This window comes from Mycobacterium sp. pW045 (genome assembly GCF_041287085.1).
In the GTDB taxonomy this organism is placed as follows: Bacteria; Actinomycetota; Actinomycetes; order Mycobacteriales; family Mycobacteriaceae; genus Mycobacterium; species Mycobacterium algericum_A.
In genome coordinates this window covers 457,864-515,534 of the sequence record NZ_JBGGKU010000001.1, presented here as the reverse complement: position 1 = coordinate 515,534, position 57,671 = coordinate 457,864, and the positions used below count along the sequence as shown (strand labels likewise).

Annotated in this window: 45 protein-coding genes, 3 tRNA genes and 1 pseudogene (2 of these 49 only partly in view); 39 read left to right on the top strand and 10 right to left on the bottom strand. The window is 68.0% G+C overall.

What is annotated here, in order from left to right:
- The 3 genes in view from pdhA to ACAG20_RS02260 are tightly spaced (each overlapping or abutting the next) and all read left to right on the top strand, a layout consistent with a single transcriptional unit that may run on beyond the window.
- Positions 1–1,078, top strand: the 3' portion of a protein-coding gene (gene pdhA, locus ACAG20_RS02270) for a pyruvate dehydrogenase (acetyl-transferring) E1 component subunit alpha (RefSeq protein ID WP_370491368.1). It extends 17 nt beyond the left edge of the window; the window shows 1,078 of its 1,095 coding nt (coding positions 18–1,095); the start codon falls outside the window, past its left edge; the stop codon is at positions 1,076–1,078.
- Positions 1,078–2,127, top strand: a complete 1,050-nt coding sequence (locus ACAG20_RS02265; RefSeq protein ID WP_112683837.1) for an alpha-ketoacid dehydrogenase subunit beta — start codon at positions 1,078–1,080, stop codon at positions 2,125–2,127. Before pdhA ends, ACAG20_RS02265 begins: the two co-directional genes overlap by 1 nt.
- Positions 2,124–3,314, top strand: a complete 1,191-nt coding sequence (locus ACAG20_RS02260) for a dihydrolipoamide acetyltransferase family protein (protein WP_370491367.1) — start codon at positions 2,124–2,126, stop codon at positions 3,312–3,314. Before ACAG20_RS02265 ends, ACAG20_RS02260 begins: the two co-directional genes overlap by 4 nt.
- Before the next feature lie 9 nt (positions 3,315–3,323).
- Here ACAG20_RS02260 and ACAG20_RS02255 read toward each other — a convergent pair whose 3' ends face one another.
- Positions 3,324–4,082 carry an enoyl-CoA hydratase gene (locus tag ACAG20_RS02255; RefSeq protein ID WP_112683839.1) on the bottom strand — a complete coding sequence of 253 codons (759 nt, stop codon included), beginning with the start codon at positions 4,080–4,082 and terminating at the stop codon, positions 3,324–3,326.
- 203 nt (positions 4,083–4,285) lie between these two features.
- A tRNA-Arg gene (locus tag ACAG20_RS02250) sits at positions 4,286–4,359 on the bottom strand.
- Positions 4,360–4,630: 271 nt separating this feature from the next.
- Here ACAG20_RS02250 and ACAG20_RS02245 point away from each other — a divergent pair.
- Genes ACAG20_RS02245 through ACAG20_RS02230 form a run of 4 tightly spaced genes read left to right on the top strand, consistent with a single transcriptional unit; the run spans position 4,631 to position 12,121 of the window.
- Positions 4,631–6,079: a wax ester/triacylglycerol synthase family O-acyltransferase gene (locus tag ACAG20_RS02245; RefSeq protein WP_370491366.1), complete on the top strand. Its 1,449-nt coding sequence runs from the start codon at positions 4,631–4,633 to the stop codon at positions 6,077–6,079.
- Positions 6,076–7,695: an HAD-IB family hydrolase gene (locus tag ACAG20_RS02240; protein WP_370491365.1), complete on the top strand. Its 1,620-nt coding sequence runs from the start codon at positions 6,076–6,078 to the stop codon at positions 7,693–7,695. The genes ACAG20_RS02245 and ACAG20_RS02240 overlap by 4 nt, the downstream gene beginning before the upstream one ends.
- On the top strand, positions 7,692–10,055 hold the full coding sequence (locus tag ACAG20_RS02235; RefSeq protein ID WP_370491364.1) for a glycerol-3-phosphate 1-O-acyltransferase: 2,364 nt from the start codon (positions 7,692–7,694) through the stop codon (positions 10,053–10,055). Before ACAG20_RS02240 ends, ACAG20_RS02235 begins: the two co-directional genes overlap by 4 nt.
- Positions 10,056–10,108: 53 nt before the next feature.
- Positions 10,109–12,121: a cytochrome c oxidase assembly protein gene (locus tag ACAG20_RS02230; RefSeq protein ID WP_370491363.1), complete on the top strand. Its 2,013-nt coding sequence runs from the start codon at positions 10,109–10,111 to the stop codon at positions 12,119–12,121.
- Between the two features lie 2 nt (positions 12,122–12,123).
- Here the strand turns inward: ACAG20_RS02230 and ACAG20_RS02225 are convergent, their stop codons facing one another.
- A complete protein-coding gene (locus tag ACAG20_RS02225) occupies positions 12,124–13,470 on the bottom strand; it encodes an MFS transporter (RefSeq protein ID WP_112683876.1) in 1,347 nt (448 codons plus the stop codon).
- 175 nt (positions 13,471–13,645) lie between these two features.
- Between ACAG20_RS02225 and ACAG20_RS02220 the strand changes: the two genes are divergently transcribed.
- From ACAG20_RS02220 to ACAG20_RS02200, 5 genes are all read left to right on the top strand, one after another.
- Positions 13,646–14,500, top strand: coding sequence for an LppX_LprAFG lipoprotein (locus ACAG20_RS02220; protein WP_205868799.1), 855 nt, complete (start codon positions 13,646–13,648; stop codon positions 14,498–14,500).
- A 153-nt stretch (positions 14,501–14,653) separates the two neighbouring features.
- Positions 14,654–15,136: a single-stranded DNA-binding protein gene (locus ACAG20_RS02215; protein WP_370491362.1), complete on the top strand. Its 483-nt coding sequence runs from the start codon at positions 14,654–14,656 to the stop codon at positions 15,134–15,136.
- 82 nt (positions 15,137–15,218) lie between these two features.
- The gene (gene ettA / locus ACAG20_RS02210; protein ID WP_112683849.1) at positions 15,219–16,895 is read left to right on the top strand and encodes an energy-dependent translational throttle protein EttA; all 1,677 of its coding nucleotides are present in this window, start codon (positions 15,219–15,221) and stop codon (positions 16,893–16,895) included.
- 54 nt (positions 16,896–16,949) lie between these two features.
- Positions 16,950–21,812: an NAD-glutamate dehydrogenase gene (locus ACAG20_RS02205; RefSeq protein WP_370491361.1), complete on the top strand. Its 4,863-nt coding sequence runs from the start codon at positions 16,950–16,952 to the stop codon at positions 21,810–21,812.
- Positions 21,809–22,249: an acyl-CoA thioesterase gene (locus ACAG20_RS02200; RefSeq protein ID WP_370491360.1), complete on the top strand. Its 441-nt coding sequence runs from the start codon at positions 21,809–21,811 to the stop codon at positions 22,247–22,249. The genes ACAG20_RS02205 and ACAG20_RS02200 overlap by 4 nt, the downstream gene beginning before the upstream one ends.
- A gap of 45 nt (positions 22,250–22,294) precedes the next feature.
- On the opposite strand, the gene ACAG20_RS02195 is transcribed toward ACAG20_RS02200, so the two are convergent.
- Positions 22,295–23,872, bottom strand: a complete 1,578-nt coding sequence (locus ACAG20_RS02195; protein WP_370491359.1) for an alpha-amylase family glycosyl hydrolase — start codon at positions 23,870–23,872, stop codon at positions 22,295–22,297.
- A complete protein-coding gene (locus ACAG20_RS02190) occupies positions 23,872–24,279 on the bottom strand; it encodes a globin (RefSeq protein ID WP_112683852.1) in 408 nt (135 codons plus the stop codon). The genes ACAG20_RS02195 and ACAG20_RS02190 overlap by 1 nt, the downstream gene beginning before the upstream one ends.
- A gap of 136 nt (positions 24,280–24,415) precedes the next feature.
- Here ACAG20_RS02190 and ACAG20_RS02185 point away from each other — a divergent pair, with 136 nt between their 5' ends.
- Entirely contained in the window at positions 24,416–25,051 is a 636-nt protein-coding gene (locus tag ACAG20_RS02185; protein ID WP_370491358.1) for an HNH endonuclease, read from the top strand.
- A 1-nt stretch (position 25,052) separates the two neighbouring features.
- On the opposite strand, the gene ACAG20_RS02180 is transcribed toward ACAG20_RS02185, so the two are convergent.
- Entirely contained in the window at positions 25,053–26,033 is a 981-nt protein-coding gene (locus ACAG20_RS02180) for a carbon-nitrogen hydrolase family protein (RefSeq protein WP_370491357.1), read from the bottom strand.
- A 121-nt stretch (positions 26,034–26,154) separates the two neighbouring features.
- Here ACAG20_RS02180 and ACAG20_RS02175 point away from each other — a divergent pair, with 121 nt between their 5' ends.
- The 3 genes from ACAG20_RS02175 to ACAG20_RS02165 all read left to right on the top strand — a co-directional run bounded on the left by ACAG20_RS02175 (position 26,155) and on the right by ACAG20_RS02165 (position 27,662).
- Positions 26,155–26,388 carry a hypothetical protein gene (locus ACAG20_RS02175; protein WP_112683879.1) on the top strand — a complete coding sequence of 78 codons (234 nt, stop codon included), beginning with the start codon at positions 26,155–26,157 and terminating at the stop codon, positions 26,386–26,388.
- Complete coding sequence (locus ACAG20_RS02170) at positions 26,375–26,842, top strand: DUF5130 domain-containing protein (protein WP_370491356.1); 468 nt, start codon at positions 26,375–26,377, stop codon at positions 26,840–26,842. The genes ACAG20_RS02175 and ACAG20_RS02170 overlap by 14 nt, the downstream gene beginning before the upstream one ends.
- 151 nt (positions 26,843–26,993) lie before the next feature.
- The gene (locus tag ACAG20_RS02165; RefSeq protein WP_370491355.1) at positions 26,994–27,662 is read left to right on the top strand and encodes a hypothetical protein; all 669 of its coding nucleotides are present in this window, start codon (positions 26,994–26,996) and stop codon (positions 27,660–27,662) included.
- Positions 27,663–27,714: 52 nt separating this feature from the next.
- On the opposite strand, the gene pepN is transcribed toward ACAG20_RS02165, so the two are convergent.
- Complete coding sequence (gene pepN / locus ACAG20_RS02160) at positions 27,715–30,273, bottom strand: aminopeptidase N (RefSeq protein ID WP_112683856.1); 2,559 nt, start codon at positions 30,271–30,273, stop codon at positions 27,715–27,717.
- Between the two features lie 98 nt (positions 30,274–30,371).
- Between pepN and ACAG20_RS02155 the strand changes: the two genes are divergently transcribed.
- The 4 genes from ACAG20_RS02155 to ACAG20_RS02140 are packed head-to-tail and all read left to right on the top strand — an operon-like array spanning position 30,372 to position 33,234.
- A complete protein-coding gene (locus ACAG20_RS02155) occupies positions 30,372–30,983 on the top strand; it encodes a DsbA family protein (RefSeq protein WP_370491354.1) in 612 nt (203 codons plus the stop codon).
- Positions 30,983–31,912: an aromatic alcohol reductase gene (locus tag ACAG20_RS02150; protein WP_112683858.1), complete on the top strand. Its 930-nt coding sequence runs from the start codon at positions 30,983–30,985 to the stop codon at positions 31,910–31,912. The genes ACAG20_RS02155 and ACAG20_RS02150 overlap by 1 nt, the downstream gene beginning before the upstream one ends.
- 24 nt (positions 31,913–31,936) lie before the next feature.
- Positions 31,937–32,416: a ribose-5-phosphate isomerase gene (locus ACAG20_RS02145; RefSeq protein WP_205868800.1), complete on the top strand. Its 480-nt coding sequence runs from the start codon at positions 31,937–31,939 to the stop codon at positions 32,414–32,416.
- 17 nt (positions 32,417–32,433) lie between these two features.
- Positions 32,434–33,234: an Fpg/Nei family DNA glycosylase gene (locus tag ACAG20_RS02140; protein WP_112683860.1), complete on the top strand. Its 801-nt coding sequence runs from the start codon at positions 32,434–32,436 to the stop codon at positions 33,232–33,234.
- Positions 33,235–33,265: 31 nt separating this feature from the next.
- Here the strand turns inward: ACAG20_RS02140 and ACAG20_RS02135 are convergent, their stop codons facing one another.
- Both ACAG20_RS02135 and ACAG20_RS02130 read right to left on the bottom strand, forming a co-directional pair.
- On the bottom strand, positions 33,266–34,489 hold the full coding sequence (locus ACAG20_RS02135) for a serine hydrolase domain-containing protein (RefSeq protein WP_112683861.1): 1,224 nt from the start codon (positions 34,487–34,489) through the stop codon (positions 33,266–33,268).
- 36 nt (positions 34,490–34,525) lie between these two features.
- Positions 34,526–34,596: transfer RNA gene (locus ACAG20_RS02130), tRNA-Gly, on the bottom strand.
- Between the two features lie 126 nt (positions 34,597–34,722).
- Here ACAG20_RS02130 and ACAG20_RS02125 point away from each other — a divergent pair.
- From ACAG20_RS02125 to clpP2, 4 genes are all read left to right on the top strand, one after another.
- Positions 34,723–34,799 (top strand) — tRNA-Pro (locus ACAG20_RS02125).
- 55 nt (positions 34,800–34,854) lie between these two features.
- Positions 34,855–36,288: a trigger factor gene (gene tig / locus ACAG20_RS02120; protein ID WP_165824900.1), complete on the top strand. Its 1,434-nt coding sequence runs from the start codon at positions 34,855–34,857 to the stop codon at positions 36,286–36,288.
- 106 nt (positions 36,289–36,394) lie between these two features.
- The gene (gene clpP1, locus ACAG20_RS02115) at positions 36,395–36,973 is read left to right on the top strand and encodes an ATP-dependent CLP protease proteolytic subunit ClpP1 (RefSeq protein WP_013828383.1); all 579 of its coding nucleotides are present in this window, start codon (positions 36,395–36,397) and stop codon (positions 36,971–36,973) included.
- Positions 36,970–37,617 carry an ATP-dependent CLP protease proteolytic subunit ClpP2 gene (gene clpP2, locus ACAG20_RS02110; protein ID WP_013828384.1) on the top strand — a complete coding sequence of 216 codons (648 nt, stop codon included), beginning with the start codon at positions 36,970–36,972 and terminating at the stop codon, positions 37,615–37,617. The genes clpP1 and clpP2 overlap by 4 nt, the downstream gene beginning before the upstream one ends.
- 32 nt (positions 37,618–37,649) lie before the next feature.
- Here clpP2 and mmuM read toward each other — a convergent pair whose 3' ends face one another.
- Positions 37,650–38,579 carry a homocysteine S-methyltransferase gene (gene mmuM / locus ACAG20_RS02105; RefSeq protein WP_112683863.1) on the bottom strand — a complete coding sequence of 310 codons (930 nt, stop codon included), beginning with the start codon at positions 38,577–38,579 and terminating at the stop codon, positions 37,650–37,652.
- Positions 38,580–38,830: 251 nt separating this feature from the next.
- Here mmuM and clpX point away from each other — a divergent pair, with 251 nt between their 5' ends.
- The 15 genes and pseudogenes from clpX to obgE all read left to right on the top strand — a co-directional run.
- On the top strand, positions 38,831–40,114 hold the full coding sequence (clpX, locus tag ACAG20_RS02100; RefSeq protein ID WP_112683864.1) for an ATP-dependent Clp protease ATP-binding subunit ClpX: 1,284 nt from the start codon (positions 38,831–38,833) through the stop codon (positions 40,112–40,114).
- A gap of 289 nt (positions 40,115–40,403) precedes the next feature.
- Positions 40,404–42,347, top strand: a complete 1,944-nt coding sequence (locus tag ACAG20_RS02095) for a 2-oxoacid:acceptor oxidoreductase subunit alpha (RefSeq protein ID WP_112683865.1) — start codon at positions 40,404–40,406, stop codon at positions 42,345–42,347.
- Positions 42,344–43,429, top strand: a complete 1,086-nt coding sequence (locus ACAG20_RS02090; RefSeq protein WP_112683866.1) for a 2-oxoacid:ferredoxin oxidoreductase subunit beta — start codon at positions 42,344–42,346, stop codon at positions 43,427–43,429. The genes ACAG20_RS02095 and ACAG20_RS02090 overlap by 4 nt, the downstream gene beginning before the upstream one ends.
- Before the next feature lie 16 nt (positions 43,430–43,445).
- Positions 43,446–44,030 (top strand): molybdenum cofactor guanylyltransferase, encoded by a 585-nt coding sequence (mobA, locus tag ACAG20_RS02085; RefSeq protein ID WP_112683867.1) that lies wholly within the window; start codon positions 43,446–43,448, stop codon positions 44,028–44,030.
- 954 nt (positions 44,031–44,984) lie between these two features.
- A pseudogene (locus ACAG20_RS02080) lies at positions 44,985–45,218 on the top strand (transglycosylase family protein); the annotation flags it as partial.
- Between the two features lie 78 nt (positions 45,219–45,296).
- Positions 45,297–46,553, top strand: a complete 1,257-nt coding sequence (locus tag ACAG20_RS02075) for a trans-acting enoyl reductase family protein (protein ID WP_370491353.1) — start codon at positions 45,297–45,299, stop codon at positions 46,551–46,553.
- A gap of 83 nt (positions 46,554–46,636) precedes the next feature.
- On the top strand, positions 46,637–47,230 hold the full coding sequence (locus ACAG20_RS02070) for a DUF937 domain-containing protein (protein ID WP_112683870.1): 594 nt from the start codon (positions 46,637–46,639) through the stop codon (positions 47,228–47,230).
- Between the two features lie 79 nt (positions 47,231–47,309).
- Positions 47,310–49,961, top strand: a complete 2,652-nt coding sequence (locus ACAG20_RS02065; protein ID WP_370491352.1) for a valine--tRNA ligase — start codon at positions 47,310–47,312, stop codon at positions 49,959–49,961.
- Entirely contained in the window at positions 49,958–51,370 is a 1,413-nt protein-coding gene (locus ACAG20_RS02060; protein ID WP_370491351.1) for a folylpolyglutamate synthase/dihydrofolate synthase family protein, read from the top strand. Before ACAG20_RS02065 ends, ACAG20_RS02060 begins: the two co-directional genes overlap by 4 nt.
- Complete coding sequence (locus tag ACAG20_RS02055; protein WP_112683873.1) at positions 51,367–51,717, top strand: DUF4233 domain-containing protein; 351 nt, start codon at positions 51,367–51,369, stop codon at positions 51,715–51,717. The genes ACAG20_RS02060 and ACAG20_RS02055 overlap by 4 nt, the downstream gene beginning before the upstream one ends.
- Positions 51,718–51,877: 160 nt before the next feature.
- Positions 51,878–52,324: a nucleoside-diphosphate kinase gene (gene ndk / locus ACAG20_RS02050; RefSeq protein ID WP_112683881.1), complete on the top strand. Its 447-nt coding sequence runs from the start codon at positions 51,878–51,880 to the stop codon at positions 52,322–52,324.
- 295 nt (positions 52,325–52,619) lie between these two features.
- Positions 52,620–55,478, top strand: coding sequence for an Rne/Rng family ribonuclease (locus tag ACAG20_RS02045; RefSeq protein ID WP_370491350.1), 2,859 nt, complete (start codon positions 52,620–52,622; stop codon positions 55,476–55,478).
- 150 nt (positions 55,479–55,628) lie between these two features.
- Complete coding sequence (gene rplU, locus ACAG20_RS02040; RefSeq protein WP_013828400.1) at positions 55,629–55,940, top strand: 50S ribosomal protein L21; 312 nt, start codon at positions 55,629–55,631, stop codon at positions 55,938–55,940.
- Positions 55,941–55,952: 12 nt separating this feature from the next.
- Positions 55,953–56,219 (top strand): 50S ribosomal protein L27, encoded by a 267-nt coding sequence (gene rpmA / locus ACAG20_RS02035; RefSeq protein ID WP_370491349.1) that lies wholly within the window; start codon positions 55,953–55,955, stop codon positions 56,217–56,219.
- Between the two features lie 103 nt (positions 56,220–56,322).
- Positions 56,323–57,671 carry the 5' portion of a GTPase ObgE gene (gene obgE, locus ACAG20_RS02030; RefSeq protein ID WP_370491348.1) on the top strand. The gene runs 97 nt beyond the window's last position, so 1,349 of the gene's 1,446 nt are visible here — the first part of the coding sequence; its start codon is at positions 56,323–56,325; the stop codon falls past the right edge of the window.

Here is a 57,671-nt window from a genome sequence, read left to right as displayed (position 1 = left end):
CATCACCGGTCCCCAGGTCGCCCTCGAACCTGTGCAGCTGATCGGGCCCGACGGCGCACCGACGGCGGAGAATCGCTACAGCCGGGACCTGCCCGAGGAAACGCTGTGCTGGCTCTACGAACTGCTGGTGCTCACCCGCGAGCTCGACACCGAGCTGGTCAACTTGCAGCGCCAAGGGGAGCTGGCGTTGTACGCCTCCTGCCACGGACAGGAGGCGGCTCAGATCGGCGCCACCGCCTGCCTGCGCAAGACCGACTGGCTGTTCCCGCAGTACCGCGAGCTGGGAGTGTTCGTCGCCCGGGGAATCCCGGCATGGAACGTGGCGGCCGCCTGGCGCGGAACATGGAACGGCGGACTGGAATTCACCGCGAAATGCTGTGCGCCGATCTCGGTTCCAATCGGCACCCAGGCGCTGCACGCCGTGGGTGCCGCGATGGGCGCGCAACGCCTCGGCGAGGACTCGGTCACCGTCGCGTTCGTCGGCGACGGTGCCACCAGCGAGGGAGACGTCCATGAGGCGCTGAACTTCGCCGCGGTGTTCGGCGCCCCATGCGTGTTCTATGTGCAGAACAACCAGTGGGCGATCTCGGTGCCGCTGCATCGGCAGACCGCCGCTCCGTCGCTGGCGCACAAGGCGATCGGCTACGGGATGCCCGGCATCCGGGTGGACGGCAACGATCCGTTGGCCTGTTATGCGGTGATGGCCGAAGCGGCCGAGCGGGCCCGCGCCAGCGGGGGCCCCACCCTGGTCGAGGCCGTCACCTACCGGCTCGGCCCGCACACCACCTCCGACGATCCGACGCGCTACCGCAGCAGCGCCGAACTCGAGCGCTGGAGGGTGCTCGACCCGATCCCGCGTTACCGCAACTATTTGCGCAACTCCGGCGTATGGACGCAGCGCCTCGAGGACCGGGTCGCGGCCCGGGCGCAGCGGCTGCGCACCGAGTTGCGGGACGCGACGGTCGGTGCGGCCGATTTCGACGTCGACGAGGTGTTCGCCACGGTGTTCGCCGATCTCACCCCGGAGCTGCAGCAGCAGCGCCGCGCGCTGCGTGCCGAGCTGGCGACGGAGCGCTGATGACCCAGATCCTCGAACCGCCCACCCGCTCGCCGGCCACGGCCCCGACCACCGGGCCGAATCCTGGCATCGAGCACCTGACCATGGTGGCCGCGCTCAACCGGGCGCTACGTGACGCGATGGACGCCGATCGCAAGGTGCTGGTGTTCGGTACCGACGTCGGGGTGCAGGGCGGCGTGTTCCGGGTGACCGAAGGCCTGGCCGAAACCTTCGGCGAGCAACGCTGTTTCGATACCCCATTGGCCGAGTCCGCGGTGATCGGGATCGCCGTCGGGCTGGCGGTGCGCGGCTTCGTGCCCGTCCCGGAGATCCAATTCGACGGGTTCAGCTACCCCGCGCTGGACCAGATGGTCAGCCACCTGGCCAAATATCGGACCCGGACCCGGGGCGAGATACCGATGCCGGTCACCGTGCGCATCCCGTCATTCGGTGGAATCGGTGCGGCCGAACACCATTCGGAGTCCACCGAAACCTACTGGGCTCACACCGCGGGGCTGAAGGTGGTGGTTCCCGCCGATCCGTCGGACGCCTACTGGCTGCTGCGGCATGCCATCTGCGCGCCGGACCCGGTGATCTTCCTGGAGCCGAAGCGCCGGTACTGGGCCCGCGGCGCCGTCGACACCGCTCGCCCGCAGCCGGGCATCGGTTGTGCCGCGGTGCGCCGGACCGGTGCCGACGTCACCGTGCTGACCTACGGTGGCGGGGTGGCCACGGCGCTCTCGGCGGCCGAAATCGGTGCGCGGCAACATGGGTGGAGTCTGGAAGTGGTCGACCTGCGGTCCCTGGTCCCGCTCGACTTCGACACCGTCGCGGCATCGGTGCGGCGCACCGGCCGATGCGTGGTGCTGCACGAGGGCCCGCGAAATCTCGGCTACGGTGCCGAATTGGCGGCGCGTGTGCAGGAGGAACTGTTCTACGAACTGGAGGCGCCGGTGTTGCGCGCCACCGGATTCGACACCCCGTACCCACCGGCCCGGCTGGAGCGGTTGTGGCTTCCGGGCCCCGACCGGCTGCTGGACTGCGTCCAGCGCGTCCTGGAGGCGCCGTGAGCACGGCACAGATCCAGACGTTCGCGGTTCCCGACCTGGGTGAGGGGCTCGAAGAGCTCACGGTGACCCGCTGGGACGTGGCCGTCGGCGACGAGGTGGAACTCAACCAGCCGCTGTGCACGGTGGAGACGGCCAAAGCCGAAGTGGAGATTCCCAGCCCGTACGCCGGGCGGATCGTCGAACTCGGTGGTGCCGAGGGTGAGGTGCTCGCGGTCGGAGCGCCGCTGGTGCGAATCGACACCGGTCCGGCGGCGGACTCTCCGGACGCGACCCCGGCCGGGCGTGCGCCGGTGTTGGTGGGCTACGGCGCCGACGACACCGTCGACACCAGCCGCCGAGCGTGCGCGAGCAGCCCCCGGCCCAAAGCCAAGCCGGGCGCCCGCAAGCTCGCTGCGGAGCTGGGCGTGGATCTGGGCGGCGTGCCACCGGGCCCGCGCGGGGTGATCACCACCGACGGCGTGCTGGCCGCGGCGACCGGCGACCGGCCGGCCGACGAATTGCACCCGGTGAGTCCAGTGCAGGCTGCGATGGCACAACGAATGGCCATGTCCCGCAGCAGGATCCCCGACGCCCATGCCGCCGTACAGGTGGACTGCGCCAACCTACTGCACCTGCGCGACCGCCTTGCCGACGGTGTGGAGGGCGCGTCGATCACGCCGTTCACACTGACGCTGCGACTGCTGATTCTCGCTCTGGCCCGTCATCCGGTGCTCAACGCGACCTGGGTCGACGCGCCGGAGGGCCCACAGGTCCGCGCCCACCGCGCCATCCACCTCGGATTCGGGGTGGCCACCCCCCGTGGCCTGCTGGTCCCGGTGGTATTCGACGCGCACCGCAAGACCACCCGGGAACTCGCGGACTGCGTGACGCGGCTCATCGCCGGCGCGCGCGCCGGTAGCCTTCGACCGGCCGAGTTGCAGGGGTCGACGTTCACCGTCTCCAACTTCGGCGCTCTCGGCATCGACGACGGGGTGCCGGTGATCAACTACCCCGAGGCGGCGATTCTGGGGATGGGTTCGCTGAAGCCGCGGCCGGTGGCCATCGACGGCGCCGTCGTCGTCCGCCCGCAGATGACTCTGACCTGCGCGTTCGACCACCGTATCGCCGACGGTGCGCAGGTCGCCGAATTCCTCTGTGCGCTACGCGATCTGATCGAACAACCCGATACCGCGCTGCTGGACCTGTAGCGCTGCTGCTCAGCGGCGTCGCGCGGCGGCCAGCCGAGACGAGAACTCCGGTGATTCCACGGTCGCCGCCTGCGGACCCAGTTCGGTGCGTTTGGCGAACTCGTGCTGCTCGCCCTCGACCGCGCCCGGAACAGCCGTGGTGCGCATCGTGGCTTTGGTCGCCAACACCACCTCTCGCGGAGCCGACGCCGGCCCGGTGGCCAACGTGATCGCCGCGTCGACCGGATCGTCGGCGACCTGCAGGGCCAACCCGTGCTGCACGGCGGCCCGGGCGTCGAAACGCATACCGAACAACAGCGCCGCCCGGGCAACCTGGGGTCCCACCGCCCGATGCAGCATCCAGGTGGCGCCGCCGCCAGGATGCAGACCCAACTGCTGGAACCGGGCGTCGAACACCGCTGCCGGGCCGGCGATCCGTACGTCGGCCGCCAGTGCCAGATTCAGCCCGGCGCCCACGGCGGCGCCGTTGACCGCGGCCACGGTGGGCAACGTGCACTGCGCGACCGCCATGAAGCCGTCATAGAGCGCCAGCAGCCCGTCTTCGGTGGCAGCTCCGAGGGCCGACAGGTCAGCGCCGGCGCAGAACGCCCGGCCCGCGCCGGTGACCACCACCGCGTGCACGCCGGTGTCGGCTTCGGCCCGCTGCACCGCTGCCCGCAATTGTGCCGACATCGCGCCGGTGACCGCGTTACGCCGGTCGGGATCATTGACGGTAATCAACGCCACCCGGTCAGCGACGCGGAACAAGACGAGATCGGATTGTGTCATCGACGATGACGGCATCGGAACCCGGTCAAGCGACCCAGGCGATGATCACGGCGGACACCGCAATCAGCGCGATCATGAAGACCGTGTAGAGGATGAGGGTGCGTTCGTGGCCCATGGACCTGCCTTTCCAGGTTTACCCGGCATCATTGCGGGTTTCCGGCACTATGTCACGCAAAGTGCCGTTGCGCTTCGCCTCGTTGGCGCGCCCCCGGCAGGACTCGAACCTGCGACCACAAGATTAGAAGTCATGTGCTCTATCCACCTGAGCTACGGGGGCAATACAGCCCAGTTTATCGGCTGGTGGCAATGGAGCGGCGCCGGTCTCAGCACGCCGGCCGGTGAAACCAGCGGGAGCCGACGGTCACACCGCGCCAGCGGCATGAGCCAAGGAACGCCCGAGAAGGGCGGTGTCGAACAACCACCACAGTTGTTCGACATGCTTTAGCGTTGAATGGTGCTCGTGAAGAGTGTGAATCAGGAGGGGAACGTGGTGGTCGCGGCGTCGGTGCGCGGGGCAGGCACTGGCGGCGAGCCCTCGGGAGCTTCACATGGGTGACCTCATCGACGCCGCGGGCCTGCCCACCGAACTGGGGGCCGTCGACTACCTGTTGCACCGCGGCGAGGCCAATCCTCGCACCCGGTCGGGAATCATGGGCGTGGAGTTACTCGACACCACCCCGGACTGGAATCGTTTCCGGAGCCTGTTCGAGAACGTGTCCCGGCGGGTACTGCGATTGCGCCAGAAGGTGGTGGTGCCGACGCTGCCGACGGCGGCGCCGCGCTGGGTGGTGGACCCCGACTTCAACCTGGATTTTCACGTGCGCCGGCTCCGGGTGCCCGAACCCGGGGGGCTGCGCGAAGTGCTCGACCTGGCCGAGGTGAGCCTGCAATCACCGCTGGACATTCAGCGGCCGCTGTGGTCGGCGACGTTGGTGGAGGGGTTGGCCGGCGGGCGCGCCGCCACCATGCTGCATCTGAGCCACGCCGTCACCGACGGTGTCGGTGGCGCTGCGATGTTCGGACAGATCTACGACCTGGAACGCGACCCGCCGGCCCGAGCCATGCCGCCGCAACCGGTGCCGCAGGACCTGTCGTCGAACGATTTGATGCGCGACGGCATCAACCACCTGCCGGCCGCGGTGCTCGGCGGCACCCGCGACGTGCTGTTGGGGACGCTGTGGGCGGCCACCCGCACGGTTCGTGATCCGTTGTCGGCGGTGGCCGGCGTCATCGGCTATGTCCGCTCGGGCGCACGGGTGATGAGCCAGGCCGCCGAACCGTCGCCGCTACTGCGGCGACGCAGCCTGAGCAGCCGCACCCAGGCGCTCGACATCCGGCTGGCGGATCTGCACCGGGCCGCCAAGGCCGGCGGCGGATCGATCAACGACGCCTACCTGGCCGCGCTCTCCGGGGCGCTGGGGCGATACCACCGGGCACTGGGTGTCCCGATCGCCACGTTGCCGATGGCGATTCCGGTAAACCTGCGTGCCGAGGCCGATCCCGCGGGCGGTAACCGGTTCACCGGGGTGAACCTGGCCGCCCCGATCGGGGTCGCCGACCCGGTGGAGCGGATGAAACGGATCCGGGCCCAGATGACCCAGCGGCGCGAAGAACCCGCGATGGACGTGATCGGATCCGTGGCGCCGCTGCTGAGCGTCTTCCCGACGCCCGTGCTGGAGAAGATGACCGAGTCGGTGGTCGCGGCCGACGTGCAGGCCAGCAACGTGGCCTTCTATCCCGGCGACACCTACATCGCGGGTGCCAAAGTGTTGCGGCACTACGGAATCGGTCCACTGCCCGGTGTGGCGATGATGGTGGTGCTGATCTCCCGCGGCGGCGAGTGCACCATCACGGTCCGCTACGACCGGGCCGCGGTCCGCGACGAGAAGCTGTTCGGCACCTGTCTGGTGCAGGGATTCGACGAGGTGTTGGCGCTCGCCGGTGACCCGGTGCCGCGCTGTGTGGCGGCATCGTTCGAGTCGGATGCCGAGTCATGACCGGTGAAAAGTCGCCGCCGCGCGACATGCGGCTGCCCGGATCGGTGGCTGAGATCGCCGCCAGCCCGCCCGGTCCCAAGATCGGCGCTTTCTTCGACCTCGACGGCACCCTGGTGGCCGGCTTCACCGCCGTCATTCTCACCCGGGAACGAGTCCGCAGCCGCGACATGGGGATCGGGGAGCTGTTCGGCATGATCCAGGCCGGGCTCAATCACCAACTCGGCCGCATTGAGTTCGAGCAACTCATCACCAAGGCGTCGTCGGCATTGCGGGGCCGCTCGATCAGCGATCTCGACGAGATCGGCGAGCGGTTGTTCGTGCAGAAGATCGCCGGGCGTATCTACCCGGAGATGCGCGAAGTGGTGCGCGCCCATCAGGCCCGCGGGCACACCGTGGTGCTGAGTTCCTCGGCGCTGACCATCCAGGTCGAACCGGTCGCCCGTTTCCTCGGTATCACCAACACCCTGACCAATGCCTTCGTTACCGACGAGAACGGTGTGCTCACCGGGGAGGTGGCCGAACCGATCCTGTGGGGACCGGGGAAAGCCGCCGCGGTGCAGAAATTCGCCGCCGAACACGACATCGATCTGCAGGACAGCTATTTCTACGCCGACGGCGATGAGGACGTCGCGTTGATGCATCTTGTCGGCAACCCCAGGCCGACCAATCCCGAAGGCAAGATGGCCTCGGTCGCGCGCAAGCGGGGGTGGCCGATCCTGCGGTTCAGCAGCCGCGGCAGTGGCGTCGTCGGTCAGCTGCGCAACCTTGCCGCGCTGGGATCGATGGTGCCGGTGGGCGCCGGCGCGATCGGGCTGGGCCTGTTGAGCGGCAGCCGGCGCCGGGGCGTCAACTTCTTCACGGCGTACTTTCCGCAGCTGCTGCTGGGCCTCAACGGTGTGCGGCTCAACGTGATCGGCAAGGAGAACCTCACCGCAACCCGACCCGCGGTGTTCATCTTCAATCATCGCAACCAGGTCGACCCGGTCATCAGCGCAGCGCTGGTGCGCGACAACTGGATCAGCGTCGGCAAACGAGAGCTGGAACGAGACCCGATCGCCGGCCCGCTGGGAAAGCTGACCGAGATGGTGTTCATCGACCGGGACGACGCGGCATCCGCGGTGGAATCCCTGCACGCGGTCGAGGAACGCGCCAAGCGGGGACTGTCGGTGGTGATCGCACCCGAGGGCACCCGGGTCGACACCACCGGGGTAGGGCCGTTCAAGAAGGGGCCGTTCCGTATCGCGATGGCGGCCGGGATTCCGATTGTGCCGATCGTGATCCGCAACGCCGAGGTGGTCGCCGCCCGGGATTCGATGAGCGCCAACCCCGGCACCGTCGATGTCGCGGTGTTCCCGGCGATTTCGGTCGAGGACTGGACAGTCGACGACCTGGCCGACCGAATCGCGGAGATCCGTCAGCTCTATCTGGACACGCTGGCCGACTGGCCGGTCGACGAGTTGCCGCAGTGGTCGCCCACGCCGGCCAAGAAGTCCGCCGCCAAGAAGACGCCGGCCAAAAAGTCCGCCGCCAAGAAGACGCCGGCCAAGAAGGCTTCCGCCAAGAAAGCGGCGGCGCCGAAGGCGAAGAAGACCGCCGGCCCGAAAGAGGTGCCGTGACGACATCCCCGGCCACCGACCCCGCCGATCACTCCGGATCCACCGTGACCGGCGACACGCTCGTGCTGGCATTCGTGTCGTCGGACGTGGAGGCGGGCCTGGTCCGGGATTGGGTGGATCGGTACCGGCAGGCGAATCCCGATGTGCTCGCCGAGCTGTTCCCGCTGGAACCGGACAGGCCGCCGTCGACGATGGCTCGGCTGGTGGGACAGCTCGAACGCGACGAACAGCGCTCGGTCCTGCCGGTGCGAGTGTTCTGGATGCCGCGTGCCGGAGCGTCAGCGCTGTCCCGAGTGGCCGCGCTGCTGCCCGGCCGTAACCCATACCGGCCCGGTGAGCGTCAGCAACGTCAGATCGTGCGTACCGACTCGGCGCTGGCCCGGGTGGTCGCCGGTGAACCGGCCACCGTCGCCCAGCTGCGCGAGCAGTGGCGTGAGAACACCGTCGGCGACAACCCCCGCGACTTCGCGCACTTCGTCACCCGGCGGGCGGTGCTGGCGCTGGAACGTGCCGAATACCGAATCCTGGGGCCACAGTACAAGTCGCCGCGGCTGGTAAAGCCGGAGATCTTGGCCTCCGCCCGTTTTCGCGAGGGACTCAAGGCCATTCCCGGTGCCACGCTCGAAGAGGCGGGCAAGATGCTCGACGAGCTGTCCACCGGGTGGAGTCGTGTCTCCGTCGACCTGGTCGGGGTGCTGACCCGGTTGCTCAGCCGCGGCTTCGACCCCGAGATCGACTACGACGAGTATCAGGTGGCCGCGCTGCGCACCGCGCTGGAAAGCCATCCCGCGGTGCTGCTGTTCTCCCACCGCTCCTACATCGACGGTGCGGTCATGCCGGTCGCGATGGCCGAGAACCGGCTGCCGCCGGTTCACGTATTCGCCGGGATCAACCTGTCTTTCGGATTGATGGGACCGCTACTGCGCCGGGCCGGGGTGATCTTCATCCGGCGTAGCATCGGCAACAACCCGCTCTACAAGTACGTGCTCAAGGAGTACGTCGGCTACGTGATGGAGAAACGGTTCAACCTGAGCTGGTCCATCGAGGGAACCCGGTCGCGCACCGGCAAGATGCTGCCCCCCAAGCTGGGGCTGATGACCTACGTCGCCGATGCATACCTGGATGACCGCACTGATGATGTGCTGCTGCAAGGTGTTTCGATCAGCTTCGATCAGTTACACGAGACCGACGAATATGCCGCCTACGCCCGCGGTGGGGAGAAGACACCGGAGGGTGCTCGCTGGCTCTATCGGTTCATCAAGGCGCAGGGCGAACGCAGCTACGGCAAGATCTACGTGCGTTTCCCCGAAGCGGTGTCGATGCGCCAGTACCTCGGTGCCCCCGACGGTCCCGCGGCGACCGATCCGGATGCCAAGCGGCTGGCCATGCAGAAGATGGCCATCGAGGTGGCATGGCGGATTCAGCGCGTCACCCCGATCAGTGCCACCGGTCTGGTGTCGGCGCTGCTGTTGACCACCCACGGGCTGGCGTTGACGCTGGACCAGATCCATCATTCGCTGCAAGACGGTCTGGACTTTCTGGAACGCAAGCAGACCCCGATCTCCACCAGCGCGCTGCGGCTGCGCAGCCGCGACGGGGTGCGCGCGGCGGTCGATGCGATGTCCAACGGGCACCCGGTCACCCGCGTCGACGGGGGCCGCGAGTCGGTGTGGCGGATCGCCCCCGAGGACGAGCACGCCGCCTCGTTCTACCGCAATTCGGTCATCCACGCCTTCCTGGAGACCTCGATCGTCGAGCTGGCACTGGCTCACGCCCGTCGCGGCGAGGGTGACCGGCTCGAGGCGTTCTGGACTCAGGCGATGCGGTTGCGGGACCTGCTGAAGTTCGATTTCTACTTCGCCGACTCGGCCACGTTCCGCGACAACATCGCCGAGGAGATGTCCTGGTTCTCCGATTGGGAGTCGCGGGTCGCCGCCGGTGGCGCCGAGGTCGACGGGATTCTGTCGGAGAAAACCCCGGTGACCTCCGATGTCATGCTGCGGGTTTTCTTCGAGGCCTACGAGATCGTCGCCGACGTGCTCTGCGATGCGCCGGCCGACGTCGGCGAGCAGGAACTGACCCAGTCGGCCCTGGGGGTCGGCCGCCAGTACGTGGCGCAGGGGCGGGTCCGCAGCAGTGAGTCGGTGTCCACCTTGCTGTTCGCCACGGCATGCCAAGTCGTCGCCGACCAGGAGCTGTTGGAGAACACCGCGGACCTGGCCGAGCGCCGCCGGGCGTTCCGGGCTGAATTACGGAGCATCCTGAAGGACTCCGACCACATCGCCCGGATCGCCCGGGAGGCATTCGTCGCCCGAGACACCGAGATGCGCCGGTATTGGCGTGGAGTGGCCGGCCAATAGCGCCGCGGCGCCTCGATACGCGGAGTTTCGGGAGCGCACCATACGCTGGGACCATGACCTCTGCTCCGGCCACCCGTGCCCGCTCGGCCAAGTTCGTGCCGGTGCTGGCCGGGGTGGCGATCCTGGCCGGCGGTACCGCCGCCGCGATCGCCGCGTTGTCGCTGGCCGATGCCCTGACGGTGACCGGCCTGCCCGATCCGGGCCCGGTGACGACCCTGGGCCTGCCGTTCGTGCGGGCGGTCGGCGAGATCGCCGCGGTGTTGGCGGTCGGCTCGTTTCTGCTCGCCGCGTTCCTGGTGCCGCCACAATCCAGCGGTGTGCTCGACGTCGCCGGCTACCGCGCCCTGCGGCTGGGCGCCGTGGCGTCGGGGATCTGGGCGGTGTGCGCGGCGCTGCTGGTGCCGCTGACCATCTCCGATGTCTCCGGACACCCCCTGTCGGAGTTCCTGAATCCGGCCACCACCTGGTCGCTGACCGGGATGATCAACACCGCGTCCGCGTGGCGATGGACGGCAGCTCTCGCCGCGGCGGTGACCTTGGTCAGCCTGGCGGTGCTGCGCTGGTCCTGGACGCCGGTGCTGCTGGCGGGTTCGCTGTTCACCCTCGTCCCGCTGGGTCTGACCGGGCACTCGGCGGCCGGCGGCTCACATGATTTGGCCACCAACAGCCTGCTGATCCACCTGGCCGCGGCCGGGCTGTGGGCCGGCGGTCTGTTCGCGCTGTTGGTACACGCGCTGCGCGGCGGTGAACACGCCGGTCTGGCGGCCCGGCGGTTCTCCGCGGTGGCGTTGTGGTGCTTTGTGGCCATGGGATTGTCCGGGGTGCTCAACGCGCTGGTGCGCGTCGCCCCGTCGGACCTGCTGACCAGCGAGTACGGCCGATTGGTGCTGGCCAAGGTCGTCGCGCTGTGCCTGCTCGGTGTGCTGGGCTGGCAGCAGCGGCGCAGCGGGGTCGCGGCGCTGCGGACCGACCCGCCGTCGAGCGCCGCGCTGATCCGGCTGGCCCTGGTCGAGGCCGCTATCCTCGCGGCCACCTTCGGGATCGCGGTCGGACTGGGGCGAACCCCTCCGCCGCCACCGCCAGTGCTGAACCCGTCGGTGCCGATGGTGAAGATCGGCTACGACTTCGCCGGCCCGCCCACCGTGGCGCGGATCCTGTTCGACTGGCGGTTCGACGTGATCTTCGGCACCGCCGCAGTGGTGCTGGCTGCCGTCTACCTGGCCGGTGTGCTGCGCCTGCGACGCCGCGGCGACGCCTGGCCGGCGGGCCGCACCACGGCTTGGCTGCTGGGCTGTGCGACGCTGCTCGTCGCCACCTCGTCGGGAACCGGGCGCTACATGCCGGCGATGTTCAGCATGCACATGGTGGTGCACATGCTGCTGTCGATGCTGGTGCCGATCCTGCTGGTGCTGGGCGGGCCGACCACGTTGGCGCTGCGGGCGCTGCCAGCCGCCGGGCGCGGCGAACCGCCCGGAATGCGGGAATGGCTGTTGGCGGCACTGCACAGCCGGGTCTCGCGATTTTTCACCAACCCGGTCATCGCGGCGGTGATCTTCGTCGCCGGCTTCTACGGGCTGTACTTCAGCACCATCTTCGACTCGATCGTCGGCAGCCACGCGGGGCACGTCGCGATGAACGTGCACTTCATGCTCAGCGGCTACCTCTTCTACTGGGTCGTGATCGGGGTGGATCCCACTCCGCGTCCGATCTCACCGCTGGCCAGACTGGCGGTGGTGTTCGCCTCGCTGCCGATGCACGGCTTCTTCGGGGTGCTGCTGATGGGCATGCACAAGGTGCTGGGCGAGTGGTTCTATGCCAGCCTGGGGTTGCCCTGGCACACCGACCTGGCCGGAGATCAGCACCTGGGTGGGGGAATCACTTGGGCGGCAGGGGAATTGCCGCTGGTGATGGTGATGATCGCGCTATTGGTGCAGTGGCATCGCAGTGATAGCCGGACGGCGAAACGGATGGACCGGTCCGCCGACCGGGACGACGACGCCGAGTTGGCCGCCTATAACGCGATGCTGGCCCAGGTGGCTCGCCGCGACGCCCTCGGGCGGCACTGACGCTATTCGCGCAATCCGGTCTCGGCGATGGCGTCCGCTTCCTGCTCGGTTGCCACCGAAGGCCCCGAGCCCGGCAGCACCTTCCCGGCCGTCTCGGGCGTGAACCACAGCGTGATCGCGCCCACGACGCCCGCGGCCATGAGGATGAAGGCCGGCAACATCACGTTGCCGGTTCCCGAGACCAGCGTCTCGGCGACCAGCGGAGTGGTGCCACCGAACAACGAGACCGAGATGTTGAATCCGATGGCCACCGCGAAAAAGCGCACCTGGGTGGGGAACAGCGCGGGCAGCGTCGACGGTGTGGTGCTGTTGAAGCACACCAGCATCAGCCCGATGAGCAGCACACCGAGTAGCCGGATCGGATAGCTTCCGCCGTGGCGGATCAGTAGGAACGCCGGCACGGAGCCGAAGATCAGTAGGCTGCTGCCGGTCCACAGCAGCGGCTTGCGGCCGATGCGATCAGACAATCTGGCCAGCGGCATCACGACGATCAACATCATCACCAGCGCCACCACGATCATCGTCAGCCCGCGGCTGCCGCTGATACCGCCGACCTGTTTGAAGTACGTCGGCAGGTAGCCGGTGAGCATGTAGTTGGTGACGTTCTCCGCCAGCACCAGGCCCATGCAGATCAACAGCCCGCTGCGCTGTCCCACGACGGTCTGCCGGAACTGCTGCCACCCGGTTTCGCCGGCCACCGAGTTGTCCTCACCGGCCTGCCCCAGCTCTTCAAAGGCCGGTGATTCATCGATGCGCAGCCGCATGTACAGCGTGACGAACGCCAGTGGCACGCCCAGCAGGAAGGGGACTCGCCAGCCCCAGTGCAGCATGTCCGAAACCGGCAGTTGGGACTGGATCAGCGTGACCACGCCGGCGCCGGTGATGTAGCCGCCCAGTGTGCCCAACGGCAGATATCCGGTCAGCGCGCCCCGGCTGCGGTCCGGGGCGTGTTCGCTGACGTAGGTCATCGCGCCGACGTACTCGCCGCCGGTGGAGAAGCCCTGCATCAGCTTGGTGATGATCAGCAGGATCGGAGCCCAGACCCCGATCGCCTCGTAGGACGGCAGCAGTCCCGTGATGGTGGTGCCGATCGCCATCAGCGAGACGGTCATGATCAGGACCTTCTTGCGGCCGATGCGGTCACCGAGCGCGCCGAAGAATATCCCGCCGAACGGCCGCACCGCGAAAGCTGCCGCCAAGGTGCCGAACGTGGCGATCAGACCCACCGCGCTGGAGCTGTCGCCGGGGTAGAAGACCTGCGCGAGCGTGGTGGCGAGGAAGCCGTAGATGCCGAAGTCGTACCACTCCATGAAGTTGCCGACAGCAGTGCCGGCGATCGAGCGTTGCATGGCTTTTGGGTCCGAGACCCGGATTTCGTCGCGTGCCCATGTGCTGCGGTCGGTGTGTGCACCGCTGCCGGACTGGCCTTTGGTATCCACCGCTAAGCAAGGTATACCAACGGTTTCATCGTGGTGCGGTGCCCCTGCCGGGTCCGCGTGGTCGAGGGCACCTAGCATGACGGGCATGCGCAGGCTTCCCGCCGTACTGACTGTTGCGAGTGCCGCCGCTGCCCTGGTCGCCGGTTGCTCGTCCACCCCGCCAACCGCGCCGTCGGTTTCGTCGTCTGCTGTCACCTCGACAGTCGCGCCGACCACCGCGCCGGCCTCCGCGCCGACGGCGTCGTCGGCTCCCGAATCACCGTCGGCTGTGGAATCGCCCACGTCTTCGAAGCCGTCGGCCACGTCCTCGAAAAAGGCCAGCGAGCCACTACCGACCGCCGCAGCGATTCTCAAGGATTCCAGCGTCACCACCGCAGCAGTCGACAGCGCGCACCTGAGTCTGTCGGCGAGCAGCAGTATCGAGAACATGGCGATCAGCGCGCTCGACGGCGACGTGACCCGGCAGCCTGCCGAGGCGGCGAAGGGCTACGCCAAGATCAGGTACCGGGGGGCGCCGGCTTACGTGGAGTTCGTGGTGTTCGGGGGCGACCTCTACGTGTCGCAAGATGAGGGCCGGTGGATCGACTACGGGCCTGCCGCGAACTTCTACGACGTGGCGTCGATCCTGAGCCCGGATACCGGACTCGCCGAGATGCTGACCGAGTTCATCGACCCGGAGGTCGAGGGCCGCGAGACGATCGAGCTGGGCACTGACGAAGTGCACACCGTCCGGATCAGCGGCCAGGTGTCGGCCCGCGCGGCGAAGAAGATCGTGCCGCAGTTGCAGGCCACCAAACGCACGTCGTGCACGGTCTGGATCCAGGAGACCGGTGATCATCACCTGGTGGCGCTCAAGCTGGCGTCCGGTGCCGACGAGTCCGTTGTGATCACCTTCTCGAATTGGAATGCGCCGGTGAGCGTCGCCAAGCCGCGGGTGTAGCACCGCTGTCGGGGTTATCCCCAGTTCGTATTCCTTCCACAGCCGGCCGTGACAGCCACGGTCGGCCCGCCCCGGTTGTCGGCTGCTGCGGGCTCAATGGGTGCAGCACCGGCGGGCTGATCGCGTCCGCCGCAACCAGGAAGGAAACCCGCAATGTACGAAACGAACTTGACCGTGGTGGGCAACGTGGCCTCCGATCCGATCCGCCGCCGGGTGGGGGAGCACGAACTCATCAAGTTCCGGGTCGCAAGCAACTCGCGCCGGCGTGGCGCCGACGGCAACTGGGAGGCGGGCAACTCACTGTTCGTCACGGTCAACTGCTGGGACAAATTGGTCACCGGAGTGGGCGCATCGTTGAGTAAGGGCCTGCCGGTCGTGGTGGTCGGGCACGTGTTCACCAGCGAGTACGAGGACAGGGACGGCGTTCGGCGCTCATCGGTGGAGCTGCGCGCCACGGCGGTCGGACCGGATCTGGCTCGGTGCGCCGCGCGCGTCGAGAAGATCATCGCCGCCGGACCGGACCAGCCGCCGGCCGCTCTTCCCGCCGACGCCGACCCGGGGCTTGCGGGCGGGGAACCGGGTGCCGAGGCCGCTGACACCGCCGAGGCCGACGATGGGATGGCGCTGACCGCCTGACCAGCGCCCGACGGTCGCGCCGGCTCGACCGCCTAGGATGGGCCGCGAGCAAATTCGCGAGACCAGGAGGCGACACCGCGGTATGGCTGAGTTCATCTACACGATGAGGAAGGTCCGCAAGGCGCACGGCGACAAGGTCATCCTCGACGACGTCACGTTGAGTTTCCTGCCAGGCGCCAAGATCGGTGTGGTCGGCCCCAACGGGGCCGGCAAGTCGAGCGTCTTGCGGATCATGGCGGGTCTGGACACCCCCAACAACGGCGACGCGTTCCTCGCTCCGGGGGCCAGCGTCGGCATCCTCCAACAGGAGCCGCCGCTGAACGAGGAGAAGACCGTCCGCGGCAACGTCGAGGAGGGCCTCGGCGACATCAAGGTCAAGCTGGACCGGTTCAACGAAGTCGCCGAACTGATGGCCACCGACTACTCCGACGAGCTGATGGAGGAGATGGGCCGGCTGCAGGAGGAGCTCGACCACGCCAACGCATGGGACATCGACTCGCAGCTCGAGCAGGCCATGGACGCGCTGCGCTGCCCGCCGCCCGACGAGCCGGTGACCAACCTCTCCGGTGGTGAGCGGCGGCGCGTCGCGCTGTGCAAGCTGTTGCTGTCCAAGCCTGATCTGCTGCTGCTCGACGAGCCCACCAACCACCTCGACGCCGAGAGTGTGCAGTGGCTGGAATCGCACCTGGCCAGCTACCCGGGCGCGATCCTGGCGGTGACCCACGACCGCTACTTCCTCGACAACGTGGCGGAATGGATCCTCGAGCTCGACCGCGGCCGGGCCTACCCCTACGAGGGCAACTACTCGACCTATCTGGAGAAGAAGGCCGAGCGCATCGCGGTGGCCGGCCGCAAGGACGCCAAGCTGCAGAAGCGGCTGCAAGAGGAGCTGGCCTGGGTGCGCTCGGGCGCCAAGGCGCGTCAGGCCAAGAACAAGGCCCGCCTGCAGCGCTACGAGGAGATGGTGGCCGAGGCGGAGAAGACCCGCAAACTCGACTTCGAGGAGATCCAGATCCCGGTCGGGCCGCGGCTGGGCAACCTGGTCGTGGAGGTCAAAAACCTCGACAAGGGCTTTGGCGGGCGCATGCTCATCAAGGACCTGTCATTCACGTTGCCCCGCAACGGCATCGTCGGAGTGATCGGCCCCAACGGGGTCGGCAAGACCACACTGTTCAAGACCATCGTCGGCCTCGAGGAACCCGACAGCGGCACGGTCAAAGTCGGCGAGACGGTCAAGCTCAGCTACGTCGACCAGTCCCGGGCGGGCATCGACCCGAAAAAGACGGTCTGGGAGGTGGTCTCCGACGGGCTCGACCACATCCAGGTCGGGCAGAACGAAATCCCGTCGCGTGCCTACGTGTCGGCGTTCGGCTTCAAAGGCCCCGACCAGCAGAAGCCGGCCGGAGTGCTCTCCGGCGGCGAACGCAACCGGCTGAACCTGGCGCTGACCCTCAAAGAGGGCGGCAACCTGATCCTGCTCGACGAGCCGACCAACGACCTGGACGTCGAAACCCTGGGTTCGCTGGAGAACGCGCTGGTGAACTTCCCGGGCTGTGCGGTGGTGATCTCCCACGACCGCTGGTTCCTCGACCGCACCTGCACCCACATCCTGGCCTGGGAAGGCGACGCGGATGATGAGGCCAAATGGTTCTGGTTCGAAGGCAACTTCGGCGCCTACGAGGAGAACAAGATCGAACGCCTCGGAGCCGAGGCGGCGCGTCCGCATCGAGTGACCCACCGCAGACTCACCCGCGACTAGTGTGAGGCCGGTAGCGGCGCTGCCGGAGCTGACACGTGCTCAGGAGGGGTGGGGATGACGGAATCCACCGAGCGGCGAACAGCCGCATGGACAACGCTTCCCGATCCCGCTCAGCCACACGACATCCCCGACTGGGTCGCGGGCGCCTATGTCGCCACCTACCGGGGCCCACACAGCGATGCGCTGACCGGCGACGACCGGTCCGGTGAGGATTTGGCCGGACGGGCCGCGGCTGTGGTGACGCCGTCGTTGCTGGCAGCCCACGCCCGGCTGGCGCAACACCGGCCTGCCGGTGAAACCCGGGTCGGCGTCTACGCCGCCGACGACGCCGCCGGTTTCGGCCCGGCCCTGCAAGCGGTCACCGGGCATGCCGGCATGTTGGTGGATTCCGTGGCGGTGCTGCTTCACCGGCTGGGGGTGGCCTACACCGGCATCATGACGCCGGTGTTCACCGTTGGCCGCGACGCCGACGGCGAACTTCGCTGGGTCGCGCCGAAGCCTTCGGACGGCGACAAGTCGGCAGACGGTTCGGCCGGCGAGACCTGGATTCATGTTCAGCTCTCACCGTCGGTCAGCCGCGAAGCGCTGGCCGAGGCCAAACAGCTGCTGCCCCACGTGATGGCCGACGTCCGCCAGGTCGCCACCGACTCGCAGGCGATGCACGATGCGCTCAACACCCTGGCCGGGGACGTCGAAACCAACGCGCACGGGCACTACACCGCGCCGGACCGCGACGATGTCGCCGCGCTGCTGCGCTGGCTGGCCGACGGGCACTTCGTGCTGCTCGGCTACCAACGCGGCGTGGTCCGTGACGGGCAGGTGCTGGTCGACGACGCCGACCGGCTGGGCGTGCTGCAGACGCGGAAGTCGGTGCGGCCCATGCTCACCGGTGATGACCTACTGACCCTGGCGCAGGCCACCGTGCCCAGCTACATGCGTTTCGGCTCACACACCTACGTGGTGGTGATCCGGGAGAACACCGGTGAGGACATCGTCGCGCACCGTTTCGTCGGGCTGTTCACCGCCGGCGCCATGAACGCCGATGTCTTCGAGATCCCGGTCATCTCCCGGACCGTGCGCCACGCACTGGCGCTCTCGGAGAGCGAGCCGGGTCACCCGGGCCAGTTGCTGCTCGACATCATCCAAACCGTCCCGCGCTCAGAGCTTTTCGCGATCAGCTCCGAGCAACTGCTGAACATGGCGATGGCCGTTGCCAACCTGGGCTCGCGGCGCGGCGCGTTGCTGTTCCTGCGAGGCGACCGGACCGGGCGCTTCGTGTCATGCCTGGTGTACCTGCCGCGTGACCGCTACACCACCCCGGTCCGGCTGCAGATGGAGGAGATCCTGGCCGCCGAGTTCGGTGGCGTCGGCGTGGAGTACAGCGCCCGGGTCAGCGAAGCCCCTTGGGCGCTGATCCATTTCATGGTCCGGCTGCCCACTGACCCGAAGGCGCGCACCGTCGACACCTCCGAGGCCAACCGGGTGCGGATCCAGGCGCGGTTGACCGAGGCCAGCCGCACCTGGGCGGACCGGATGATCGGCGCGGCGGGCGGAACCCCGGTAGAACAGCACGCGCAGCACTACGCGGCGGCGTTCACCGGGACCTACAAGCAGGCCGTGACACCGGCAGAAGCCGTCGAGGACATCGCGATCATCGAGGCGGTGACCGATGGCTCGGTCCGATTGGTGGTCTCCGACTACGGCAAGGCCGACGCGGTCCCATTGACGTGGTTCCTCGGCGGACGCGGTGCCTCATTGAGTCAGCTGCTGCCGATGCTGCAGTCCATGGGTGTGGTGGTGCTCGAGGAGCGGCCGTTCACCGTCACCCGCACCGATGGTCTGACGGTGTGGATCTACAAGTTCAAGCTGTCGCCGCACCCCAGCATCGACATTCCGGCAACCGACGCCGAACGCGACGCCGCCCAGCGACGCTTCGCCGACGGAGTCACCGCGATCTGGGAGGGCCGTGTCGAGATCGACCGGTTCAACGAGCTGGTGCTACGCGCCGGCCTGGCCTGGCAGCAGGTGGTGGTGCTGCGCGGCTACGCCAAATACCTGCGTCAGGCGCGTTTTCCCTACAGCGAGAGCCACATCGCCTCGGTGCTCAATGATCGCCCGGGCACCGCGCGGGCGTTGGTGGCGTTGTTCGAGGCGTTGTTCGATCCGTCCCGATCGTCTCGCGGCCGCGATGCGCAGGCGGCGGCCGCCGACGTGGCAGCCGATATCGACGCGGTGGTCAGCCTGGACACCGACCGGGTGCTGCGCGCGTTCGCCTCGCTGATCCAGGCCACGTTGCGCACCAACTACTTCGTGACCCGCGCCGAGTCGGCTCGCGCCCAAAATGTCTTGGCGTTCAAGCTGGACCCCCAATTGATCGACGAATTGCCGCTACCGCGGCCCAAATTCGAGATCTTCGTCTACTCGCCCCGCGTCGAAGGGGTGCACCTGCGATTCGGGTTCGTCTCGCGCGGTGGACTGCGGTGGTCGGACCGTCGTGAGGACTACCGCACCGAGATCCTCGGACTGGTCAAGGCCCAAGAGGTCAAGAACGCCGTCATCGTCCCGGTCGGCGCCAAGGGCGGATTCGTGGTCAAACGCCCCCCGATGCCCACCGGCGACCCCGGCGCCGACCGTGAAGCCACCCGCCAGGAGGGCATCGCCTGCTACAAGCTGCTGATCTCGGGCATGCTCGACGTCACCGACAACGTCGACCACGTCACCCACGCCGTCAGCGCGCCCCCGGAGGTGGTGCGCCGCGACGGCGACGATGCCTACCTGGTGGTCGCCGCCGACAAGGGAACCGCCAGTTTCTCCGACATCGCCAATGAGGTCGCGCAATCCTACGGCTACTGGCTCGGCGATGCGTTCGCCTCCGGTGGATCAGTCGGCTACGACCACAAGGAAATGGGCATCACCGCCAAGGGCGCCTGGGAATCGGTCAAGCGGCACTTCCGCGAGATGGGGATCGACACCCAGACCCAGAACTTCACCGTCGTCGGCATCGGGGACATGAGCGGCGACGTGTTCGGAAACGGAATGCTGCGCAGCGAACATATCCGGTTGCTGGCCGCGTTCGACCACCGGCACATCTTCTTGGATCCGGACCCGGATGCGGCCCGGTCCTTCGCCGAGCGGCAGCGGCTGTTCGACCTGCCCCGATCCAGTTGGGACGACTACGACAAGGCGCTGATCAGTGCCGGTGGCGGTGTCTATCAGCGCGAGCTGAAATCGGTGCCGATCAGCCCGCAAATGCGAGCGGTGCTGGGCCTTGATGAGGGAGTCACCGAACTGCACCCGCCCGCGCTGATCCGGGCGATTTTGTGCGCGCCGGTGGACCTGTTGTTCAACGGCGGCATCGGAACCTACATCAAGGCCGAGACCGAATCCGACAGCGACGTCGGCGATCGCGCCAACGATCTGGTCCGGGTGAACGGAAACCAGTTGCGCGCCAAGGTGATCGGTGAAGGCGGGAACCTCGGCGTGACACCGCTGGGCCGCGTCGAGTTCGACCTGGCCGGCGGCCGGATCAACACCGACGCGCTGGACAATTCGGCCGGTGTCGACTGCTCCGACCACGAGGTCAACATCAAGATTCTGATCGACTCGCTGATCACGCGCGGCAAGCTCGACCCCGCCGACCGGCCACAGCTGCTGGCGTCGATGACCGAGGAAGTCAGTGCGCTGGTGCTGGCCGACAACACCGCACAGAACGACCTGATGGGCACCAGCCGGGCCAATGCGGCCAGCCTGCTGCCGGTGCATGCCGACCAGATCCGGCACCTGGTGGCCGACCGCGGTCTGAACCGTGAGCTGGAGGCGCTGCCGTCGGAGAAGGAGATCGCCCGGCGCTCCGAAGCCGGGCTGGGCCTGGCGTCACCGGAACTGGCCACGCTGATGGCGCACGTCAAGTTGACCCTCAAGGCTGCGGTGCTGGCAACCGACATGCCGGAACAGGACGTGTTCGCGGCCCGGTTGCCGCAGTACTTCCCGCGTGTGCTGCAGCAGCGGTTCACACCCGAGATCCGCTCGCATCAGCTGCGCCGCGAGATCGTGACCACCATGCTGATCAACGATGTGGTGGACACCGCCGGCATCACCTACGCCTTCCGGATCACCGAGGACGTGGGTGTCGAGCTGACCGACGCGGTACGCGCCTACGTGGCGACCGACGCGATCTTCGGGGTGGGCGAGCTGTGGCGCCGGATCCGGGTGGCCGGCGAGCAGGACGGACTTCCGGTGGCCGTCTGCGACCGGATGACGCTGGATCTGCGTCGGCTCATCGACCGCGCCGGGCGCTGGCTGCTCAACTACCGTCCGCAACCGTTGGCGGTGGGCGCCGAGATCAACCGGTTCGCCGAACAGGTCGGGCAGTTGACGCCGCGGATGTCGGAATGGCTGCGCGGCGCCGACGCCGGCATCGTCGCCAAGCACACCGGTGAGTTCCGGGATCAAGGCGTACCCGAGGATCTTGCCGCCCTCATCGCCATGGGACTGTACCGCTACAGCCTGCTCGATGTCATCGACGTCGCCGACATCACCGAGCGCGACGCCGCCGAGGTTGCCGACACCTACTTCGCGCTGATGGACCGGCTCGGCACCGACGGGCTGCTGACCGCGGTGGCGCAATTGCCGCGGGCTGACCGCTGGCATGCCTTGGCGCGGTTGGCGATCCGTGATGACATCTACAATTCGGTGCGGTCGCTGTGCTTGGACGTGCTGGCGGTCGGCGAACCGGACGAGGACGGGATGCAGAAAATCACCGAGTGGGAATCGACCAACGGGTCACGGGTGGAACGGGCGCGGCGCACCTTGACCCAGATCTACCGATCCGATCAGCGGGATCTGGCCGCACTGTCGGTGGCCGCGCGGCAGCTCCGCAGCATGACCCGGGCCAGCGGCCGGGGATCGGCGTCATGAGCAAACTCGCCGGCGACGATGCCGTGAAACCGGGTTTCATCGCCGCAGTTCCGGTGCGCTGGTCGGACATCGACATGTACCAGCACGTCAACCACGCGACCATGGTCACCATCCTCGAAGAGGCGCGGGTGCCGTTCCTGTCGCCGGCGTTCGCGGTCGACATCACCAGCGTGGGCCTGCTGATCGCCGAGGTGAAGGTCACCTACAAGGGACAGCTGCGGCTGACGGACTCGCCGTTGCAGGTGACGATGTGGATCTCACGGCTGCGCACAGTGGACTTCACCATCGGCTACGAGGTGCGCTCGGTCAGCGCCGCACCGGATTCGAAGCCGGCGGTGATTGCCGAAAGCCAGTTGGCCGCCTTCAGCATCGACGAGCAGAAGCTGGTGCGGCTGTCACCGGCGCACCGGGAGTACCTGCAGCGGTGGACACGCTGAGCAGGCCGGGTCTGGTCGGGTGGTCGCGGGTGACCCCTCCGGCCCTCAGGCCAGCCACGCCGCGGCGTCGGGCGGCAACATGCCGTCGCCGAGTGCTGCGCTGGCCAGAATCAGCCGGCCCTCGGGCAGCACCACCGGACACTCACCGGCGTTCAGGACGCACACCAGGCCACCGCGCCGGAACGCCAGGGTTCCCGGCGGTGAATCCAGCCAGTTCACCTGCCGTCCGCTGAATTCAGCTCGGCTGCTGCGCAATTCGATTGCTCGGCGGTAGAGCTGCAGCGTCGAGTGGCCGTCGGCGAGCTGGTTCTCGACGGTCAGCGGCGCCCAGTGCGGCGGCATCGGCAGCCAAGTGTCGGGATTGTCGGAGAACCCGAACGCCGGCTCGGTACCCGACCACGGCAGCGGCACCCGGCAGCCGTCGCGGCCGCGCTTGGTGTGCCCGGAGCGCTCCCACACCGGATCCTGCAGCGCCGCATCGGGCAACTCGACTTCCGGCAGGCCCAACTCCTGACCGTTGTAGATGAACACCGCCCCCGGCAGCGCGAGCAGCACCAGTGCCATCGCCCGCGCCCGCGCCAATCCGGTTGCGCCGCCGCCGTATCGGGTGACCGACCGCTGCACGTCATGGTTCTCCAGCGCCCAGGTAGCGGTGCCGTCCACCGATGCGACCGCGGCCAGCGAGTTCTCGATCGCGTCGCGGATCCCGGCCGCATCGAAGTCGGCTTGGAGCAGCCGAAAGTTGAACGCCAGGTGCAGTTCGTCCGGGCGCAGGTATTCGGCGAACAGGTTGTTGTCGTGCACCCAGACTTCGCCGACGGACACCGCCCCGGGGTAGTCGTCAAAGACCGCGCGAATCGCACGGTGGATCCGATGAACGCCCGGCTGGTTGAACCGCGGATCGTCGTCGCGGTGCGCCAGCAGTTTCACGTCGGTGACCGGCATGTCGGGCAGTCCCGGCGGTTTGGCCATACCGTGTGAGACGTCGATCCGGAAGCCGTCGACGCCGCGGTCCATCCAGAACCGCAGCGTCCGCTCGAAATCCGCCATGACTTCCGGGTTGTCCCAGTTCAGATCGGGCTGCGTCGGGTCGAACAGGTGCAGATACCACTGGCCGGGGCCGTACGCATCGGCCACCCGGGTCCAGGCCGGACCGCCGAACACCGACACCCAGTTGTTGGGTGGCAGCTCGCCGCCGGGCCCGCGCCCGTCGCGGAAGACGTAGCGCTCCCGTTCGGGGCTGCCCGGCCCGGACGCCAGGGCCGCGACGAACCATGGATGCGCCGAACTGGTGTGGTTGGGCACCAGGTCCATGGTCAGCCTGATCCCGCGTTCGTGCGCGGCCGTCACCAACCGGTCCAGCGCCGCCAGGTCGCCGAAGAGCGGATCGATGTCACGGGGATCCGCCACGTCGTAGCCGTGATCCGCCATCGGCGACACCGTCACCGGGTTCAGCCAGATCGCGTCGATCCCCAGACCCTGCAGGTAGTCCAGGTGGGCGATCACCCCGGGCAGATCGCCGACCCCGTCACCGTTGCTGTCGGCGAACGAGCGGGGATAGGCCTGGTAGAACACGCTGTCGGCCCACCAGGGGTGGTCGTCGGGGCTGCTGCTGTCGTCCATCAGATCGGCGCGTTGACCAGGAAATCGGCCGCCGAGTGCAGGTAGTCCAACAGCTCGGCGCGGCGTGCGTCATCGAGGGTGTCGCCGTCGATCTCGTTGATCGCGGTGACCATGCAGCGCAGCCAGGCGTCGCGTTGCAGCGGGCCGATCCGGAACGGGACGTGGCGCATCCGCAGCCGCGGGTGGCCGCGGCGTTCGGAATAGGTGCGCGGGCCGCCCCAGTACTGCTCGAGGAACATCCGTAACCGCTCCTCGGCGCCGTCCATGTCGTCGGCGGGGTACATCGGGCGCAGGATCGCGTCCTGGGCGACCAGTTGATAAAACCGCGACACGATGGCGTGGAAGGTTTCCGCCCCGCCGACGGCGTCATAAAACGAAGGTTCTTCTATCGGCTGCATCGCCACCATTGTGGGCTATCGCCGGTTCCTGCCAGACACACAGCTAGAACACACAGCAATTAGGCGTGCGACCAGCGTCGAATCATGGTGAACTGTTCCGCGGAGGATTTATGGTGCAGCACGAAAACGACTCCCGAAGGCCGATATGAAGCGTCGGGGCCACCGCAGACCCGGTGCCCCGGTGGCGAGCCTGACCGGGCTTGCCGCCACCCCCAGCCTGCACTCGGTGTCTGCTTCGGGGACTGGCGACGACGCCGCCTCGATCTGGACCCGGCGGCGGGTGCTGCTGCTGAACTCCACCTTCGAGCCGTTGACGGCGCTTCCACTGCGGCGTGCCATCGTCATGCTGATCTGCGGCAAGGCCGATGTGGTGCACGACGACCCGGCCGGCCCGGTCATCCACTCGGCGACCCGGTCGGTGGTGGTGCCCTCGGTGATCCGGCTGCGGTCCTATGTCCGGGTGCCCTACCGCGCCCGGATCCCGTTGACCCGCGCCGCGCTGATGCACCGCGACCGACACAGCTGCGCCTACTGCGGCGGCAAGGCCGACACCGTCGACCACGTGGTGCCGCGCAGCCGGGGCGGCGACCACTCCTGGGAGAACTGCGTGGCCGCCTGCTCGGCCTGCAATCACCGCAAGGCCGACCGGTTGTTGGCCGAGCTCGGCTGGACGCTGCGGTTGGTGCCCACGTCGCCGAAGGGCCAGCACTGGCGGCTGCTGGCGGTGATCCACGACCTCGATCCGGTGTGGATGCGCTACCTCGGCGAAGGCGCCGCCTGAACTAGGCCGGTTGAACGACGTGGCGCCGGTACCAGCGACGGCCATGCCAGCGTTGGTAGTGCCACACCGCGGTCGGCAGCGTCCCTCGCCGATGCAGCCAGAAGCCGGCGGGCGGGTCGAGTCGGGCCGGTTGCCGCCCCAGCGTGATCTCACCCAGGACGATGCCCTCGCCCTCGTCGGCGCGCCGCTCGGCGACGACGGTGCCGTCGGCGTCGGTGATCAGGGTGGCGCCTTCGAAGTGGCCCCGATACGTCAAGGGCAGCCACGGCATGGCGCAGGTCAGGGTGCCGGCATGGGCGGCGTGCACCACCGGGGCGCCGACGTACTGGGCGAACGACGCCGCCGCCCGCCGAGCGGTGCCGGCGTTATTGCGTTCCAGGCGGTCGAAGAGCGCGTGCGGTCGCCACCGCGGAATCGACCACCAGCCCGAGCCTGTCATCATCAGGTCCACCCGGCCGCGCAGCCGGCGCACGGTCTGGGTGCGCATCAGCTCCCAGCACACCGCGGCCCCCACCGCGTGTTCGGCCGCAGCGAGCACCCCGTCGTCGTCGCCGGTGGTGTAGAAGGCGTTCTCCCACATCGTGGGCAGATCCTTGTTGTGCCGGCCCACCACCCCGGCTCCATGCGGCGGTCCCAGCTTCGGCTCTCCTTCGTCGAGCCTCGCTGAACCGCCGTCGGGCTCGGCGAGCAGGTAGGCATTGCGGACGTGGCCGTCGGGATCGCGGCACAGGAATGACCCACCCACCAGTGCGCGATGCCGGCGGGCCAGGGCGGTGAGAAGCTCGGTCGCCGCACCATCGGGCGGCAGCGCGGCGGTGGCCAGCGACTCGTCGAAGCCGATCCCGGTGGTGAAGAACTCCGGCAGCGCGATCACTTCGGCACCGGCCCGGCCCGCCGCATCGGCAAGGCGCTCACAGGCGGCCAGATTGGCCGACACATCGCCCAGCACGGCCTCCAACTGGACAGCTGCCGCAAGAACCATTGATCATCGCCCTTCTGCAACGACGGCGCAGACCTGCCGGACGCCGGTTACCAGTGCGAAGATATGGCCTCAGCCCGGGTTCCCGCCACCGGTCGATTCCCGGTGGGATACCGTCTACGGCGTGAGCGTGTTGTCATTCCTCGGCTACTTCGTCGGCATTCCGGTTGTGCTGGTCGCGCTGCTGTCAGCCCGGATCTGGTCGCAGAAGGGGCCGCGCGCGGCCGTTTACCAGATGGCCGACCGTTGGACACATCCACCGATCCTGTGGGCGGCGACCGACGAGGCCGTCGGTCGCGGCCATGGTCATGGCAAGTCCGAGTTCAGCGTGGGGGGTGGAGCCAGTGGCAACTGGTGAGGTCGCGACGATCGATCCGGCGGACCTGCCGTACGGGTCGGCGATCACCTACAGCGGTCGGATTTCCGGGGTCACGGAGCCGGGCGAGGCGTCGCTGCACTACCCGTTCCCGGTCAAGGAGCTGGTGGCGCTCGATGATGCGCTGACCTACGGGTCACGGCAGACCAACGCCCGTTTCGCCGTCTACATCGGGGACCTGGGCTCAGACACCGCCGCGCGGGCGCGCGAGATCCTGGCGAAGGTGCCCACCCCCAACGACGCGGTGCTCATCGCGGTCTCGCCGGACCAGCGGGCCATCGAGGTGGTCTACGGCGCCGGTGTGGCCGACCGCATCGCCCCGGTGGCGGCATCGCAGGGTGTGGCCGCGGCGGCCGCGGAATTCAGCGACGGCAAGCTGATCGACGGCCTGGTCAACGCGGTGCAGGTGCTCAGCGCCGGCATCAACCCGGCCTAGCCGCCGTCTTTCGGTCGCGGACGTGGCTGGGGGTGCCTCGCGCTGGCGCGGGAGCCCCGGTCGACACACTCGCGCTGCCGTCGTATCGGCGTCGCCGGCGCACCACAGTTGGCTGGCGAACCTCGACCGGCGCGGGGTTGCCCCGCAGGCGGTGGCCGAGATCGTCCGCCGGCAGCGCCTCTCCCGTGACAGCTTCCGGGCTCTGGACGCGATGGAGCAGATCACCGACCCGCACGGTCAGAGCTTCTTCGTGGTTCCCCGCGGTGCCGGCGGGAAGGAGACCCGTCACGCGGTGCGGCTGACATACCTGCTCAACGCGGGTACCGGCTACGGCCGGACCAGCACCCGCAACGATTTTCCCGAGACGCCCTACGGTGTGGTCGAATTCGAGCGGATTGTTCAGCGGCAGCGAGCTAACCGCTGGAGCTACGACGCGGTCCGGGCCATCTGCAACACCGGCGGTTGCCTGGTCACCACGCCCAACGGGTTGCTGATGGGGCTGGGCGGTAATCGGCTTCACGCCCAGCTCACCCGCCGTGCCGGGACCATGTGGGGTGACCTGTTCATGGTCAACATCGATCACGGTCCCGACCCGATGCGCAGGCTGCGAGAGATCGTCGAAGCCGGACGGATCTCGCCCGGTGGTCCCGAGCTGGACCGGGTGTTGCATCACGAGGAGATTCACGCCCAGCAGTGGGCCGCGCTGGGGTCGATACAGTTTCCCGCGCGCTATCTCGCCGAGGAGGCAAGAGTGCGGATCTTCGGCGGCACCAACAGCTTTGAAAGCGACGCGGGATTGTCCGACGGCGGTTACCAGTGAGCCGGCACCGGGCCTGAGCGGGTCGGGAGCTGTCCGCTCCGGCGGTGTCTGTTCAAGCGGCGTCGAAGGTGCGCGCCCGCAACGACCGCTCCACCCCGGCCCGGCCCTCCAGCACCAGCCGCCGAAGGGCCGGCGGCACCGCGGGATCGGCCAGGAACGCCTCGGCGGCGTCCAATCCGGCCTGACTGACGTCCCAGCCCGGATACAGCCCCACCACTACCGTCTGCGCCACCTCGCTGGAGCGCCGCTCCCAGACACCACGGATCGCGGCGAAGTACTTCTCGGTCAACGGCGCCAACAGCTCGCGCTGCCCGGGCTGCACGATCCCGGCGATGATCGCCCGGCCGGTGATGTTGGCCAGCGTGTCGTCCTCGATCACCTGCTGCCAGGCCGCCTGTTTGACCTCCGGGTGCGGCCGCGCCGCCGAGGCCTGCGCGCCCTGGCGCTTGCCCGCCGCGGTGGGATCACGCCGAATCTCGGCGTCGATCGCCTCGGAATCGAGCACGCCGCTGCGGGCCAGGGCCACCACGATCCGCCAGCGCAGATCGGTGTCGACCGCCAACCCGGCCAACCCCTGATCTGCGGGGTCGGCGTCTAGCAGCGCCGCCAGCACCGCGGTGTGCCGTTCGGACAGCACCGACGTGCACAGTGCGTTGACGTAGGCCAGTTGGTGATCGGAGCCGGGCTCGGCTGCGCGGGCCAACTCCAGCAGCCGGTCGGCGAACGCCGGCCAACCGTGCTCGGCGGCCCAGCCGGGTTCGGCGTAGAACCCCAGCGCGGTCTGCGCCTGCAGCAGCAGCCGCGAGGCGACCCCGACCTCGGTTTCGGCCTGAATACCGCCTTGCACCAGTGCCAGGAAATCCCGGGCGCGCAGCTCGGCCTCGCGGGTCATCTCCCAGGCCGCCGACCAGACCAGCGTGCGCGGCAACGGCTCGGCGATATCGGCGATGCGCTCCAGCGCGGTCGCCAGCGACTCCGGGTCCAGTCGCAGTGCGCAGTAGGTCAGGTCGTCGTCGTTGACCAGGATCAGCTTTCCTCGCGAAACCCCCTCCAGCGCCGGCACTGCCGTTGCCGGCCCCTCGACGTCGAGTTCTTCGCGGTGGGTGCGCACCAGGCGCCCGGCGCCGTCGTCGTCGTAGATGCCGATGGCCAGCCGGTGCACCCGGGTCTCGCCGTCGCCCGGGGCGGCACCGTCCTGGGTGACGGCGAACCGGGTGAACTTCCCGGCGTCGTCGAGATCGAAGTTCGCGCGCAGGGTGTTCAGGCCGGTGGTCTTGAGCCACTGGCGGCCCCAGTCGGACAGGTCGCGGCCCGAGGCCTTCTCCAGGGCGGCCAGCAGGTCGTCGAACGTCGCGTTGCCGAAGGCGTGCGCAGCGAAGTAGTCGCGCAGCCCGGCCAGGAAGTGGTCCAGGCCGACGTAGGCCACCAACTGTTTGAGCACCGATGCGCCCTTGGCGTAGGTGATCCCGTCGAAATTGACCTCGACGGCGGCCAGATCGGGGATGTCGGCGGCGATCGGATGCGTCGAGGGCAGTTGGTCCTGGCGGTAGGCCCACGACTTCTCGGCGTTGGCGAACGTCGTCCAGGCACTGGTGTACTCGGTCGCCTCGCTCTGGCACAACACCGAGGCGAATGTCGCGAACGACTCGTTGAGCCACAGGTCATCCCACCAGCGCATGGTGACCAGGTCGCCGAACCACATGTGTGCCATCTCGTGCAGCACGGTCTCGGCGCGCCGCTCATAGGACGCCCGGGTCACCTTGCTGCGAAAGACGTAGTCCTCCAGGAACGTCACCGCGCCGGCGTTCTCCATTGCCCCGGCGTTGAACTCGGGCACGAACAGTTGGTCGTACTTGCCGAACGCATACGGCACACCGAAATTGCGGTGGTAGAAACCGAATCCCTGCTTGGTCTCGGTGAACAGCCGCTCGGCGTCCATGTGCTCGGCCAGCGATGCCCGGCAGAACAGGCCCAGCGGGATCTCGCCGTGCTCATCGCGGTAGACGTCGTCCCACCGGGCATAGGGCCCGGCGATCAGCGCCACCAGATACGTGCTCAACTTGGGGGTGGTGGTAAAGGTGTGCACGCCGTCTTCCACAGCGGTGGTGGCGCCGTTGGAAACCACCTGCCAGTGCCGCGGCGCGGTGACGGTGATGTCGAAGGTCGCTTTGAGGTCGGGCTGGTCGAAACAGGCGAACATCCGCTTGGCGTCCGCGGTTTCGAACTGCGAGTACAGATACACCTCGTCGTCGACCGGGTCGACAAAGCGGTGCAGGCCCTCACCGGTGTTGGAGTAGTAGCAGTCGGCGTCGACTTCGACCACGTTGCGCTCGGCCAGGCCGGTCAGCTCGATACCGATCGACTCGTCGTAGGCCGACACGTCGAGTGCGCGGCCGTTGAGGGTGGCAGCGCGGATCGTCTCGGCGGCGATGTCGATCACGGTGTTGGTGCCGGGCAGCGCCTCGAAGGTGACGGTCGTGGTGGAGCGGAACGTGCGCTCGCCCGGGTTGCCGCCGCCGTCGGTCAGGTCGAGGGCGATCCGGTAGTTGTCGACGGTGATCGAGGCGGCCCGCTCGGCGGCCTGGTCGCGGGTGAGGTTAGGAAGTGCCACGCCCGCCAACAGTAGCCGTTGACCCGCTCGGGAACACCGCGCGGACGGGCATAGTTGTGTTGCACAGATGTTCCCCCGCTCCCGAGAGGACCTTGCTGATGTCCGACAAGTCGACAGCCGAGTTCTGGTTCGACCCGCTGTGCCCGTGGTGCTGGATCACCTCGCGATGGATCCTCGAGGTGGAGAAGGTCCGCGATATCGAGGTGACCTTCCGCGTGATGAGCCTGGCCGTGCTCAACGAGGATCGCGACGATATCTCCGAGGAGTACCGCGAGGGGCTGAAGAACGCTCTGGGCCCGGTGCGGGTGGCGATCGCCGCCGAACAGCAGCACGGCAACGAGATCCTGCGCCCGCTGTACACCGCGATGGGCACCCGGATCCATAACCAGAACAACAAGGACCTCCCCGACGTCATCGCCGGTGCGCTGGCCGAGGTGGGCCTGCCGGCCGAGCTGGCCGACGCCGCCACCACCGACACCTACGACGAGGCGCTGCGCAAGAGCCACCACGCCGGGATGGACCCCGTCGGCAAGGACGTCGGCACCCCGACCATCCACGTCAACGGGGTGGCCTTCTTCGGTCCGGTGCTCTCCCGGATCCCGCGCGGCGAGCAGGCCGGGCAACTGTGGGATGCGTCGGTGACGTTCGCGTCCTACCCGCATTTCTGGGAGCTCAAGCGCACCCGCAGTGAGGCGCCCGAGTTCGACTGATGGTTAGCGAGCGCATCCTGGTGTTGGGTGCCGGAGAGCTCGGGATGGCGGTGTTGCGGGCGTTAACGGGCAGCGCGGGTCGGTCCGATACCGCGGTGTCGGTGCTGCTGCGGCCGGCGACCGTCGAATCGAGCGATCCGCCCAGACAACACGCGGTTGCCCGGATACGACAGTTGGGTGCCGGGATCGAGTCGGGCGACGTGGTCACGTGGACGTCGGCTCAGCTGGCGGAGGTATTCGGCGGTTTCGACACGGTCATCAGCTGTGTCGGATTTGCGGCGGGTGTCGGCACGCAGCTGAAACTGGCTCGCGCCGCGCTGGCCGCGGGTGTGAGGCGTTTCGTCCCATGGCAATTCGGTGTGGACTACGACGTTATCGGCCGGGGCAGTCCGCAGCATCTCTTCGATGAACAGCTCGACGTTCGGGACCTGTTGCGAAGCCAGAGCGATACCGAGTGGCTGATCATCTCCACCGGTATGTTCACCAGTTTCCTGTTCCACCCATCATTCGGTGTGGTCGATGCGCCCGGCCGAACGGTGTACGCGCTGGGCAGCTGGGATACCGCCGTCACGGTGACGACGCCGGAGGATATTGGGGCGCTGACGGCGCGCATTTTGTTTACCGTCCCGAGGCTCGCCAATGAGGTGATTTACCTGGCCGGCGACACCATCACGTACGCCGATCTCGCTGACCTTGCCGAGGAGGTGCTTGGGTGCAAAGTCGACCGGGTGCTTCGGCCGGTGTCCGGCTTGATCGAGGAATCCGAGCGCGATACCGACGACTCGATGAAGAAGTACCGCGCTGTTTTCGCGCAGGGAAAAGGGGTGGCGTGGGACATCGGCGACACGTTCAACGGACGGCACAACATCGCCACCACGACCGCCGCTCAGTGGGCACGGGATAACCTGAAACCCGCGCCGGCGCGCTGAGGAGACTCTGACACAATGACCGCCATGCGCGTCTACCTCGGCTGCGACCACGCCGGCTACGAGCTCAAAGAGCAGATCCTCGAGCACCTGAAGCAGGCCGGGCACGAACCGGTCGACTGCGGGGCCTTCGCCTACGACGCCGAGGACGACTACCCGGCGTTCTGCATCGCCGCGGCGTCGCGCACGGTGGCCGACCCCGGCAGCCTGGGCATCGTGATCGGCGGATCCGGCAACGGGGAGCAGATCGCCGCCAACAAGGTGCCCGGGGCGCGGTGCGCGCTGGCGTGGAGCACCGAGACGGCAAAGTTGGCCCGCGAGCACAACAATGCGCAGTTGATCGGCATCGGCGGCCGCATGCACTCCACCGCCGAGGCGCTCGCCATCGTGGACGCGTTCCTGAGCACACCGTGGTCGAAAGCCGAACGCCATCAGCGGCGCATCGACATCCTGGCGGCCTACGAACGCACTCACGAGGCGCCGCCGGTGCCGGGCGCCCCGGCCTGACCAGGGGACCGTCCGGCATGCCCGAGGGGCACATCCTGCACCGGCTGGCCCGGTTGCATCAACGGCGTTTCGCCGGCGCTCCGGTAGCGGTGTCCAGTCCGCAGGGCAGGTTCGAAGCCGGTGCCGCCACGGTCGACGGACGGGCGCTCACCCGTGCGGAAGCCTGGGGAAAGCAGCTGTTCCACCATTACGCGGGCGGACCGATCGTGCGCGTCCACTTGGGCATCTACGGCCACTTCACCGAATTCCACCTCGCCGACGGCGTGCCGGCACCGGTCGGCCAGGTCCGGATGCGCATGATCGGTGCCGAGTACGGCACCGACCTGCGCGGCCCGACCGCCTGTGAGGTGGTCGACGAGGCATTCGCCGCTGATGTGATCGCGCGGCTCGGGCCGGATCCGCTGCGCGCCGATGCCGACCCGGCGCTGGCCTTCAAGCGAATCAGCAAGTCCCGCAGAACTATCGGCGCGCTGTTGATGGACCAATCGGTGCTCGCCGGCGTCGGCAACGTCTACCGCAGCGAGGTGCTGTTCCGGCATCGGATCGACCCGTTCCGGCCCGGCACCGCCATCGACGAAGCGGAATTCGACGCCATCTGGACCGATCTGGTGGCGCTGATGAAGGTGGGGCTGCGGCGCGGCAACATCGTGGTGGTCCGGCCCGAAGATGATCACGGTGCACCGGCCTACGCGCCCGGCAAGCCACGTACCTACGTGTATCGCCGCGCCGGGGATCCGTGCCGGTTGTGCGGGAACACCGTGCGCACTGCGGAATTGGAGGCCCGCAACGTGTTCTGGTGCCCGTCTTGCCAAAGCTAGGCAGGTGCGCGCCGCCACCGAGGGCAGCGCGTCAGTCGTCGTAGACCGTTTCGCGGCGGGGGCGAATCGGCACCCCGAGTGCGCGGTAGATCTCGTTGGACAGCACCACGCTGCGCGGGTCGGCATTGGCCTGGGTGTGGTCGAACCGGTTCATCACGTAGCCGTAGCCGATGCGGTGCTCCAGATCGACGAACGCGAACGAGCCACCCAGTCCGCCGTGCCCGAAGATCCGCCGGTTGGGACCGTTGACGCCCTGGGCGTTGAGCATGTAGCCCATGCCCCACCCGTGTTCGGCGACTCGGGGACCGAGCACCAGATCGGTTTCGGTGCCGCCCTGCAGCACCCGCAGCCGGTCCATGGTGGGACGGCTGAGCAGCTTCTCCTGCACCAGTGCGTTGTAGAACGTGGCCATTCCCAGCGCGGAGACCTGAGCGTTGGTGCCGGGGAACTCCAGTTGCCGCCACAGCGTCAGGTCGTTGGTGGCGATCTCGTCGTCGGGGGCGAACCCCATTGCCACCGCAAGCCCCGCCTTGGAATGGTGGTCCAGCGAGGTGGGGCGCTTGGGCGCGCCGGCCGAGGCCAGCATCTCCCGGATCGTCGGCTTGCCCACCGGGTCGGCGCAGCGGTAAGGCTGCTGGTCGGCCGGCACGCCGATGTGGACTTCGGCGCCGAGCGGGCCGGCGACTTCACTGTGCAGATACTGGCCCACCGTCATACCGGTCACGCGGCGGACGACCTCGCCGATGATGAAGCCGTAGGTGGTCATGTGGTAGCCCTGCGCGGTGCCGGGCCGCCACCACGGTTCGGCGGCCGCCAACCGCCGGCAGACCAGGTCCCAGTCGGTGACGTCGCGCCAGTGCATCGGTTCGCGCGGCCCGATCGCCCCGGAGCGGTGCGCCAACACCATCGCCAGTGAGATGTCGCCCTTGCCGGCCCGGCCGAACTCCGGCCAGTAGTGGGCCACCGGTCGCCGGAGGTCCAGTTCGCCGCCCTCGGCGAGCCGGTGCACGCAGGTGCTGGTCAGCCCCTTGGTGCCGGACAGCACGGTGCTCAGCGTGTCTTCCTGCCAGGGGCGCTGACCGTCGACATCGGCCGAGCCGGCCCACAGGTTCACGACGAGTTCCCCGTCGACATATGCCGCGACGGCAGCGCCGAGCTCGTCGCGCAGCGTGAAATTGCGCTCGAACTCGTACCGCACCCGTTCGAAGCGCGGCGAGCACGACCCGTGAATCCGGACGTGCTGGGTGCCGCCCATAGGCGTGCCTTCCTGCCAGGGAAAATCCCCGTTTCGAGCGGGCGACGGGAATCGAACCCGCGTAGCTAGTTTGGAAGACTAGGGCTCTACCATTGAGCTACGCCCGCATTATCCAGGCCAGACTGTACCGGCGTTGCCGACCTCAAATCCAATTGGCACTCCCCGCTGCGGCCCGTCAGGTGCGGGCGGCTGTGTTGCCGTTGTCGCCGGGCCGTAGGATCGCCTGGTCAGTGCGGGGTGTAGCGCAGCTTGGTAGCGCATCCGCTTTGGGAGCGGAAGGCCGCAGGTTCAAATCCTGTCACCCCGACCAGCAGCGCGCGCCGCACCGGCACGACAGACCGTCAACGATATCGAGGAGTACGCCCGTGAAGAGCACCGTCGAGCAGCTGACCCCCACCCGGGTTCGCATCAACGTGGAGGTGCCGTTCACCGAGTTGCAGCCGGACTTCGACCGGACCTACAAGCAGCTGGCCCAGCAGGTGCGCATGCCGGGCTTCCGGCCGGGCAAGGCGCCGGCCAAGCTCATCGAGGCCCGTTTCGGCCGCGCCGCGGTTTTGCAGCAGGTGGTCAATGAGGCGCTGCCCAGTCGCTACAGCGAGGCGGTCACCAGTTCGGAGCTCAAGCCGCTGGGTCAGCCCGACATCGAGGTGACCAAGCTCGACGACGGCGACCAGATCACCTTCACCGCCGAGGTCGACGTGCGACCGGAGATCACGCTGCCCGACCTGGAGCAGCTCAAGATCAGCGTGGACCCGATCGAGGTCGGCGACGACGAGGTGGACGCCGAGCTGGACGCGCTGCGCGCCCGATTCGGCACGCTGACCGGTGTCGACCGGCCCGCCGCCGAGGGCGACTTCGTCTCGATCGACCTGGACGCGACGGTCGACGGCGAGGTGGTTGAAGGCGCCGCCACCGAGGGGTTGTCGCACGAGGTCGGCTCGGGCCAGCTCATCGATGGCCTTGACGACGCGATCGTGGGCATGTCGGCCGGTGAGAGCAAGACCTTCACCACCAAGCTGGCGGCCGGCCCACATGCCGGCAAGGACGCCGAGGTCACCGTGACGGTGCAGTCGGTCAAGGAACGTGAGTTGCCGGAAGCCGACGATGAGTTCGCGCAGCTGGCCAGCGAATTCGACACCATGGGCGAGCTGCGGGAGAACCTCACCGAGCAGGTCAGCCGGACCAAGCGCATCCAGCAGGCCGAGAAGGTACGAGAGGCGACGCTGGAGGCCCTGGTCGAGCAGGTCGAGATGCCGCTGCCCGAGGCCGTGGTGCAGGCCCACATCGACAATGCGCTGCACAACGCGCTGCACGCTGTGGACCACGACGAGAACAAGTTCGCCGAGTCGCTGGCCGAGCAGGGCTCCTCGCGCGCCGAGTTCGACTCCAACACCCGCAGCGAGGCCGAGAAGTCCGTCAAGACGCAACTGCTGCTCGACGCGCTCGGCGACGAGCTGGAGATCCAGGTGGGCCAGAACGACCTCACCCAGCACCTGGTGCTGATGTCGCGGCAGTACGGCGTCGCACCGCAGCAGTTGATGCAGTTCCTGCAGCAGAACAACCAACTGCCCGCGGTCTTCGCCGATGTGCGCCGGGGTATGGCGCTGGCAGCGGCCGTGCGCGCCGCCTCCGTCAGCGACACCGACGGTAACGAGATCGACACCGCCGAGTTCTTCGGTCGCGGCGCCGAGGCCCCCGCCGATGACGCTCAGGCCGATGAAGCCGAGGCGGCCGTCGCCGATGAGCCGGCCGGGGCCGCGGACGACGCGGTCGAAGCCGGGGCGGCATCCGACGAGTGACGCTGTAAGCGAACGAAGCCGGTTCGGGCCGCCTACAGCCGCGCCGGTTCGTTAGGGTCGTAAGCATGTCTCGGCATATGAATCTCGAGAAAGCAGGTATCCAACTGTGAGCCAGCCCGGTCTGAACCTCGTCGACTCCGTGTACGAGCGGTTGCTGCGAGAACGCATCATCTTCCTGGGGTCGCAGGTGGACGACGACATCGCCAACCGGCTGTGCGCGCAGATCCTGTTGTTGGCCGCCGAAGACCCCACCAAGGACATCTCGCTCTACATCAACTCCCCGGGCGGTTCGATCAGCGCCGGGATGGCGATCTACGACACCATGGTGCTCGCGCCGTGCGATGTCGCCACCTACGCGATGGGGATGGCCGCCTCGATGGGCGAGTTCCTGCTCGCGGCCGGCACCAAGGGCAAGCGTTACGCTCTGCCGCACGCCCGGATCCTGATGCACCAGCCGCTGGGCGGGGTGACCGGCAGCGCCGCCGACATCGCCATTCAGGCCGAACAGTTCGCGGTCATCAAGAAAGAGATGTTCCGGCTCAACGCCGAGTTCACCGGTCAGCCGATCGAGCGCATCGAGGCGGACTCCGACCGTGATCGCTGGTTCACCGCCCAGGAAGCCCTGGAATACGGCTTCGTCGACCACATCATCACCCGCGCCCACGTCAACGGAGATGCCTCATGAACCCCGAGACCTTGCGAGCCATCGCACCGCAGGCCCGCTACATCCTGCCGTCGTTCGTCGAGCACTCCAGTTGGGGCGTCAAGGAGTCCAACCCCTACAACAAGCTGTTCGAGGAGCGCATCATCTTCCTCGGCGTGCAGGTCGACGACGCGTCGGCCAACGACATCATGGCGCAGTTGCTGGTGCTGGAGTCGCTGGACCCGGACCGTGACATCACCATGTACATCAACTCGCCGGGCGGCTCGTTCACGTCGCTGATGGCGATCTACGACACCATGCAGTACGTGCGGGCCGACATCCAGACCGTCTGCCTGGGGCAGGCCGCCTCGGCGGCCGCGGTGTTGCTGGCGGCCGGTACGCCGGGTAAGCGGATGGCGCTGCCGAACGCCCGGGTGCTGATCCACCAGCCGTCGCTGTCCGGGGTGATCCAGGGGCAGTTCTCCGACCTGGAGATCCAGGCCGCCGAGATCGAGCGGATGCGGACCCTGATGGAGTCCACCCTGGCCCGCCACACCGGTAAGGACCCCGAGGTGATCCGCAAGGACACCGACCGGGACAAGATCCTGACCGCCGAAGACGCCAAAGAGTACGGGATCATCGACACCGTGCTGGAGTACCGCAAGCTCTCGGCGCAGACGGCCTGAGTTTTTCTCGCCGAGCAGTCGCGAAAGCCCCCTCAATCCCGCTTTGGAGGGGGCTTTCGCGACTGCTCGCGCAATAGGGTGGCGACTGCTGCGATATCGACCGGGCCGACCCGGCAGCAGCCGCCGACGATGCGCGCCCCGGCGGCTACCCACGCCGGCACCAGGGCGGGGGAGAAGCGCGCTGGACCGGACCAGCGACCCGCGCTCCAGCCTTCGCCACTGTTGGGGTAGACGATCACCGGCTTTCCGGTGATCTCGCGGGCGATCTCGATCGCCGGCAGGACATCGTCCGGGGCGCAGCAATTCACGCCCACCGCGACGATCTGTGGCACCCCGGCGGCGACGGCGAATGCGTCGGTCAGCGGTTGGCCGGCGCGGGTCGCGTTGCCCTCGATGGTGTAGCTGAGCCAGGCCGGAACGTCGGCCTCGCTCACCAGGTGCAGCAGTGCCTCGGCCTCGTCGACGTCCGGGACGGTTTCGAGCGCGAGCACATCGGCCCCGGCGTCGGCCAGGATCTCCAGCCGGGGGCGGTGCCAGGCCGTCAACTCCGAGACCGAAAGCCCATAACGGCCAACGTATTCCGAGCCATCGGCGCGCGCGGCGCCGTACGGGCCGACCGACGCCGCTACCCAGTGCCCAGGTGCGCCGCCGCCGGCCAGGCGGGCCAGGTCCACGCTGCGGCGCAGCAGCCGTTCGGCGGCCCGGCGATCGATCCCCCGGGCGGCGAAACCGTCGAAACTCGCCTGATAGCTGGCGGTGGTCGCGATCATCGCCCCGGCGGCGAAGAAGGCGGCGTGCACCGCGGCGATGTCGTCGGGGGCATCGAGCAGCAGGCGGGCCGACCACAGCGGGTCGCAGAAGTCCCCGGAAAGATCAAAGCCGCGGGCTTCCAGTTCGGTGGCCAACCCGCCATCGGCGACGATCACGGTATCGTCGGGCACGGCGAACCCCACGTTCGCCACTGTAGGGCTCCGAGTTGCCGCCCGCCTCACAGCGGGGTAACGGCGACGATTCGCTCACGCCGCGCCAGCGCGTCACGCGCCGGGTGGGGCAGTTGGGGCGATATCTTCTTGGAGCACACGGACAGCAACGAATACCAACGACGCGATTCGGCCTTATCGGTCGCCTCGCATCGGAACAAGCGGGTAGCGTCGGGGCCAGACACCGGTACCTCGACGACTGACGGCGAACAGGAAGTAGGTCCTCACGCACCATGGCGCGCATCGGAGACGGCGGTGACTTGCTGAAATGTTCGTTCTGCGGGAAGAGCCAGAAGCAGGTCAAGAAGCTCATTGCGGGTCCCGGCGTCTACATCTGCGATGAGTGCATCGACCTGTGCAACGAGATCATCGAAGAGGAGCTGGCCGACGCCGACGACGTCAAGCTCGACGAGCTGCCCAAGCCCGCTGAGATCCGGGACTTCCTGGAGGGCTACGTCATCGGCCAGGACACGGCCAAGCGCACCTTGGCGGTGGCTGTCTACAACCACTACAAGCGCATCCAGGCCGGCGAGAAGAGCCGGGATTCCCGCTCCGGTGAGCCCGTTGAGCTGACCAAGTCCAACATCTTGATGCTGGGCCCCACCGGCTGCGGCAAGACCTACCTGGCCCAGACGCTGGCCAAGATGCTCAATGTCCCGTTTGCGATAGCGGATGCGACAGCGCTCACCGAGGCGGGCTACGTCGGCGAAGACGTGGAGAACATTCTGCTCAAGCTGATTCAGGCCGCCGACTATGACGTCAAGCGCGCCGAGACCGGCATCGTCTACATCGACGAGGTCGACAAGATCGCCCGCAAGAGCGAGAACCCGTCGATAACCCGCGACGTCTCCGGTGAGGGCGTGCAGCAGGCGCTGCTGAAGATTCTGGAAGGCACCCAGGCGTCGGTTCCGCCGCAGGGCGGCCGCAAGCACCCGCACCAGGAGTTCATCCAGATCGACACCACCAACGTGCTGTTCATCGTGGCCGGCGCGTTCGCCGGGTTGGAGAAGATCGTCGCCGACCGGGTTGGCAAGCGCGGCTTGGGTTTCGGCGCCGAAGTCCGGTCCAAGGCGGAGGTCGATACCGTCGACCACTTCGCCGAGGTGATGCCCGAAGACCTGATCAAGTTCGGTCTGATCCCCGAGTTCATCGGCCGGCTGCCGGTGGTGGCCTCGGTGACGAACCTGGACATGGAGTCGTTGGTCAAGATCCTTTCGGAGCCGAAGAACGCTCTGGTCAAGCAGTACACCCGACTGTTCGAGATGGACGGGGTGGAGCTGGAGTTCAGCCAGGACGCGCTGGAGGCGATCGCCGATCAGGCCATCCACCGTGGCACCGGGGCACGTGGCCTGCGGGCAATCATGGAAGAAGTGCTGCTGCCGGTGATGTATGACATCCCCAGCCGCAACGACGTCGCCAAGGTCGTGGTCACCAAGGAAACGGTGCAGGACAACGTGTTGCCGACGATCGTGCCGCGCAAGACCTCGCGTGCCGAGCGTCGCGACAAGACCGCCTGATCCGAGCGCGGGCACGCCCGTCGCGACGGGTTACTCACCGGTAGCGAACTTTTCTTAAAGTTCGACTGGCGTCAAACGTGACCAAAACCACATTTTTGCCGGAAGTCGACCGAGAACCATACCGTGACGTCGGTGTTTGTCGGTAAGTCGGTCGGGTTCCGATACGGTGTGGCGTCGAACCGTCTCTAAGAACGGTGCAATAATCGGTACTGCCAGTGACAGAAAAACGTGTGGGTTGCGCCAGCCGCGCTGTGCGGGCCCGGTCAGACAGTGATGGAAGGCGGGGGCCGTGGGTCCGAGCGGTAACGGAGCCGGGTCGGCGCCCGGGCGCCAAAAACTCGAAAAAGTAGTAATCCGCTTCGCTGGCGACTCCGGCGACGGCATGCAGCTCACCGGCGACCGCTTCACCTCCGAAGCGGCGTTGTTCGGCAACGACCTGGCCACCCAGCCCAACTACCCGGCCGAGATCCGCGCCCCGCAGGGCACCCTGCCGGGCGTGTCGTCGTTCCAGATCCAGATCGCCGACTTCGACATCCTCACCGCCGGTGACCGCCCCGACGTGCTGGTGGCGATGAACCCGGCGGCGCTGAAGGCCAACATCGGCGACCTGCCGCGCGGCGGGATGGTGATCGTCAACTCCGACGAGTTCACCAAGCGCAACCTGGCCAAGATCGGCTACGAGGCCAATCCGCTTGAGACCGAGGCGCTCTCCGACTACGTGGTGGTCCCGGTCGCGATGACCTCGCTGACCCTGGGCGCCGTCGAGGCGATCGGCGCCACCAAGAAGGACGGCGCGCGGGCCAAGAACATGTTCGCGCTCGGCCTGCTGTCGTGGATGTACGGCCGGCCCATCGAGACCAGTGAGCAGTTCATCCGGGAGAAGTTCGCCAAGAAGCCCGATGTCGCCGACGCCAACGTGCTGGCGCTCAAGGCGGGCTGGAACTACGGCGAGACCACCGAGGCGTTCGGCACCACCTATGAGATCTCACCGGCCAAGCTGCCACCGGGGGAGTACCGCCAGATCTCGGGCAACACCGCCTTGGCCTACGGCGTGATCGCCGCCGGTCAGCTCGCCGACACGCAGGTGCTGCTGGGGACTTACCCCATCACCCCGGCGTCGGACATCCTGCACGAGCTGTCCAAGCACAAGAACTTCAACGTGCTGACCTTCCAGGCCGAAGACGAGATCGCCGGTATCGGCGCGGCGATCGGCGCCTCCTACGGCGGCGCGCTGGGCGTCACCAGCACCTCCGGTCCGGGCCTGGCGCTCAAGGCCGAGGCGCTGGGCTTGGCCGTGATGACCGAACTGCCGCTGCTGCTGATCAACGTCCAGCGTGGCGGTCCGTCGACCGGGCTGCCCACCAAGACCGAGCAGGCCGACCTGTTGCAGGCACTCTATGGCCGCAACGGCGAGTCACCGGTCGCGGTGGTGGCGCCATGCACGCCGTCGGACTGCTTCGACGCCGCCATCGACGCCGTCCGGATCGCGCTGACCTACCGCACCCCGGTGGTGCTGCTCTCCGACGGCGCGATCGCCAACGGCTCCGAGCCGTGGCGCATCCCCGACATCAGCGCGATCGAGCCCATCGAACGCAACCTGGCCAAGGCCGGGGAGGAATTCCAGCCCTACGCGCGTGACCCGCAGACCCTGGCGCGCCAGTTCGCCATCCCCGGCACCCCCGGTCTGGAGCACCGCATCGGCGGTCTGGAGAAGGCCAACGGCTCCGGCGCGATCTCCTACGAGCCGGCCAACCACGACCTGATGGTGCGGCTGCGGCAGGCCAAGATCGACGGCATCAAGGTGCCCGACCTGGTCGTCGACGACCCGACCGGTGACGCCGAACTGCTGATGCTGGGCTGGGGCAGCTCGTACGGTCCGATCGCCGAGGCGTGCCGGCGGGCCCGGCGCGGCGGCGTGAAGGTCGCGCAGGCTCACCTGCGGCACCTCAGCCCGTTTCCGGCCAACCTGGGCGAGGTGCTGCGGCGCTACCCGAAGGTGGTGCTGCCGGAGATGAACCTGGGCCAGTTGGCGCTGCTGCTGCGCGGCCGCTACCTGGTCGATGTCCAGTCGGTGACCAAGGTCGCCGGTCAGGCGTTCCTCGCCGACGAGGTCGAGGCGATCATTGACGACGCGCTGGCCGGGACGCTGGCCGAGCGGGAGAACGAGAAGGCGTCGCTGGCCACGGCCGCGGCGGTGACCATCGCGGGCAGTACAGCAGGAGCGAATTCATGACCACAACCGAACCCGCCAGCTCCCTGGTAGGCACCGAGCTGGGGCTGACCGCCCTGAGCGGGGTGCCCACCACCGACGAGCCGCAGAAGTCCAAGGACTTCACCTCCGACCAGGAAGTGCGTTGGTGCCCGGGCTGTGGCGACTACGCGATCCTCAACTCGATCCGCAACTTCCTGCCCGAGCTGGGGGTGCGCCGAGAGAACGTGGTGTTCGTCAGCGGCATCGGTTGCTCGAGCCGGTTCCCGTACTACATGAACACCTACGGGGTGCACTCGATCCACGGCCGCGGCCCGACGTTCGCCACCGGGCTGGCGACCGCTCGGCCGGATCTGTCGGTGTTCCTGATCACCGGTGACGGCGACGCGCTGTCCATCGGCGGCAACCACCTGATCCACACGCTGCGCCGGAACGTCAACCTCACCATCCTGCTGTTCAACAACCGGATCTACGGGCTGACCAAGGGGCAGTACTCGCCGACGTCGGAGACCGGCAAGATCACCAAGTCCACACCGTTCGGTTCGCTGGACAACCCGTTCAACCCGGTCTCGCTGGCGATCGGCGCCGAGGCGACCTTCGTCGGCCGTGCCCTGGACTCCGACCGCAAGGGCCTCACCGAGGTGCTGCGCGGCGCCATGGAACACCGCGGTTCGGCACTGGTGGAGATCCTGCAGGACTGCCCGGTGTTCAACGACGGTTCCTTCGACCTGCTGCGCAAGGAGGGTGCGGAGAACCGCATCATCAACCTCCGGCAGGGCGAGAAGGTCACCTTCGGTGCCGAGGGCGAGTACTGCGTGATCAAGTCCGGCTTCGGGCTTGAGGTCGCCAAGACCGCCAACGTCTCGGCCGAGCAGATCGTCGTGCACGATGCCACGCTGCCCGACTCGTCCTACGCGTTCGCGTTGTCACGGCTCTCCGAGCAGGATCTGTCGCACTTCCCGATGGGCATCTTCCGCAAGGTCAACAAGCCCACCTACGACGACCTGGCGCGCGCGCAGGTCGCCGAGGCCCGCCAGGCCACCGCGCACGACACCGCCGCCCTGCAGGCGCTGCTGCGTGGCCGCGACACCTGGACCGTGGATTGAGGCGAGCCCTAAGGCCATGACCGGCCGACGGGTCGGTCTAGCCGGTGTTGTGCTCGCCGGTGGCGCATCGCGCCGGATGGGCCGCGACAAGGCCACCCTGACCGTGGCGGGTCGATTCGACGGCCGCACCCTGGTCGAGCACCTGGTATCGGTGGTCGCCCAGTGCTGCGATCCGGTCTTCGTGGTGGCCGCCCCGGGGCAGGCCCTTCCCGCATTGCCGGCGCAGGTGTTGCGCGACGAGGTGCCCGGGCTGGGGCCACTGCCCGCGGTCGGCCTGGGGTTGCGTGCCGCCGCGCGCGCCGGCGCGGATCGGGCGTTCGTCTGCGCGGTCGACATGCCGTTTCTGGCGCCCGCGGTGATCGACCTGCTCGCCGGCGCACATCCCGGTGCCGACGTGGTGCTGCCGCGGGCAGGCCGGGACCACTATCTGGCCGCGGTGTACCGGACGGCACTGGCCGGAACCATCGAAGCCTTGGTCGCCGATGGGGAGCGCCGGGTGAGGGCGTTGGTCGACATGGTCGAGGCGCAACGGATCGAACTCGAGGATCCGGCGCCGCTGGCCAACCTCAACTCTCCGGATGACATCGCCGGCCTCTGCTGAGCCCACACGCGACCCGACCGCCAGCAAGGGCGAAATGGGACAGCAAATACGGTGACGAAGGTGATGAAATGTATTTGGTTCCGCTGCCGACGCGTTGAATAAACGTTCGTGTTATCGCTGTGAAATAGGACCTTTATCAAAAGTCGAGGGCCTCGACCGTCGACGGTCGAAGAGTGCTGATCATTCGACGAAAGCTGTTGTGGTGCAGCAGGAGTCATGCCGTTCTTCCACCGTGGCAGGCCGGGCGACCCGTTCGGACGCCGGTCTCGTCGCTCTCGGTCGCAATTGGATCTGTCGCGTATAGCTGTGCGGTGATACCGCCCATTCGTCACGCTGATTACCGGCTGTCCCGCCCGCAGTGCCCCGGGTAGCGGGCGAGCGCGAATATGGGTCCTGAACTGCGAGTTACGGCGGAGCTGGCGCAGTTCGGCCCGTCGCGGGCACGCGAGTCAGTGGCCCAGCCCACAAAATGTCCGTGATTTGACTCACGAAAAACAACCTAGCCGGTGGACGCTTAGAAAGACTAAAAGCTGTCGGTGACCTGGCGAAACCATTCGTCGCGGTGGTGTGATGGTTTCGTTATCCCTCCGAAATGCGTTCGTCATGCGGTTGGACTTCTCGCATGAACGTTTCGTAAGTTTCCCCTCGCCCGAATGCAGGGCAAACAAAGTGAATCCACGGAACCGCGTGTGAGCGGGGCCGCGGGCGGCCCTCATGAATGCTTCCGCGGTGCCGGGTGTCATCCCGGCGGGCAGCCCTTGCCCCCGCTGTCGTGCCTGACCTAGACGGCACGTCTCGAAGATCAATCCCGCCTGAGGTCCATCCCGGCTGCACTTCGGAGCGCGCACCGCGAAAGGAACAATGTTGAAGAAGGTCCGTAAGCCCCTCACCCTGGCCGCGATCGCCGGCGCGCTGATCACCGGTGCGGTGGCACTCTCCGACGCGACCGCCAGGGCGGACAGCGTCAACTGGGACGCCATCGCGGCCTGCGAGTCCGGCGGCAACTGGTCGATCAACACCGGCAACGGTTACTACGGCGGTCTGCAGTTCAACGCCGGCACCTGGCGTGCCAACGGCGGCAGCGGCATGCCCCACCTCGCCAGTCGGTCCGAGCAGATCCGGGTGGCCGAGAACGTGCTGCGCAGCCAGGGCATCGGCGCGTGGCCGGTCTGCGGCCGTCGCGGCTGACCTTCCAGTCGACGGCGCCGGGCGATGAGCCCGGCGCCGTCGCCGTTTGCCGATCCGGACACCGGTAGCGTCAGGCTCATGTCTGAGACGCCACGTGAGTTCGACGTCATCGTCTACGGAGCGACCGGTTTCGCAGGGAAGCTGACTGCCCAATACCTGTCCCGCGCCGGCGGTGACGCCCGAATCGGGCTGGCGGGCCGTTCCGCGGAGCGACTGCGCGCGGTCCGCGACGAGCTCGGTACCGCGGCACAAGACTGGCCGATCGTGGTTGCCGACGCCGAAAAATCCGCGACGCTGGAGGCGATGGCGGCCCGCACCCGGGTGGTCATCACCACCGTCGGCCCCTACACCCGATACGGAATGCCACTGGTCGCGGCGTGTGCGGCGGCGGGCACCGACTATGTCGACCTCACCGGCGAGGCGATGTTCGTGCGGGAGAGCATCGACCGCTACCACCGCCAGGCCGCCGAGAACCGGGCGCGCATCGTGCACGCCTGCGGTTTCGACTCCATCCCGTCGGATATGAGCGTCTATGCGCTTTACCGGGCGGCCCGCGACGAGGGCACCGGTGACCTGCTGGACACCGACCTCGTCGTGCGGGGCTTCTCCGGAGGTGTGTCCGGCGGAACCCTCGCCTCGATGATCGAGGTGCTGAGCGCCGTCTCCAGCGACCCGGAGGTCAGGCGCCGGCTCGCCGATCCCCACACGCTCAGTGTTGACCGGATCGCGGAACCCAGGCTGGGCCCCGAACCCGACCTGAGCTGGCGCCGGGGCCGGGACATCGCGCCGGAACTGGATGGGATCTGGACCGCCGGGTTCGCCATGGCGCCCTATAACACCCGCATCGTGCGGCGCAGCAATGGATTGCTGGACTGGGCCTACGGCCGCCGTTTCCGCTACGCCGAGCACATGAGTACCGGCTCGTCGGCCGCGGCACCTGTGCTGTCGGGAATGGCGACCGCGCTGGGCAAGGTGACCTTCGGGCTCGGCGGCCATCTTTTCCGGCTGCTGCCGTCCGGTTTACTCGACCGGGTTTTGCCCAAACCGGGAACCGGCCCCAGCCGAAGCACGCGCGAGAACGGCTACTACCGTCTGGAGACCTACACCACCACTAGCACCGGAGCCCGCTACCTGGCGGTCATGGCGCAGCAGGGTGACCCTGGCTACCAGGCCACCTCGGTGCTGCTGGGCGAGAGCGCGCTGGCGCTGGCGCTGGACCGCGACGCCTTGTCCGACCACTACGGGGTGCTCACCCCGGCGGCCGCGATGGGTGATGCGCTGCTGGTTCGGCTGCGCGCAGCGGGTGTGACGCTGGACGTTTCCCGGCTGAACTGACCGGTGCGGGCCGGCGGCGCTTTCCGCTAATGTCATCTTCGACCGCAGTCACGGCAGCACCCAGCAACGAAGGTGGAACTCTCATGGCCGGCCTCGACGATCTTTTCGCGCAGATCCCCGTACAAGACATCGCCAATCAGCTCGGCGCCGATTCGGGCGAGGTGGACAACACCATCCGTACCCTGGTGCCGGTGCTCGTCGGCGGATTGAGCCAGAACGCCCAGGACCCGGGCCAGGCCGACGACATCGCCAGCAAGGCCAACAGCTTCGCGGCGCAGGGGCTGCTGGGAAACGCGTTCGCCGGCAACCAGGCCGAAGGCCAGCAGGTGATCTCGACCATCTTCGGCGGCAACGACACCAGCCAGGTCGCTTCGGCACTGTCGGGTGCCGGCGCCGGAAACAACGACCTGCTGCAAAAGCTGCTCCCGATCATCGCTCCGATCGTGCTCGCCTACATCGGCAAGCAACTGTCGGGCCAGAAGGCCGAGCCGGCCCAGCAGCAGGCCTCCGGGGGCGGCGGACTCGGTGATGTTCTCGGCAGCATCCTCGGCGGTATGAGCGGCGGTGGCAGCGCCCAGAACCAGTCGATGGGCAGCATCCTGGGGAACATGATCGGCGGCAAGACCGGCGGCGCCATCGGCGACATCCTCGGCGGACTGCTCGGCGGCAAGAAATAGGCACTCGTTACCAGCCCCCGGACCGATCCCGGTCCGGGGGCTGTCACGTGCAGTGGGCCGTCGTTCCTAGAATTGAGCGGTGACCGCCACCCCCGACGCTGCCAACACCGAACACCTGCCCAAATCCTGGGAGCCGAGTGCGGTCGAGGACGCGATCTACCAGCGCTGGGTCGATGCCGGCTACTTCACGGCGGACCCGACCAGTACCAAGCCCGGCTATTCGATCGTGCTTCCGCCGCCGAACGTCACCGGCAGCCTGCACATGGGGCACGCACTCGACCACACCCTGATGGACGCGTTGACCCGCCGCAAGCGGATGCAGGGCTACGAGGTGTTGTGGCTGCCGGGCATGGATCACGCCGGTATCGCCACGCAGAGCGTGGTGGAGCGGCGGCTGAACGCCGCCGGGCAGACCAAGGAGGAATTGGGACGCGAAGGCTTCGTCGAGCAGGTCTGGGACTGGAAGCGGGAATCCGGCGGCACCATCGGCACCCAGATGCGCCGGATCGGCGACGGGGTGGACTGGAGCCGCGAGCGGTTCACCATGGACGATGGCCTGTCGCGCGCCGTCCGCGTCATCTTCAAGCGCCTCTATGATGCGGGCCTGATCTACCAGGCCGAGCGGCTGGTCAACTGGTCACCGGTGCTGGAGACCGCGATCAGCGACCTCGAGGTCAAATACGACGACATCGAGGGCGAACTGGTGTCGTTCCGGTACGGCTCCCTCGACGACGGGCAACCCCATATCGTGGTGGCCACCACCCGGCTGGAGACGATGCTCGGCGACACCGCGATCGCGGTGCACCCCGACGACGACCGGTACCGCGACCTGGTCGGGACCAGCCTGCCGCACCCGTTCCTGGACCGGCAGATCGGCGTGGTCGCCGATGCGCACGTGGACCCCGAATTCGGCACCGGCGCCGTCAAGGTCACCCCCGCCCACGACCCCAACGACTTCGAGATCGGGCTGCGGCACCAGTTGGCGATGCCGACCATCCTGGACACCAAGGGCCGGATCACCGGAACCGGCACGCAGTTCGACGGCATGGACCGATTCGAGGCGCGTGTCGCGGTGCGCGAAGCGCTGGCCGACCAAGGGCGCATCGTCGCCGAGAAGCGGCCCTACCTGCACAGCGTCGGGCATTCCGAACGCAGCGGCGAGGTCATCGAGCCGCGCCTGTCGATGCAGTGGTGGGTCAACGTCTCCTCGCTGGCCAAGGCCGCCGGGGACGCGGTGCGTAACGGCGACACCGTCATCCACCCGAAAAGCCTGGAGCCCCGCTGGTTTTCCTGGGTCGACGACATGCACGACTGGTGCATCTCCCGGCAGCTGTGGTGGGGTCACCGCATCCCGATCTGGCACGGGCCCAACGGCGAGAAGGTCTGTGTCGGGCCGGATGAAACCCCGCCGGAGGGCTGGGAGCAGGATCCCGACGTGCTCGACACCTGGTTCTCCTCGGCGTTGTGGCCGTTCTCCACGATGGGCTGGCCCGACGCCACCGCCGAGCTGGAGAAGTTCTATCCCACAACGGTTCTGGTGACCGGTTACGACATCCTGTTCTTCTGGGTCGCCCGGATGATGATGTTCGGCACCTTCGTCGCCGACGATCCCGCCCTGCGGGGCGGCAAGGTGCCGTTCGAGAACGTGTTCCTGCACGGCCTGATCCGCGACGAGCACGGGCGCAAGATGAGCAAGTCCCGCGGCAACGGCATCGACCCACTGGACTGGGTGGACGCCTTCGGCGCCGACGCCCTGCGGTTCACGCTGGCTCGCGGCGCGAGCCCCGGCGGCGACCTGTCGATCGGCGAGGATCATGCCCGCGCGTCGCGCAACTTCGTCACCAAGCTGTTCAACGCCACTCGATTCGCACTGATCAACGGCGCGCGACCCGCCCCGTTGCCGGCGCTCGAGGAGCTCACCGATGCCGACCGGTGGATTCTGGGGCGGTTGGAAGAGGTTCGCGCCGAGGTGGATTCGGCTTTCGAGGGCTATGAGTTCGGCCGGGCCTGCGAGGCGCTGTACCACTTCGCGTGGGACGAGTTCTGCGACTGGTATGTCGAACTGGCCAAGACCCAGCTGGGTCAGGGGATTGCCTACACCACCGCCGTGCTGGCCGCGGTGCTCGACACGTTGCTGCGGTTGTTGCACCCGGTGATCCCGTTCGTCACCGAGACGCTGTGGCAGGAACTCACTGGCGCAGAGTCACTGGTGATCGCGGACTGGCCCGAGCCGTCTGGAATCGTCCTGGACCGTGTTGCCGCGCAACGGATCACCGACATGCAAAAGCTCGTGACCGAGGTGCGCCGGTTCCGCAGCGACCAGGGGCTGCGTGACCGGCAGAAGGTCCCGGCCCGACTGTCCGGTATTGACGACGCCGACCTGGCCACCCAGGTGGCCGCGCTGACCTCGCAGGCCTGGCTGACCGAGCCCGGCGCGGATTTCGCACCGTCGGCCACGGTCGAGGTGCGGCTGGGCCCCGCCCACAGCGCCAGCACCGTCGTGGTGGAACTGGACACCTCCGGCACCGTCGATGTCGCCGCCGAGCGCCGGCGCCTGGAGAAGGATCTCGCCGCTGCGGAGAAGGAGTTAGCGGCCACCGCGGCGAAGCTGGGCAATGAGGCGTTTCTGGCCAAGGCGCCGGAAGCCGTCGTCGACAAGATCCGAGGCCGCCAGCAATTGGCCCGAGACGAGGTCGACCGGATCACCGCGCGTCTTTCGGCCCTGGCATGACCGAGCACCCGGTCGGTGCCGAGCCGACACCGGACGAGATCGCGGCGCTGCTGCAGGTCGAGCACCTACTCGATCAGCGCTGGGGCGAAACCAAGATCGAACCCAGCCTGACCCGGATCAACGCCCTGCTGGAACTGCTCGGCTCCCCGCAGCGCGGGTATCCGTCGATTCACGTCGCCGGCACCAACGGCAAAACCTCGGTGGTGCGGATGATCGACGCGTTGCTGACGGCGTTTTCTCGCCGCACCGGGCGCACCACCAGCCCGCACCTGCAGTCGGCGGTCGAGCGCATCGGGATCGACGGTGTGCCGATCAGTCCCGCCAAATATGTGGAGATCTACGCTGAGATCGAACCGTTCGTGCAGCTGGTGGACGCGTCCTCGCAAGCCGAGAACGGGCCTGCCATGAGCAAGTTCGAGGTGCTCACCGGGATGGCCTTCGCGGCGTTCGCCGACGCCCCGGTCGACGTCGCCGTGGTGGAGGTCGGGATGGGCGGCCGCTGGGACGCCACCAACGTCGTCGAGGCACCCGTCGCGGTCATCACCCCGATCGGTGTCGATCACGTCGACTACCTCGGTGACGACATCGCCGGGATCGCTGCAGAGAAGGCCGGCATCATCCACCGCTCGTCGGACGAACTGACCGACACTGTCGCGGTGATCGCCCGTCAGACACCCGAGGTGATGGACGTGCTGCTGACGCAGTCGGTGCGTGCCGACGCAGCGGTCGCGCGGGAGAACTCCGAGTTCGCGGTACGCAGCCGCCAACTGGCGATCGGTGGTCAGCTGTTGGAGTTGCAGGGCCTGGGCGGGGTGTACTCGGACATCTTCTTGCCGCTGCACGGCGAGCACCAGGCGCACAATGCGGTGCTGGCCCTGGCGGCGGTGGAGGCGTTCTTCGGCGCGGGCGCCGAGCGCCAGCTCGACGCCGACACGGTTCGGTCGGGCTTCGCCGCGGTGCGCAGTCCGGGCCGGCTCGAGCGGATGCGCAGCTCGCCCACCGTCTTCATCGACGCCGCCCACAATCCGGCCGGCGCCGCTGTGCTGGCCCAGGCGCTGACCGAGGATTTCGGCTTTCGGTTCCTGGTCGGCGTGGTCAGCGTGTTGGGGGATAAGGACGCCGACGGCATCCTTGCCGCTCTGGAGCCGGTTTTTGACCGGATCGTGGTGACCCACAACGGTTCCCCGCGTGCGGTGGATGTCGAGACGCTGACCGCCGTCGCGCTACGGTGGTTCGGTGAAGATCGGGTGGTGACGACCGACACGCTCGAGGACGCCATCGACACCGCGACCGCACTGGTCGACGAATTCGACTCCGACGGTGACACCACCGGAACCGGCATCGTGATCACCGGCTCAGTGGTCACCGCTGGTGCCGCCCGCACCTTGTTCGGAAAGGATCCGGCATGAGCGACCCAACGGGGGCGCCCGATCCGTGGCGCGGTTTCCGCGGCGTGATGTCGGCGACGCTGATCCTCGAGGCGATCGTGGTGCTGTTGGCGCTGCCGGTGGTCCACGTGGTCGGCGGCGGGCTCTCGCCGGTGTCGCTGGCCTACCTGCTCGGTCTGGCGCTGGTGTTGCTGCTGTTCACCGGTATCCAGGGCCGGCCCTGGGCGATCTGGGCCAATCTGGGTCTGCAAGTGGTGCTGGTCGCAGGCTTTGTGGTCTATCCGGCGGTGGGGATCATGGGGCTGGTGTTCGCCGTGGTGTGGGGATTGATCGCGCACTTCCGTGCCGAGGTGTTGCGCCGCCAGTGACGAGGCGGAGCGAAGCGACGGTGAGGAACGGCGTGTTGGTGCCGCTCGTGGCCGAGCGGCGATTCGGTACGCTGTCGCCCGTGCCGCTGGCGACGACCGGTGGGGTACCCGGCCGCGCGGCGGCGAGGGACACGGAGCGATGGATGAGGAGCGGCGCTTCATGACTGAGCGGACCTTGGTGCTGATCAAGCCGGACGGCGTCAACCGCCGGCTGGTGGGCGAGATCATCAGCCGGATCGAGAAGAAGGGCCTGACGCTGGCGGCGCTGGAATTGCGGCCGGTGCAGCAGGCGGTGGCCCGGCAGCACTATGGCGAGCACGAGGGCAAGGCGTTCTTCGCCTCACTGCTGGACTTCATCACCTCCGGCCCGGTGGTCGCGGCCGTGGTGGAGGGGCCGCGGGCCATCGAGGCGTTCCGGCAGCTCGCCGGCGGTACCGATCCGGTCGCCAAGGCCACGCCCGGCACCATCCGCGGTGACTTCGGGTTGGAGACCCAGTTCAACCTGGTGCACGGCTCCGACTCGCCGGAGTCGGCCGAGCGCGAGATCGCGCTGTGGTTTCCCGACCTGAAGCCGTCGGCGCCGACGTCCCCGATGACACTGGCCTGACGTCGGAGTTAATGCCTTTCGACCGGCTTGGTCTGGTTGTGTGGGATACTGGCCAATGGGTGAACGTCACCGGACCGGTGTCCGACACCCGAATGAAGACTTAGGCGAGTGCGACGGTCGCGAGATGTGATGCGGCGCCGATCGCCGGTCCTCATTCAGCCAGGCACCGAGTCGGTTCCACCCGAGCCCCTCGGAGCGAGACCACCACAAGCCCGGGGAAGTGAGCCGGGCGAATAACGAGAAGCCCTCGCGTGGCCGCGTCGTAACGACGCGCCCGGGGGCTTGAGGAGAATACGTGGCAGACCCGTCTCTTTTTAAGAGCCCTTTTTCCGATGTACCAGCGGAGCCGACCGAGCAGGATGAGCTGCCGGACCGGCTGCGGGTCCACTCGCTGGCGCGGGTTCTGGGCACCACCAGCAAACGGGTTCTCGACGCGCTGACCGAGCTGGACGGCCGGGCGCGCAGCGCCCACTCCAGCGTCGATCGGGTCGAAGCGGTCCGCGTTCGCGACCTGCTGGGTTCTACCGAATCGCCCAGCACCGAGGTGTCCGGGGAGTCCGGGGACGCCGTCGACGAGCCGGAGTCCCGGCTGTTGCTGGAGACCGCCCCGGAGGCGGCCAACGCGCGGGTCGACTACATGCCGTTGTTCGTGGCGCCGCAACCGGTCACGTTCGAGCCGTCGCCGCCTGGGGAGTCCGACGCCGAGTCCGACGATGACGACGACCTCGGCTCCGACGGCGACGACGAGAACGGGGACCGGCCCGCCAGTCGGCGTCGCCGCCGCGGCCGGCGCGGTCGCGGCCGGGGCCGCGGCTCCGACGGCGCTGCCTCGGACGACGTGGCCGACGCCGCCGACGCCGACGACGACAGCGAGGACGACGATTCGGCCGCGGAGTCCGACGAGACCTCGGACGCCGAGGACACCGGCGACGACGACGGTGATGCGGCCGACGAATCGGGCAGCCGGCGTCGGCGCCGTCGGCGCCGGCGCAAGACCGGCAACGGCGATGACGAGGACACCGGGTCGTCTGACGACCCACCGAACACCGTCGTGCACGAACGGACGCCGCGAAAGGCCACCAGGAGCACCAAGAGCTCTTCGGACGACGAGATCCAGGGCATCACCGGCTCGACGCGGCTCGAGGCCAAACGGCAGCGTCGCCGCGACGGCCGCGACGCCGGGCGCCGCCGGCCGCCGATCCTGAGCGAGGCCGAGTTCCTGGCCCGCCGCGAGGCCGTCGAACGCCGGATGGTGGTTCGCGACCGGATCCGCACCGAGCCACCGCACACCGGCGCGCGCTACACCCAGATCGCCGTGCTCGAAGACGGCGTCATGGTCGAACACTTCGTCACCTCGGCCGCGTCGACCTCGCTGGTGGGCAACGTCTACCTGGGCATCGTGCAGAACGTGCTGCCCTCGATGGAGGCCGCCTTCGTCGACATCGGTCGGGGCCGCAACGGTGTGCTCTACGCCGGCGAGGTCAACTGGGAGGCCGCCGGCCTGGGCGGCGCCAACCGCAAGATCGAGCAGGCGCTCAAACCCGGCGACTATGTCGTGGTGCAGGTCAGCAAGGATCCGATCGGGCACAAGGGCGCCCGGCTGACCACCCAGGTGTCGCTGGCCGGCCGCTACCTGGTGTATGTGCCGGGCGCCTCGTCGACCGGGATCAGCCGCAAACTGCCCGACACCGAGCGTCAACGGCTCAAGGAAATCCTGCGCGAGGTGGTGCCCCCCGACGCCGGCGTGATCATCCGCACCGCGTCGGAGGGCGTCAAAGAAGAAGACATCCGCGCCGACGTGGAACGCCTCCAGGAGCGCTGGAACCAGATCGAGGCGACCGCGGCCGAGACCAAGGCGAAAGCCGCGGGCGCGGCCGTGGCGCTCTACGAAGAGCCCGATGTCCTGGTCAAAGTGATCCGCGACCTGTTCAACGAGGACTTCTCCGAGCTGGTGGTCTCCGGTGACGACGCCTGGGCGACGATCAACGAGTACGTGGGGTCGGTGGCGCCCGAACTGGTGTCGAAGCTGACCCGCTACCAGCCGCCGGAGGGACCGGAGGGGCAGGCCGGACCGGACGTGTTCGCCGTTCACCGCATCGACGAGCAACTGGCCAAGGCGATGGACCGCAAGGTCTGGCTGCCCTCGGGTGGAACCCTGGTGATCGACCGGACCGAAGCCATGACGGTCGTCGACGTCAACACCGGCAAGTTCACCGGTTCCGGGGGCAACCTCGAGGAGACGGTGACCAAGAACAACTTGGAAGCCGCCGAGGAGATCGTGCGGCAACTGCGGCTGCGCGATATCGGCGGCATCATCGTCATCGACTTCATCGACATGGTGCTGGAGTCCAACCGTGACCTGGTGTTACGCCGGCTGACCGAGGCCCTGGGCCGTGACCGCACTCGCCACCAGGTGTCGGAGGTGACCTCGCTCGGCCTGGTGCAGCTGACGCGCAAGCGGCTGGGAACCGGGCTGATCGAGGCGTTCTCGACGTCGTGTCAGCACTGTTCCGGGCGCGGCATCATGCTGCACGCCGACCCGGTCGACTCGGCGGCACCCGGGCGCAGGTCCGAACCGAGCGGCCGTCGCAGCAGACGGTCGAAGAAGCCCAAGGCCGACGAGCCGGTCGTGGCGAAGGTGCCGGCGCACACCCCCGGTGACCATCCGATGTTCAAGGCGATGGCCGCGGCGAGTGACCGCAGCGACGACGAGTCCGATGACGACGCGAAGGTCGAGGCCATGGCGACGGCGTCGGCCGGGGAGCCGCGGCCGGCCGTTGAGGATGAGCCCCAGCTGCCCGGTACCGCGCTCGCCGAGGACACTGACGGCGCCGATGACGCCGATGACGCCGAGGACACCGACTACACGGACGACGCCGACGACTCCTACGACGGTGAGGACGACGCTGACGACGCCGAGGACGCCGACGACGATGCCGAGGACACCGACGAAGAGGTCGAAGTCGACCTCGACGACGATGACGACGACTTCGACGACGATCTGGACGTCATCGACGAGTCCGACGAGTCCGACGAGCCCGACGACGACGTCGATGACGACGAGTCCGGCCAGGAGACCTTGGCCGCGGCGGCGCCCTACGAACGTCCCCGGCGCCGGCGGGCGGCTATCCGGCCGGCGGGGCCGCCCAGTTGAGCAAGGCCGGTTTGACCCCTTAGCCGCTGGTCACGTACCCTAGACCAGTTGTCGCCAGGCGGGATAACCACAGCTCGGCGGACAGAACCCCAGACACCTGCGCAAGTCCCGATGGCGTGCGCGCCCGAGAAGCAGAGGTAGAAACCAACGATGGCGACGTACGCAATCGTCAAGACCGGCGGCAAGCAGTACAAGGTTGCCGTCGGTGACGTGGTCAAGGTCGAGAAGCTCGATTCGGAGCCGGGTTCGTCGGTCTCGCTGCCGGTCGCGCTGGTCGTGGACGGCACCACCGTCACGACCGACGCCGGCAAGCTGGCGAAGGTCGCGGTCACCGGCGAGGTGCTCGAGCACACCAAGGGCCCCAAGATCCGCATCCACAAGTTCAAGAACAAGACCGGCTACCACAAGCGGCAGGGTCACCGTCAGCAGCTGACCGTGCTCAAGGTCACCGGAATCAAGTAGGGAGCGAACAAGATGGCACACAAGAAGGGCGCTTCCAGCTCACGCAACGGGCGCGACTCGAACGCGCAGCGACTCGGCGTCAAGCGGTTCGGCGGCCAGGTCGTCAAGGCCGGCGAGATTCTGGTGCGGCAGCGCGGCACCCACTTCCACCCCGGCATCAACGTCGGCCGCGGCGGTGACGACACCCTGTTCGCCACGGCTCCCGGTGCGGTCGAGTTCGGCCTGAAGCGCGGCCGCCAGACCGTCAACATCGTTCCTGTCGCCCGCGTCGAGAGCTAACCAACCGGCCCCGCGCCGCGAACGTGCACTGACTGCGAAAATGGGCGACAAAATTCGCAGTGGTTGCACGCTCGGTGTGTGGGTTGGGTGAGAGGAAAGCTCGATGTCCCGGTTCGTCGACCGCGTCGTCATTCATGTGCGCGCCGGCGACGGGGGTAACGGCTGCGCGTCCATTCACCGGGAGAAATTCAAGCCGCTGGGCGGCCCGGACGGCGGTAACGGCGGTCGAGGCGGCAGTGTCGTGCTGGTCGTCGACCCGGGCGTGCACACCCTGTTGGACTTTCATTTCCGCCCGCACATCAAGGCCGCGTCCGGCAAGCAGGGCCAGGGCAGCAACAAGGACGGCGCTGCCGGAACGGACCTGGAGATAAAGGTGCCCGACGGCACCGTCGTGCTCGACGAAGACGGCCGGCTGGTGGCAGACCTGGTCGGCGCCGGTGCCCGCTTCGAGGCCGCCGCCGGTGGCCGCGGCGGGCTGGGCAACGCCGCGTTGGTGTCGCGAGCCCGCAAGGCGCCCGGTTTCGCATTGCTCGGGGAGAAGGGTGAGACCCGCGACCTCACGCTGGAACTCAAGACCGTCGCCGACGTCGGCCTGATCGGGTTTCCCTCGGCCGGCAAATCCGCGCTGGTGTCGGTGATCTCGGCGGCCAAGCCGAAGATCGCCGATTACCCGTTCACCACGCTGGCGCCGAACCTGGGCGTGGTCTCGGCCGGAGACAACACCTTTACCGCCGCCGACGTGCCCGGCCTGATCCCGGGTGCCTCGGCTGGACGCGGGCTGGGCCTGGACTTCTTGCGCCACATCGAACGGTGCGCGGTGTTGGTGCACGTGGTCGATTGTGCGACCGCCGAGCCGGGCCGTGATCCACTCTCCGACATCGAGGCGATCGAAGCCGAACTGGCCGCCTACACCCCGACCATGCAAGGGGATTCGGGGCTCGGCGACCTGGTGGATCGGCCGCGCGCGGTGGTGCTCAACAAGATCGACGTGCCCGAAGCGCGGGAGATGGCGGAATTCGTTCGAGACGATATCGTGGCCGAGCGCGGCTGGCCGGTGTTCATGGTGTCGACAGTGAGCCGGGAAGGCCTGCGGCCGTTGGTTTTTGCGCTGGCGGAGATGGTGACGGCGTATCGCGCCGCGCAGCCGGAACCGGTTGCTCGCCGGCCGGTGATCCGGCCGATACCCACCGGGGAGACCGGGTTCAGCGTGGCGCCCGACGGCGAAGGCGGTTTCGTCGTGCGAGGATCGCGCCCGGAGCGCTGGGTGCACCAGACCAACTTCGACAACGACGAGGCGGTCGGCTACCTGGGTGACCGGTTGGCGCGGCTCGGGGTCGAGGACGAGTTGCTGCGGCTGGGCGCCACGCCGGGCTGCGCGGTGACCATCGGGGAGATGACGTTCGACTGGGAGCCGGCCACGCCGGCCGGTGTGGACGTCACGCTGTCCGGGCG

Excerpts from the sequence above, each read along its gene's own strand:
- ACAG20_RS02265 (WP_112683837.1), top strand. The coding sequence starts at position 1,078 with ATGACCCAGATCCTCGAACCGCCCACCCGCTCGCCGGCCACGGCCCCG.
- ACAG20_RS02255 (WP_112683839.1), bottom strand. The coding sequence starts at position 4,082 with ATGACACAATCCGATCTCGTCTTGTTCCGCGTCGCTGACCGGGTGGCG.
- ACAG20_RS02245 (WP_370491366.1), top strand. The coding sequence starts at position 4,631 with ATGGGTGACCTCATCGACGCCGCGGGCCTGCCCACCGAACTGGGGGCC.
- ACAG20_RS02240 (WP_370491365.1), top strand. The coding sequence starts at position 6,076 with ATGACCGGTGAAAAGTCGCCGCCGCGCGACATGCGGCTGCCCGGATCG.
- ACAG20_RS02230 (WP_370491363.1), top strand. The coding sequence starts at position 10,109 with ATGACCTCTGCTCCGGCCACCCGTGCCCGCTCGGCCAAGTTCGTGCCG.
- ACAG20_RS02225 (WP_112683876.1), bottom strand. The coding sequence starts at position 13,470 with ATGCAACGCTCGATCGCCGGCACTGCTGTCGGCAACTTCATGGAGTGG.
- ACAG20_RS02220 (WP_205868799.1), top strand. The coding sequence starts at position 13,646 with ATGCGCAGGCTTCCCGCCGTACTGACTGTTGCGAGTGCCGCCGCTGCC.
- ACAG20_RS02215 (WP_370491362.1), top strand. The coding sequence starts at position 14,654 with ATGTACGAAACGAACTTGACCGTGGTGGGCAACGTGGCCTCCGATCCG.
- ettA (WP_112683849.1), top strand. The coding sequence starts at position 15,219 with ATGGCTGAGTTCATCTACACGATGAGGAAGGTCCGCAAGGCGCACGGC.
- ACAG20_RS02205 (WP_370491361.1), top strand. The coding sequence starts at position 16,950 with ATGACGGAATCCACCGAGCGGCGAACAGCCGCATGGACAACGCTTCCC.
- ACAG20_RS02200 (WP_370491360.1), top strand. The coding sequence starts at position 21,809 with ATGAGCAAACTCGCCGGCGACGATGCCGTGAAACCGGGTTTCATCGCC.
- ACAG20_RS02195 (WP_370491359.1), bottom strand. The coding sequence starts at position 23,872 with ATGGACGACAGCAGCAGCCCCGACGACCACCCCTGGTGGGCCGACAGC.
- ACAG20_RS02190 (WP_112683852.1), bottom strand. The coding sequence starts at position 24,279 with ATGGTGGCGATGCAGCCGATAGAAGAACCTTCGTTTTATGACGCCGTC.
- ACAG20_RS02185 (WP_370491358.1), top strand. The coding sequence starts at position 24,416 with ATGAAGCGTCGGGGCCACCGCAGACCCGGTGCCCCGGTGGCGAGCCTG.
- ACAG20_RS02180 (WP_370491357.1), bottom strand. The coding sequence starts at position 26,033 with ATGGTTCTTGCGGCAGCTGTCCAGTTGGAGGCCGTGCTGGGCGATGTG.
- ACAG20_RS02155 (WP_370491354.1), top strand. The coding sequence starts at position 30,372 with ATGTCCGACAAGTCGACAGCCGAGTTCTGGTTCGACCCGCTGTGCCCG.
- ACAG20_RS02150 (WP_112683858.1), top strand. The coding sequence starts at position 30,983 with ATGGTTAGCGAGCGCATCCTGGTGTTGGGTGCCGGAGAGCTCGGGATG.
- ACAG20_RS02145 (WP_205868800.1), top strand. The coding sequence starts at position 31,937 with ATGCGCGTCTACCTCGGCTGCGACCACGCCGGCTACGAGCTCAAAGAG.
- ACAG20_RS02140 (WP_112683860.1), top strand. The coding sequence starts at position 32,434 with ATGCCCGAGGGGCACATCCTGCACCGGCTGGCCCGGTTGCATCAACGG.
- ACAG20_RS02135 (WP_112683861.1), bottom strand. The coding sequence starts at position 34,489 with ATGGGCGGCACCCAGCACGTCCGGATTCACGGGTCGTGCTCGCCGCGC.
- clpP2 (WP_013828384.1), top strand. The coding sequence starts at position 36,970 with ATGAACCCCGAGACCTTGCGAGCCATCGCACCGCAGGCCCGCTACATC.
- clpX (WP_112683864.1), top strand. The coding sequence starts at position 38,831 with ATGGCGCGCATCGGAGACGGCGGTGACTTGCTGAAATGTTCGTTCTGC.
- ACAG20_RS02090 (WP_112683866.1), top strand. The coding sequence starts at position 42,344 with ATGACCACAACCGAACCCGCCAGCTCCCTGGTAGGCACCGAGCTGGGG.
- mobA (WP_112683867.1), top strand. The coding sequence starts at position 43,446 with ATGACCGGCCGACGGGTCGGTCTAGCCGGTGTTGTGCTCGCCGGTGGC.
- ACAG20_RS02075 (WP_370491353.1), top strand. The coding sequence starts at position 45,297 with ATGTCTGAGACGCCACGTGAGTTCGACGTCATCGTCTACGGAGCGACC.
- ACAG20_RS02070 (WP_112683870.1), top strand. The coding sequence starts at position 46,637 with ATGGCCGGCCTCGACGATCTTTTCGCGCAGATCCCCGTACAAGACATC.
- ACAG20_RS02060 (WP_370491351.1), top strand. The coding sequence starts at position 49,958 with ATGACCGAGCACCCGGTCGGTGCCGAGCCGACACCGGACGAGATCGCG.
- ACAG20_RS02055 (WP_112683873.1), top strand. The coding sequence starts at position 51,367 with ATGAGCGACCCAACGGGGGCGCCCGATCCGTGGCGCGGTTTCCGCGGC.
- ndk (WP_112683881.1), top strand. The coding sequence starts at position 51,878 with ATGACTGAGCGGACCTTGGTGCTGATCAAGCCGGACGGCGTCAACCGC.
- rplU (WP_013828400.1), top strand. The coding sequence starts at position 55,629 with ATGGCGACGTACGCAATCGTCAAGACCGGCGGCAAGCAGTACAAGGTT.
- rpmA (WP_370491349.1), top strand. The coding sequence starts at position 55,953 with ATGGCACACAAGAAGGGCGCTTCCAGCTCACGCAACGGGCGCGACTCG.